Raw genomic sequence first — 57,082 nt, 5'->3', positions numbered from 1 at the left:
TCAATATCAACACCTGCGGGCGCTCCTTGTTCATCGACAAACGAGTAGGGAGGGAAGTCGCGATAAACCGCGATGGTGATCTCCCCCCTCGCCTGAATGTCGTCATAGGACAGCGCAAAGGAAGGCCCTGCCTGCAGCATCCATGCCGCTAGCAGTGTTGAGAAAAAAGCGCGCACCCGCATTTGCAATCGCATAGATGTGACGTGACCAAATAGGATCATCTTCGCCTCCTGTTAGCCGTTTTCTGGCGCCACAGATTCAAGCCAAGTACGAATGGCCCACAAGGCTTCTTGATTTAGATGCTCTGTCATTTTTGGCATGTAAACCGCCCCATTTCGCACAGCGCCGTTTTGCACGCGGTAGATATACCACTCATCCCCATCGTAATCGGGCGACAACAAACGAAGGTCTGGGGCAATACCGCCAGAGATCCCTTCAAGGCCATGACAACGTGCGCAGTTTTGGTTATAGGCCGATGCCCCGATGCGCTCGATTTCGCCGCGCACATCACCCGTTTGTTCACGATAAGGATTGGTCTCTGTCCATTCAGAGCCCAGTACGGGAATGCTGGAGGTATCAATAGATTGTGGGGTGACATCGCCATGAGCGAAAACCAGTTGTGACCCAAGAGCCGCTACGAGAGCGACGGCGGTGACTAAGCAAATATTGCGTTCAACCTTTTCCATGTTGCGCTAACTCCTCTTTCAACCAGTACGTTTTTAAAACACGCTTTATTCGGTACAGGGAGAAGTGTAGGAGCGGCAATGCATTGAGAACATGCTACAAAAGCGGGGATATTTCTCATTCTTTGGGAGGATTTTTTTAAAACAGAGACCCCTTGTTTGGAAAAAGAAGACCACACTGCTTACAGTCATAACGGAATTTGATACGGAGCGATTCAGTCAATGGATAGACATGATTCACAGGTCAGAAATCATTTTACACCGTGGTTTACATCGCTGATTGCTATGCTTTTTTCGTTTATGTCACAGGCCAGTGTTAACGTCGACATCGGTCTACTTCGACAGCCCGTAGATACGTCTACGGCAGCGCCTGTTTACCTCCGAGAGCCTGAAAACAACGGAGAAGCAGGCGCCACATTGTCGATCAGTGATGCCAATGGCACAGGCAAGTTTTTAGGTCAGAAGTACACGCTGCGCGTTGAAACCAACCCTGACAACAATCAACTCAGCACCACCGCAAACCAGTGGTATCAAAGCGGCGTGCGTTTTTTCTTAACCGATCTCGACACACCATCGTTCGTTGCCTTACGCCAAGCGCTACCGGACGACGCCGTTCTGCTGAATGTCGGCAATCAAGACGATGCGTTGCGCACGTCAACATGCCTACCCAACACCTTACATTCCGCGCTTAGCTATAGCATGCGCGCTGATGCCATCGCCCAATGGCTAAGGGTTCGTCGTCTCAATCGCGTCTTTTTAGTCACGGGAACCACGCCTGAAGATGAGGCATTTTTAGCCGCCGTCAAACACACATTGAACAAGTTCAACCACAAGGTAGTGGCAGAGAAAGTATGGAATTTTGATACCGACCTTCGCCGCACGGCATCAGCAGAATTGCCTGTGTTTACCCAAGCGAGCGATTACGACGTGGTGTGGGTTATCGATGAAAGCAATCTGTTTGGACAGCATTTGCCTTACAACACTTGGTTGCCTCGCCCTGTGGTTGGCACGCATGGTCTTCGCGCCGATGGCTGGCACTATGTGATTGAACAATGGGGCGCGGTGCAACTTCAGAACCGCTTCAGCGAACTGTTTTCCCGATCCATGAGCGCCAAAGACTACGCCGCGTGGGTGGCCATTCGCTCAATCAATGAAGCAGTGACCGTGTCCAATACGGCCGATGCCAACCTCTTGCTGCCTTTTATTCTCGGCTCCCAATTTCAGCTGGCAGCCTACAAGGGCCGTAAGCTCACGTACCGTCCGTGGAATGGGCAGCTTCGCCAAACTGTCCCACTGTTTGACGATCAAGCGCTTGTCACCTCCGCGCCATTTGACGGGTTTTTGCACCCCCGCAACGAATTAGATTCTTTGGGCGTTGATCGCGCACAAAGCCAATGCCGCTTATACCATTCCTTCGATAACGAATAAGGACGTCACGTTATGACTCTAACTCGAACCCTGCTTGCTATGACGCTTGCCGCCATGCTGGCAACGCCAGCGATAGCCAAAGAATTGGCCTATGTCGCCAATGAGAAAGACGATACCCTGAGTGTGATTGATATGGACACGATGGAGGTCATCAACACCATCTCTGTAGGCGATCGCCCGCGTGGTATTGAAGTCAGCAAAGACGGTACGCAACTGTACATTTGCGCCAGTGAATCTGACACCGTACAAGTGCTCGATCTGGCAACCAATACCTTGGTGGGTGAACTGCCGTCAGGGGAAGATCCTGAACTATTTGCCCTTCATCCGGATGGCAAACGTCTTTACATCGCCAACGAAGATGATGCCTTGATGACGGTGGTCGACATTCCAAGCGCAAGTGTGATCACACAAGTTGAAGTGGGTGTCGAACCCGAAGGGGTCGCCGTCAGTCCGGATGGTAAAATGGCCATCATTACCTCCGAAACCTCCAACATGGTGCACTGGATAGACACAGAATCTAATACCATGGTGAATAATACCTTGGTGGATGCGCGTCCTCGCTACGCAGAGTTTACACCTGATGGCAAACAGCTTTGGGTTAGCGCCGAAATTGGCGGCACGGTATCGGTCATTGATACTGACACCAAGGCCATCATCAAAAAAATCGGTTTCGCGCCAAAAGGTATCCACAAAGATAAAGTGCAACCCGTTGGGGTACGTATTACGGCAGACGGTAGCACCGCATTTGTCGCATTGGGCCCTGCAAACCATGTCGCAGTGGTCAACACGGATACATTAGAAGTGGAAGACTACCTGTTGGTCGGTCGCCGCGTTTGGCAAATGGCATTTAATGGCGCTCAAGACAAACTACTCGCCACCAATGGCGTCAGTGGTGATGTTTCCATTATCGACGTACCCAATCGTAAAGTGCTGAAAACCGTTAAAGTCGGTCGATACCCTTGGGGCGTCGCTGTCCAAGGCGCGAACTAACTGCCCATGATTGAGGTCAGCGCTCTTACTCACCACTACGGCGCGCGCCTTGCGCTTAATGATATTTCCCTGTCTCTCGGGCAGGGATTGCACATGCTGCTTGGCCCTAATGGCGCAGGAAAAAGCACCTTGTTTTCATTACTGACTCAACTGACTCCAAGTCAGCAAGGCGACATCAAATTACTCGATAAAACTCCGAGTAGAAAGACCATGGCAAAGCTGGGCGTCGTGTTCCAGCAAAGTACGTTAGACATGGACCTCACGGTGGCGCAAAACCTCAGTTATTACGGCGCGCTGCATGGTTTCAGCAAAGCACAAAGTATGAGTAAAGCTGCGCCCTTACTGGCGCACTTTTCTCTGTCAGATCGCTTACATGACAAGGTGCGCTCATTGAATGGTGGGCATCGCCGCCGAACCGAACTGGTTCGCGCTTTGATGCACTCCCCGTCAATACTGCTATTGGATGAACCCACCAGCGGGCTTGATCCCAAAGCGCGTAAATCTCTGTCTGATGCGGTGCGCGCCCTTTGTGAACAGCAGCCTCTGTGTGTGCTTTGGGCAACGCATTTAATTGAAGAAGTGGATGACGATGATGATGTACTGATTTTGCATCGCGGAAAGCTGCAGGCACACAACAAAGCCAGCACGCTGCGCACTCTGCATCAACACCCGACATTGGCAAAAGTATTTGCCGCATTAACCCGCGACAATGACAACTCGGAGATAGCCCAGTGACCTATTGGTATGCCTTTGTAGGAATATGCTATCGCGAATGGCTGCGCTTTTTTTCTCAGCGAGCACGGTTCGCAGCGAGCCTTGTCAGGCCACTTCTGTGGCTTGTTGTGTTTGCGGCTGGGTTTCGCGCAGCGCTTGGCATTGCCATCATGGAGCCCTATGCCACTTACATCAATTACGAGGAATACATTCTCCCCGGATTGTGCGCCATGATCTTGCTGTTTAATGGCATGCAAAGCTCTTTGTCGATCGTCTACGACCGTGAAATGGGCAGCATAAAAGTGCTACTTACCAGCCCGCTTCCAAGGCCATTTCTGTTACTTTCTAAACAAGTCGCCAGTGCATTAGTAAGCGTACTTCAAGTCGGCGCATTTCTTGTCATCGCAGCGTTATACGACAGGCCACTTGAGCCCATGGGGTATGTTATGGCCATTCCAGCTCTGTTTCTCACGGCCTTGATGCTCAGTGCGCTGGGGATTGTGATTGCCTCACGCATTCGCCAATTGGAGAATTTTGCTGGGGTGATGAATTTCGTCATCTTTCCAATGTTTTTCCTGTCCTCTGCACTCTATCCTCTTTGGAAAATGCAAGAAGCCAGCGTCTGGCTCTATGATCTCTGCCGCTTCAACCCTTTCACCTTTGGTGTGGAATTGATCCGATTTGCGCTATACCAACAACTCAATGTTACGGCATTACTCGTGGTGTTCGGTTGCACCTTGGTATTTGTTGCTTTAGCCGTGGCAGGCTTCCAGCCGACGCGAGATCAGGGTAAGGGAAAAAAATAGGAGATCGGAAAGAAGAAAGAAGAAAGAAGAAGAAAACGGCGCAGCTGCCAACGCCAATATCTAGTCATAAAAAAACCGCGCCGATGCGCGGTTTTCAATACTTCATTGCTCAGGGCAATTAGAAGTTCAGTTCAACGCCACCGAAGAAGCCATCGTTCATGAACTTGCCGTTGTTAGCGCCAAAGTAGTTGAAGTCGTAATCTTGAACACGGTAGCCCGCTTTAAAGTTCAGATCCGCAGCAACAAGACCTAGCGTAAACAAAACACCCGCTTCTGCGTCTACTGTGCTGGTTTCGTCGTAGCTACCAAAGCTGAAGGTACCGAACAGAGACACTGGCGTTGCAGGAATGCCTAGACGCACATCACTGTATACTGCTGGCTGCCACTCATCAAACTGATGAACACCAAAGTTACCATCAAATTTCTGCAGATTTAGACCGATATCGAAAGAGATCAGATCGTTATCCAGAATCTCGTAGTAGGCAATAAGATCGTACTGAGTGAAATCAACGTTCGGCGTGTTAGCACCTTTAGAATCAACACCGGTGTAACGGATTTTCGCGTTAGGAACCAATGGGATAAAGTGCTCAAATGCCACGTAGTAAGAGCCCTGAACACTTGTATCATCAGCACGCACGTCGTTGATTTTCGCATCTGCATACCAAGCATCAACACCCGCTTTAGCACCCAAAAGCACTGCAGCTTGTGCAGGCATTGCAAAAGTTGCGGCCACTGCCAAAGCAGCAAGAGAAAGGTTTAGTTTTTTCATTGAAAGGGCTCCGCCTAACATTTTTCGGTTTATGGTTTGCGAGCACTATAGCAAAACTGATACAAAAATTCCGCACAAACTGCCGGATTTTTATGCGGAATCATCAATATAAACCTAGACACGATCAGGAGAGCTAGCCCCCTGATCGTCGCGCACATCGTCACCTAGTAGCGACGCGCTCGTGCATTACGGCGTGAGCGTTTGTAGCAGTAATCACGGGCATTTTGTGCCGTTTTATCACGCCCTTTCAACAACCAAATCACAACTGCAATCAAGAGGATCCACGGCAGCATTTTAAACACTAGCCCAATCATACCGGCCAGCGCCATGACAACAAAACCAACAACCATCGCGGCAATCACACCGATAAAGCTGATCCCTGTCGCTAACAATGCAATGGTGAATCCCACCAGAAATAGAAACTCAATCATCAGACCCTCCTAAGGTACTCAGTGACAATTCTTATACTGAAAAGGGTATTGCACGAAGCAGGCCAACTTTTTAAATTTATATTTTTCAATAAGATAATAAAAAAGGCGTTATCCGAAACAGATAACGCCTTCGAAGAATTGGTAAATCACACCAACTAGTGCGGTATTTTTAACCACTCATCATTTCACAGGCATGATGCCGTTAAACATTCAACTCAGCAGGAATTTTCGCCAATGCCGCTTCTAGCACTTCCACGCCGGAGCCTGGCTTGTGTGCGTTTTCACTGATGTATCGACGCCATTGACGTGCTCCAGGCATGTTTTGGAACATGCCCAGCATGTGACGGCTGATATGATTTAAGTAAGAACCTTTGCTCAACTGCTCTTCAATGTATGGGAACATGGCTTTAACAGCATCGCTGCGTTTAATGATAGGCGCGTTGCTTCCAAACAGACGCTGATCCACTTCAGCCAGCATGTACGGGCTTTGATAAGCTTCACGACCTATCATCACCCCATCCATAAATTTCAGGTGTTCTTCCGCTTCGTCGAGAGATTTGATGCCACCATTAATGCCCATTGTCAGGTGCGGGAAATCTTTCTTCAGTTGGTAAACGCGTGGGTAATCCAACGGTGGAATTTCACGGTTTTCTTTCGGGCTCAAACCTGAAAGCCATGCTTTACGTGCATGGATAGTGAAGTTGTCACAGCCTGACTTTTCGTTAACAGTGCGCACGAAATTGACCAAGAACTCGTAACTGTCTTGGTCATCAATACCAATGCGGGTTTTCACCGTGACGGGAATATCCACCACTTCTTTCATTGCTGACACACATTGGGCCACCAACTCAGCTTCACCCATCAAGCAAGCACCAAAACGGCCGTTCTGTACACGATCTGACGGACAACCGACATTCAGGTTAATCTCATCATAACCGCGCTCAACCGCCAACTTGGCACAGGTCGCCAGATCCGCTGGATTTGAACCGCCCAACTGCAACGCAACAGGATGCTCTTCTTCATTGAACAACAAAAAGTCGCCTTTGCCATGAATGATCGCGCCCGTTGTCACCATCTCGGTATAGAGCAACGCATTCTTTGACAATATACGGTGGAAGTAACGGCAATGGCGATCGGTCCAATCCAGCATCGGAGCGATAGAGAAGCGGGCAGTAGGATACATAGTTAACATCTCACTAAATTTCGGCGTCTTAGCTACATATTCCACGACGGCGAAGCAATATAATTTTTAATTAGACTCGCGATGAGTTCCTCAACTGTCCCTTGGGGATATATATGGGGACACGATATGCGTTGCGAGCCTTGGGAGGCCGGATTATACATACCCCCCACAACCGCTTCAAATTTAGTCAGCGTAAATTTCCCTCTCCGTCAAAATCGTCAAAACTAGCAAGGTCGATCGCAAAATATCATGTCGCAACTAACCGTATTTTTCAAACAACACTCTACCACATCACATTTTTACCGCAGCCTTCTCACGATCTAAATAACCAAGGTCAAACAAATAAAAAGTACGAGTGGCAAAATAAATTTAGCGTCACTCGGTTCAATGCAACCCATTGAAAGGTAATAAATTCAGGATGTTTTTTATTCTTTGATATTGTTTCATGCGTTAAATCAGTCAGTTATGGAATACATTCGATGCGAGCCTGTTAACAAATCATGAGCGACTTAGACGCTTTTGAGCTGTTTTGGACCTAACAGACGATTAATCATACGGAATAAAAACAATGAATAAGAAAACACTCGCTATTGCTATCGCCACTTCTGTTTTCACCTCTCAAGCGGTTGCAATCGAGCTTTATAATGCAGACGGTTCTACATTCGCGATCGGCGGCCATGTTTCTGTCGCGCTGAGCGATTCAGAAAAAGGTGAGCTAGAAGTTATCTCTGCATCACCACGCCTGAACTTCAACGCAACGCATGACATAGGCAATGGTTTTGTTGCTGATGCAAAAGGTGAGTGGGCACTGAACTACTTAACCAACAGTGCAAATGCATTCACTACCCGTCTTGGCTACATTGGCCTGACTCATGAAGACGCAGGCCGTGTGGTTGTGGGTACCCAATGGGCACCTTACTACAACGCTGTTGCAACCACTGACAAGCCTATCGCTTTCGCTAACGATTTTACCTACAGCGACCACGCCAACCTAGGCACCGGCCGTGCTGACAAGATGGTGAGCTACACCAACACGCTGGCACTGGGTGAATCTCACGCACTGACAATGTCTGGTGGCTGGCAGGGCGCACACGACGACTATGAAGCACGTCTGCAAGCAGCGATCAGCTACAACATCTCAGCATTCGCCGTTAACTACGCCTTCACCACGGGTGATGTAGGTACTATCGTTGCTGAATCACACATCGTCAGCGCAAGCTACGGTTCATGGGGTAAAGGCCTGTATGTTTCAGGGGCTTACTCAATGGGTGAGTACATGATTCAGGAGCTAGAAGAAACCAATGCGATGGAGTTTCTGGCGGGCTACGCGCTAAGCAACGGCGTAAACCTGATCGCAAACTACGAGTCAGTGACAGACGAGAAGAAAAACAGCTCTGTTTATGAAACAGCGGCGATTCAAGCTGAGTACAAATTCACCCCAACCTTCGTTGGCTTTGGTGGTTTCCAGTTTGGCCTAGATGGCTCAGAGGAAGACAACAACCAGTGGAAACTGGGCGTTCGTTACTACCTGTAATCGAGTCACGGCTCTAAACGGGTAACCCGTTAGAAGCACAAAAATCCCTGAGTCTGACTCAGGGATTTTTTTATTCCGATTTTAGAACGGGTCATACGGGGAAGAGACGAAGAGACTTTCGTACGCCACGATTTATGAAGATCACGGTGTTCGCCTGACGACACAAGCGAGTATATGAGGCAATGGAGCTATTTGAATTTGATTCGCGATACATCAACAGCATCTTGTTTTGCTAGTTTTGCCTCGAGTTGCTTCACTTTTAACTCTAACTGCGTGGTATATGCAGCTTGTTCTCGTTCAACAAGCTTTTGAAAATGAGAACAGTCGATCTGCTCTGCTCCGCCAAATCGATACGTTAGCCTCAAACCAAATTGGGTTTCATCACCTTCATCGATATTTACAATGCTATCGCTAGCTTGAATGCCATCGTACATCCCCTGCCCCACGCCTGAGCTGAGTTCCCAAGGTTGAAAATCAGACTGCTCACAAGAGGAGTTATTTGAGGAGCGAATTTCACTAGAAGCATGTGCATTCATCGAACCCAATAGTAAAACGCTCAGTAGTAGCAATCTCATTTCGTCGCCTCAATTAAAAACAGTTCAGCTTTAGTGCAAATTCTTGAACCTAAACTTCCATGCAATGCCACGGAGCAAACTTTGAAAATCTGTGCGCCATGCCGATTTTCTAACGTCACTGGCACATCAATCGCAAGTATGTCGTCCCCATCCATTTGGAATACATCTGTTACTTGTTGATTATTAACCTCAATGTAATACCCCGTTTCATTACCAAAATGTCGAATAGTAATCGGAACAAACGCATCAGGAGTCAAATGCCAAGCATCTAAGTTATCAGCCCCACCATAGCGCACTGGCGTTTGGAAATGAGATGTTGCCGCAAGTGACATCGATGAAAATAAAGCCATAAAAAGAATTAGATACTTCATCACAAACCTCAAATAACAATATTAAAGGGCACTAAAATAATGCCCTTGGTATTGTTACAGGCAGTCAATATCCATCACTGTGGTAATACGCAGTTCGCTGTCCGCATCAAAACGGTATGACGGCATATCTACTTTCAATCTCACTTCAGTCTCTACGCTACTTGCCACCTGAAAAGACCCTTCAGGTTTCACTTCAGAAATCCCAGCCAATCCATTATCAACAGCAAATGTTGAGTAAGCTTCAACGTCTGTTTTCTCGCCATTTGCACCAAAGTTATTTGATTCGTCCCAAACACTAAAGTCACGCATCGTGATAGTCGCAAAGCCATTGTTACCGTTATTGATCACTCGAAAGGTCGCAGGCGTTTCAGCATTAACATTTGAAATTCTTTCGTCAGAAAATCGAATCGAACCTTCTAAGTCCGCATTTTCCATAACAAATCCACACGTCAATGGAATGGTTTCTGCAAATTCAAGTTGCGTTGAAGACGCTGCTAGAACATTAAAAGAAGTCGCCAATACAGAAAGTGCAATTACGGTGTGCTTCATTTTTTTCCCTTTCGCTGTTTATACATCACAATTACGTACTAGTACTAATTAGTGATAAGAATTTGTTTTTAATACCTTTGCAATAAGATGCTTCCGATGAGCACTTCGTTGCGATGGGAGGAATATAATTTATTCGTACTTGGTACGTAATAGTGCATCTAGAACTTTTTTTTCAAGGCGGTGTTCAAAGCAGAGAGAAAATGTTGATGAAGTCAGAGCTGACAAGGCTTCGATTAAGATCACTAGTTCGGGTGTTTTTTTTCATTTTTTTCATTTTTTTCATTTTTTTTCACTAATCACTCTATTTTTGTAATATTGGCAACAAAACCACCACCAATCTCGATAGCCCTCGGCAGATATAATCTACTTCCCTGAACATTACTGGTACTAAGTACGTAAAAATTGCTACTCTATCAATCTCACACACAGTCAATAAACATCATGGCTAGAATTACCGCAGAAGAAAAAGAACAGAAAAAACAAATGATGGATGAATTGATCTTCCAAATCTTTCTTGCGGAAGGTTGGGAGGCCATCACTTACGACCGTTTGGCTAAAGAACTCAACGTAAGAAAAAGCAGCATTCAATCCTACTATCCAAAAAACGTAATGTTCGCAACTGCATTACAAGGGCGCGTCTTCCCCGTCGTGATTGAAAAGCTCGACTTCAGTTCAAAAGATGGCTTCATTCAATCATGGCTGTTGGCATATCACGATGAAGAGTCGCACATATTTAAAGAAGTGGTAAAAATGCTGCTTCACAACATCATCAAAAATGGCACAAGTCCGTATTCAAGAAGCGCTATTATGAAACTGCAACACATCCTTGGAAAAAACATTGGGGAAGAGGGAGCGGATCACGCCATAAAAATGGTTTTAGGTGCGACGTTGTATAGTCAGATGTCCGTATAAACACCCAGAGCACGGCTAGCCAGACGTGCTCTGAGTATTATAAACGAACTTTCCGCCTATTCAGGACAGCCCTCCAATTTGTAGATGGCGTACCCTTTCTGGTTGAGCGCTTGATCATATTGCGGGAGATCTGCCGTGGTATGGCAAAACGCGCAATTGCCGGATTTAACATTCGCATCAGGTTCACCAATGTCCGCTAACCACGCTTTGGCATATTTCACTGCAAGCTCGTCGTCTTTTATCCGCATTAATACATTGAAGTGCAGAATCTTCCCTGAAGATGCTGCCGCGTAAGTGTCATAAACATGTATTGCCGTTATCGACTCTCCTTACCCTTTCAATATGGTATCGCATCGAAACTTTTAATCAGTGTAGGAACCCTGCTATGCTTGTCAATATAGTTTCGATAAGAAACAAGTTTAATAAGAAGTGAGCATGAACGAGATCGATCCAATCTGTGACATCCTCGAGCGCATTACGACGTTGTATCGCAATGAAGTGCGACTCGTCGGCGTTGAACATGGTTTGCACCCAGTGCATCTAGAAGTAATCTATTACCTATCTCGTTGTAATAAATACAGCGATACGCCCGCTGCCGTTACGGAGTTTTTGGGCATCACCAAAGGTACAACATCTCAATCTATTTCTCTTCTGGAGGCGAAGGGCTACCTCACCAAAGAGAAAGATCCAAACGATCGCCGCGTTTCTCATTTGGTGCTGTCTCCTCAAGGCGAATCCATCGCCAAAAAAGCCATTCCTCCCGCATCTTTAAAGCGAGGATTGGAAAAGCTAGGAAGTGGAAAAGCGCAATTAGAAGTGCAGTTAGAAACCTTATTGAGAGACATACAGCGCAGTAACCAATCGGCGAGTTTTGGCGTGTGTAAAACGTGCCAATTTCATTCACCAATGTCTGATGGACATTTTTATTGCGAACTCACCAAAGAGACCTTGATTGCAGATTACGGGACATTAATTTGCCGAGAGCATACATATATTCAAAAAAATGAGTAACTCCAGTGTTAATGCATCTAAATCTGTGCTGTCATCTAAAATGAGCAAAAACGTATAGGAAAAAGTGCAAACTTTACGTGCTAGAACGCATTTTCTCGCTTTTTGGCATATTTCTATCATCTACAATGATGAAAGATAAACCCTCATCACGGCCTTGCAGGTGCGCGTTGAGTTTGCTGTGATAGAATGAAGCCTTAAGCCTGATTTTTGAGGTCATAATGACCAATCATTCGCAACTCATTGCCCGTGCTCAGTCGTTGTGTGAACAACGTGGTGTTCGATTAACGACACAACGGGAAAGAGTGTATGAAATCATCATTCAAAGTAAACGTGCGATCAGTGCGTATGATTTATTGGATGTTTTAAGAGAAATTGAACCTCAAGCGAAACCACCCACTGTGTATCGAGCGCTCGATTTTTTGCTTTCTCAAGGCTTTGTGCACAAAGTTGAGTCAACCAATAGCTTTATTGCTTGCTGTCTGCCCGGTCATGAGCAACATTGTTCTCAACTTCTAATTTGTGATTCGTGTGGCGCAGTAGAAGAGTGTCATGCGGACTCCTTATCTAACGCCCTCCAAGAGAAGGCGAATCAGGTCGGTTTTGTCGTGAGTCATCACGTCATTGAAACACATGGAACATGCCACGCTTGCCAGTTGGCTACACATAACATGCAGTAGGACGGTGAATAAGGATTATGCGCGCTGAATTTGTAAACCCATTTTTATCTTCGTTGGTTAACGTGCTTACCACTATGGCGCAGTTAGAAATTACGCCAAAGAAGCCTCAAGTAAAAAAAACTGAAATCGCAAAAGGCGATGTGTCAGGCTTGATTGGTATGGTTGGCCCTAAAACCAAGGGCTCACTTTCTGTGACGTTCGAAGAAGAACTCGCATTAGAAATCATGAGCCGTATGCTAGGGGAGCGCCCAACCTCTATTGATGCTGACGTTACGGATATGGTTGGTGAGATCACCAATATGGTCACAGGTGGTGCGAAGCGTATTCTTGCTGAGAAGGGATTTGATTTCGAAATGGCAACACCGATTGTTGTTTCAGGCAAAGAACACACGATTACTCATAAAAGTGAAGGCCAGATTATTCTGATGCCTTTTGATTCAGAGTTTGGTCGCGCTTATATCGAAATCTGCTTCGATTGATGATGCCGTCGCCTGCTGAATAAGCGGCTTTGTTAAAAAGCGCCTATCACAGACACAAAAAACGCCGCTAAAAAAGATGCGGCGTTTTTTTGTTTCTTACTAACCCTGAGAAATTACGCGCGCCATTGTTTGAACGCGTTAATCAAACCGTTGGTTGAACTATCATGGCTTGCAACGGCTTCTTGATCTGCAAGCTCTGGCAAAATTTGGTTCGCCAGTTGCTTACCTAGCTCTACGCCCCACTGATCAAAGCTGAAGATGTTCCAAATAGCACCTTGTGCGAAAATCTTGTGCTCGTACATAGCAATCAGTGCGCCTAGCGTACGAGGAGTGATCTGCTTCACCAAGATTGAGTTGGTAGGGCGGTTGCCTTCGAACACTTTAAACGGTACAAGCTCTGCCACTTCTGCCGCTGTTTTACCTGCTGCAACGAACTCAGCTTCTACCTGATCGCGTGTTTTACCAAACGCCAACGCTTCTGTTTGTGCGAAGAAGTTCGCCATCAGTTTTGGATGGTGATCGCTCAATGGGTTGTGGCTGATTGCAGGTGCAATGAAATCACATGGAATGATTTTGGTGCCTTGGTGAATCAACTGGTAAAACGCGTGTTGACCGTTAGTCCCTGGCTCACCCCAAATGATTGGGCCAGTTTGGTAATCAACAGGCAGGCCATCACGAGCGACATACTTACCGTTTGATTCCATGTTTCCTTGCTGGAAGTACGCGGCAAAACGGTGCAGGTATTGATCGTACGGCAAAATCGCTTCTGACTCTGCACCATAGAAGTTGTTGTACCAAATGCCAATCAACGCCAATAGCACAGGCACGTTTTCAGAGAACGGAGTCTGCTGGAAGTGGTTATCCATATCGTGTGCGCCCGCTAGCAACTCGATGAAGTTGTCGTAGCCAACCGCTAAACAGATCGACAGGCCGATTGCTGACCACAGTGAGTAGCGACCGCCAACCCAATCCCAGAATTCGAACATGTTGTCAGTGTCGATACCAAATTCCGCAACAGATTTTGCGTTAGTTGACAGCGCTGCAAAGTGTTTCGCTACGTGAGCTTGGTCTTCTGCTTTTGCCAAGAACCAGTCACGCGCTGACAATGCATTGGTCATGGTCTCTTGTGTGGTGAACGTTTTAGATGCAACCAAGAATAACGTCGTTTCTGGGTTCAAATTTTTCAACGTTTCGGCGATATGCGTGCCATCAACATTAGACACAAAGTGCAGGTTCAGGCGCGTTTTGTAAGCAGCCAGTGCTTCTGACACCATGTAAGGCCCAAGGTCTGAACCGCCAATACCGATGTTCACGATGTCGGTAATTTCTTTGCCAGTGTAGCCTTTCCATTCACCGCCGATCACTCGCTCAGAGAAGGCTTTCATCTTCTCAAGCACAGCGTTCACGTGTGGCATGACATCTTCACCATCAACCATGACCGGTGTGTTGCTGCGATTGCGAAGAGCAATATGCAACACCGCGCGATCTTCTGTTTGGTTAATTTTATCACCGCCAAACATCGCACCAATCGCGGTTTTCAATTCTGTTTCTTCTGCCAGCGCGAACAATTTATCGAGTGTTTGTTCACTGAGCAGGTTTTTCGAGTAATCCAGAAGGATATCGTCACCGAAATTTACAGAGAATTTATCAAAACGGTTCGCATCTTTGGCAAACAGTTTGGTAAGGGTCAAATCCTGCGCATCTTCAAAATGGGCGGTTAGCGCTTTCCACGCTGCCGTTTGCGTCGGATTGATAGACTTCAACATAATTATTATTCCTTTGTAAACAGAGTCTGATATCGCGGGCACTACCCTCCCGCGTATTTCAGAGGCAGACCGTGAATGTCGCAAGGTCTCCAGAATCGCATCATGGTACGATGTCATTTCGCTTGATTCCAGAACAACCTGAGGCCGACATATTGTCATGTTTGTATGGCGCGAGTGTTGCGCTAGGTCAGTGATTGCATCACAGCCATAGTCGCCTCTTTTTGTTGCAGGTGACTTTAACCAATTTCTACCTCAAGAGGTGTTTTAAATGTGGGCACAGAAAACAATCAACCTTCGTGCGCGACCTCGTGGCTTTCATTTGATCACCGATGAGATTGAGCAGCAGCTCCCCATGATTAAGGACTTAAACGTGGGCCTTGTTCATGTGTTTATACAGCACACCTCTGCCAGCCTGACACTCAATGAAAATGCCGACCCTAGCGTTCGTACGGACATGGAGTCTCACTTCAACGCATTCGTGCCAGAACGGGCACCGTATTATGAACACATATATGAAGGCGATGATGATATGCCTGCGCACATCAAATCTTCTACGTTAGGTTCAAGCGTTTCTATTCCCATTACGAATGGGCGGCTCACATTGGGAACGTGGCAAGGAATTTACTTGGGTGAGCATCGCGATCACGGGGGCTCAAGGAGGGTTGTGGTGACTATTCAGGGGGAGTGATTTTCTCAGGGGAAGAAGTGAATACAAATAGCCAACGCTGTGCGTTGGCTTTTTTTTGCCTTAAAACGGCTGATTGATCATGACCCTAAACAGCCCTTCTTCGCTGCCCCATGCCATTTCTGAGCGTACAACGATGCCTTCAACCTGAAAGCGCATGGCGACACCACTGCTCCATTTCATATCACGATGAAGTTCAGCTAAATCGTATTCGTCCGCCACGCGCCCCACATCAGCAAACAGCACCCATTGCCACCATGGTACGTCATACCAATCAAATACGGGCAACTCACCAAGAGGTTGCCACTCTGGCATGATGCGATATTCAGCACTGTAGCTTAGCGCGGAGCGCCCTGCGAATCGTCCTGTTTGGAAGCTACGTAAGCGGTAAAAACCACCTAAACGAGCACCCGCAAACTCTGGCGGGCGATGATATTCACTCACGCCATCAATAGCGGTGGTTTGGTTCCAACTTGGGGTATCACTGGTATACACGTTAAACGCCACGACTTGTTGGTTCGCCATGTCTTTCCACGCCCCAAGATCCCAATACCAGCTTTGGCTGACCTCCCACTGCCACCAGCTCGCGCTATCATCCGAACCTGGATCGACCGTGATAACAACATCACTCAGACTCCCCATGGTTGGGCTACTCAAACTATTGCGATTATCCCAACGAAAACGCGTTTCAGCGCCCCAAACTTCTTCTGCACTGCCAAATTCACTCGGGGCATCAACCCCTTCACCTTTCAGTGACTGCGCGTGGTAGAACGGGCGAAACTCTATCGACGATACTCCGCTGTTCCAAGGTGCATTACCATCAACCGTTCGACGTGGTATCAAAGCCGCACGAATAGGTTGTTGCTTGCCCGCCCCCCAAGGAAGGATGTAGCGAAAGCCTATATGATGCTGCGCATCTCGGCTGTCGGCGGTTAAGCGATCGTCAAAAGAAGAAGCGTTAGAGGCTGCGTCTCCCAAAAAGTAGTCGAACTGCTTAAAGTTGCCTTCATAAAACTGCCCGCTGATTAACCAACGACTCTCTGGTGAAAGTGTGTAGTTATTGGCGGAAAAAAATCCCATCCACGAGCCTTTACTCGAACCTAACCCTGCGGCAAATAACGATGCCTGAGGCTGACCTGCATGCTTCCAAAGCCCAGCCATGCCAGCAGAAAAACCCATGGCTTCCGTTGAAAATGCAAAAGGAACCACTTCAATGTCTAACGCTTCTTCGGAAGTGTTAGAAGCCAATACGGAGGACAGTGGGCATAAGAAAGCCGCAACACAGGTTGCGGCTTTTAACGTTCGTAATATCAAGAGAACCTACAAATCATTTAGGTATAAACAATGTCGACACGTGAAGTGATATTTGTGACCAATTCATAACCAATCGTGCCAACGTGCTGGGCAATTTCTTCAACGGGTAACCCGTCTCCCCAAAGAATGACTTCATCACCCACACGATCCGTGGCGTCAGGGCCAAGATCGACGGTCAACATGTCCATAGAAACGCGACCGACCAATGGTACGCGACGACCATTCACCAACAACGGTGTGCCATCGGGCGCAACACGCGGATAACCATCACCGTAACCGATGGCGACAACGCCTAGCAGGGTGTCACGTGGTGTTACCCAGCGACTACCATACCCAATCGCATCGCCTTGCTTTGCGCGACGCACAGCAATGAGGCTGGATGTCATGGTCATGGCGGGTTGTAAGCCAAAATCAGCACCCGTTCGTTCAGACACCGGCGAGATACCATAAAGGCTGATCCCCGGACGAACATAATCAAAGTGGCTTGTCGGCCACATCAATGTACCCGACGATGCCGCCAGCGATTTAAGGCCAGGTTCTCCTGCAGTCAATGCTTTGAAGAGGTCAATCTGCTGCAAGGTGAGTGGATTTTCTGGCTCATCGGCACAGCCAAAATGGCTGATAAAATGCAGCGGTTTGGCAACGTTGGGGCAAGCTTCAAGACGCGCGATAAAATCACTGACATCATGAGGGTTAACCCCAAGGCGATGCATGCCAGTGTCTATTTTCAACCAAACAGTGACAGGGCGTTCCAGCGTTGCACGCTCAAAGGCCTGCAACTGCTCTTCACAATGCAGCACGGTTTGTAAGTTATTGGCAACCACCGCAGGCAAATCAACGGCAGAGTAGAACCCTTCTAACAACAGAATAGGTTTGACCACACCGCCCGCACGAAGCTGTAACGCTTCATCCAAACGAGCAACACCAAAGCCATCCACTTGCGAAGACAAGGCTTTAGCCACAGGCAATAACCCATGCCCATAGCCATTAGCTTTAATAGCCGCCCATGCACGGCTATTAGGGGCCATGGCACGAATCACATCAATGTTGTGGTTTAGTGCTGCTGTACGGATAAGCGCGGTTGCCGCTTTCATAACGCCTCGCGGTTACTCTTCATCAAACGCAGGACCTGCGTAGTTATCAAAACGAGAATACTGACCTTGGAAGGTCAAACGAACAGAACCGATTGGACCATTACGCTGCTTACCAAGGATGATTTCAGCAATGCCTTTCAACGGGCTTTCTGGGTTATAAACCTCATCACGATAAATGAACATGATAAGGTCCGCATCCTGCTCGATTGCCCCAGATTCACGCAAGTCGGAGTTGATAGGGCGTTTATCAGCACGCTGCTCCAACGAGCGGTTAAGCTGGGACAGGGCGACAACGGGCACATTCAATTCTTTCGCCAGCGCTTTTAACGAGCGACTGATCTCGGAGATTTCCAAAGTTCGGTTATCTTGCAAACCCGGTACACGCATCAATTGAAGGTAATCGACCATGATCATGGACAGGCCGCCATGTTCACGCGCTACACGACGAGCACGAGAACGCACGTCCGTCGGTGTTAACCCTGAACTGTCATCAATGTACATGTTCTTTTTCTGCATCAAGATCCCCATTGTAGAGGAGATCCGAGCCCAATCTTCGTCATCCAATTGTCCAGTACGGATTTTTGTCTGATCGACACGAGAGAGCGATGCCAGCATACGCATCATCAACTGTTCGGCGGGCATCTCCAGCGAGAAGATAAGAACCGGCTTGTCCTGATCCATCGCTGCGTTTTCACACAGGTTCATCGCAAAGGTTGTTTTACCCATGGATGGACGCGCCGCGACGATGATCAAATCTGAACCCTGCAAGCCTGCAGTTTTCTTGTTCAGGTCCGTAAAGCCTGTCGATACACCCGTCACACCGTCTTGCGGCGATTTGAACAACACTTCAATGCGCTCAAGGGTTTTCGACAGCACACTGTCTATGTTCTGTGGGCCTTCATTTTCTGTGGTACGCGATTCTGCAATCGCAAAGACTTTGCTCTCTGCCATGTCGAGCAAATCTTCAGACGAACGGCCTTCTGGCTCGTAACCCGCATCGGCAATTTCGTTGGCGACACTGATCAAGTTACGCACCATGGCACGCTCTCGCACAATGTCTGCATACGCGACAATATTAGCCGCACTTGGCGTATTCTTCGCAAGCTCAGCCAGGTAGGCAAATCCACCCACATCATCAAGCTGATTGTGCTTTTCGAGTTGCTCTGAAAGGGTAATGAGGTCGAGGGGCTGTCCCGCATCAAGCAGCTGCTTGGTGCTTTCAAAAATCAGTCGGTGAGGACGGCTGTAAAAGTCAACGGCAACCACCTTTTCTGCCACGCTATCCCAACGCTCGTTGTCGAGCATTAAACCGCCGATCACCGATTGCTCCGCTTCTAACGAATGCGGCGGCATCTTCAGGGCATCTACCTGACGGTCTCGGGGTTTCTTTGAGTTAAATTGCTTGCTGCGTTGCTCTGCCATATCACTTAGTACCTTGTCATTACGCAGGCCATTATATCCGAATCCCTTTCGGACGCACGACCCAGTGCGAAGACAAATTATTTTCCTGTCAATTTAACGTCTTGCTGACCAAATGAAGAAGGATTCATATAAAATGTCCTCCCAAGTATTGTTATGGTAACCCATATGGCGTCAGTGCTGTTGAAACCGTCTGTTTTTTGTTTACTTGCGCTGCCTCTTTGTGCGCTAGCTAGCGTCCCTGAACGCTGGCAATCTGAAGTAGAACTCGGTTTTCAATCTCTTTCTGGCAACTCAGATTCCATGACGCTGAATAGCCGTTTAGGTGTGAACTTCACCGACGGTCCCTATCGACATATGTCCGAAGCTAAATTTCTTTTGGTTGAAAAGGACGGGGAAGAAGACAAACACAAAAGTGAGTTTGAAAGTCAGGCCAACTATAAGTTTGACCCTAAACGCTACGTGTTGGGCAACATCAGCTTTGTGGATGATAAATACGGCCCGTATTACCAAGACCTCACCCTCGCCACCGGTTTAGGTTATCAAGCAATTTGGCAGGAAGATTTATCGCTGCTACTTGAGATTGGCCCCGGTTATCGATACCAAAGCCCCAACCTTGATGAAATCGATGATGATGACCTGATCATGCCGTATGACGTTCAAGAGTTTATTGTCAGAGCTCAGGCTGAACTCTCTTGGCAAATTAACAAAAACGCGCTGCTTGAAACGCGTGTTACTGCCATTGCAGGCCCTAGCAATTCGAGTATCGAAACTCGGGCATCCATTTCAACCAGCCTGATTAACGATTTAGCCATCAAGCTATCAACAACACAGAAATATATTGATCAGGTGCCACCTGGGCTCAAAAATCGTGATTCGATTTTTACCATCAACTTAGCGTACAAGTTTTAGATACCGAATCCGCGCTAGCTGCTCATTCACTTTTCTTCAGGCATAAAAAAACCGACCCTAAGGTCGGTTTTCTCAAAGCTTACGTGTGTCTGAATTACTCAGCTACAACGCTAACTTTAACAGTTGCGAATACTTCAGAGTGCAGTTGCAGACTGATATCGTACTCACCAACGTTACGTAGTGCACCTTCTGGCAGGCGAACTTCGCTCTTCGCTACTTTAACACCAGCTGCAGAAACTGCATCTGCGATGTCACGAGTACCGATAGAACCGAATAGTTTACCTTCGTCACCAGCTTTAGATGCGATAACAACCGCTTCTAGAGCTTCAACTTGCTCAGCACGAACACCAGCAGCAGCTAGAGTTTCAGCAACTTTTGCTTCAAGCTCAGCACGACGAGCTTCGAAGTGCTCAACGTTTGCTTTAGTTGCCATAACAGCCTTACCTTGTGGGATAAGGAAGTTACGAGCGTAGCCAGATTTAACTGCTACCTGATCACCCAGTGAACCCAGGTTACCGATTTTATCAAGCAGAATAACTTGCATTATCTAATCCTCTTAAAATTGGCAGTGCCGATTACTGATGTTTGTCAGTGTACGGCAGCAGGGCTAGGTAACGTGAACGCTTGATAGCGCGAGCCAGCTGACGCTGGTACTTAGCACGAGTACCAGTGATACGGCTAGGTACAATTTTGCCAGCTTCGGTGATGTAGTTTTTCAGAGTCGCTACGTCTTTGTAATCGATCTCTTGTACGCCTTCTGCAGTGAAACGGCAGAATTTACGACGACGGAAGAAACGTGCCATGGGCAATCTCCTGATCTAAATATCTATAATGTCATCGGCATGTAACACTAATTTACCCGCGCCATTTCGGCTGGTTTGGTAAGCGAGAAACCCGCTGACCTTAATGTTACTGCCTAAAGCTAAGTGCTGTGTTTTGTTCTGAGACCCCTGCCCGCTTATTACTACCGGTAACCGACAGTAAACTTGCCTTGGCAGTGCAGCTTCCAGTTGTTCCGAGCGATGCTCAATCACAAAGTGACAATGAGGTATACCGGCTGGACTCTGCTTTCGAATCGGGCCATTGGTGATAACACCAGACAGCGCAATTCGATTAGTCATCAATTCAAATTACTCAGCTGCTGCTTCGCCTTCAGACTGTGCAAATTCTGCACGGTCGCCGCGATCTTCACGATCTTCACGACGTGGCGCGCGCTCTTCTTTAGCCTTCATCATTACAGATGGCTCAGTGATAGCGCCTTTGGTACGCATGACCATGTTACGGATCACAGCGTCGTTGAAGCGGAACGCAGTTTCCAGCTCATCAACTACTGCTTGGTCAGCTTCAACGTTCATAAGAACGTAGTGAGCTTTGTGCAGTTTGTTGATTGGGTAAGCCAGTTGACGACGACCCCAGTCTTCTAGACGGTGGATCTGACCACCTGACTCTTTGATAGAACCAGTGTAACGCTCGATCATGCCAGCAACTTGCTCGCTTTGATCAGGGTGCACCATGAATACGATTTCGTAATGACGCATAGGTTGCTCCTTACGGATTATTCAGCTTCCGGTGTTGGCCCAGTCGTCCAAAGGAAGCAAGGAACGAAAGTAAAAGACTGGGAATTTGGAGGCAGGATAGTACAGAATTGCGCCGTTAATAGCAATAGAAAGCATTGCGCCCGACAAAATAAATTATCGGGCGCAATGATTCTTCAAAAGGTGTGTCTTTTCGTCGCGTTAGCTACGACGTTGACGCACTGCTTCAAACAAGCAAATACCGCTTGCTACAGACACGTTCAAACTCGACACACTGCCTGACATTGGGATGCTAATGAGCTCGTCACAGGTTTCTCGCGTGAGGCGGCGCATACCGTCACCTTCTGCACCCATTACGATCGCCAGAGGCCCCGTCATTTTGCTTTGATAAATGTCGTGCGTGGCTTCACCCGCCGTACCCACGAACCAGACGCCTTGTTCTTGCAATGCACGCATTGTACGCGCCAGATTCGTCACACGGACGAGTGGCACGATTTCCGCAGCGCCAACCGCCACTTTACGCACGGTCGCGCTAAGTGGCGCTGAGCGGTCCTTAGGGACAATGATCGCACATGCACCAGCCGCATCAGCATTACGTAGACACGCGCCTAAGTTGTGCGGGTCTGTAACGCCATCAAGTACCAGTAGTAATGGGTTCTCTTTGCCTTCTAGAATCGCATCAAGGTCATTTTCGTTGTACTGACGACCTTGCTTAACACGTGCAATCAATCCCTGATGCGACGCGCCATCAGCTTTATCATCTAGCGCCTTGCGTCCCATTTCCTGTGTGGTGATGCCAAGCTCAGCCAATTCCTTCAGCACGGGCAGTAAACGATCGTCTTCACGACCTTTTAGAACATAAACTTCGATGAAGCGTGCTGGGTCAGATGCCAACACGGCTTTGACGGCATGAATGCCATAAATCATTTCATTGCTCATGAGTTACTTCTTTTAATTGCCTGCTTTTTCGGGTTTGCTTCGTTGCGCCTTTTTCTTGCGCACCTTCTGAGTCTTGCTCTTTTTCTTCGCTGGCGTGCCGTCAGTCGTTTTACCTGTGGAAGGTCCCTTGTTCACGGATGAACCTTTGTTCGCAGATGAACCTTTGCGATGCGGTTTTCCTTTTCTCTTTCCTTTGCCTTCAGACGCTTTATCGTCGCCTGCAGTCTTTGGAATAGAGCCACGTTTTAGTTGCTGACGAACAGAGCCACGCTCTTTCGCTGATTCCGGGTTTTTACCCGACTCTGCGCGACCTTTCTTCGCTTTGTCTCGAGCTGTTTTGCCTTCACCGCGTGGTTTACGCGTCACGCCATCCAGTCCAAAATCGATCATCCTTTCATCAAGGTTGACGGATAGTACTTTGACCGTGACCTGATCGCCAAGTCGGAATATACGACCAGAGCTTTCACCCACCAGCTTTTGGCTCACCATGTCGTAGTTGTAGTAATCGTTATCTAGGTTTGAAATATGAACCAAACCATCAATATGTATGTCGTTCAAACGGACAAAGAAACCAAAACCAGTGACGTTTGCAATGGTGCCTTCCATCACGTCGCCAACATGGTCTTGCATGTATTCACACTTCAACCAATCGGACACATCACGGGTAGCATCATCAGCACGGCGCTCTGTCATTGAGCACTGCTCGCCCATGTTGTCCATTTCATCAACTGAGTAATGATAACCGCCAGTTGATGTCCCGCGATCGGTATTGTTGCCTTCTTGCTTGGCAATAAGGTACTTAATAGCACGGTGAAGCAATAGATCTGGGTAACGACGGATCGGCGAGGTAAAGTGCGCATACTGCTTAAGCGCCAAACCAAAGTGCCCTGCGTTATCCGCTTGATAAACCGCCTGCTTCATGGAGCGCAGCAGCATGGTTTGGATCAGTTCTTTATCTGGACGGCTGCTGATCAAATGCGCCAATCTTGCGTAATCCGTCGGTGATGGCTCGAGCCCCCCTTCCAACGACAAGCCCATTTCGCTCAGGAAATCTTTAAAGCCCGTCAGACGCTCTTCGCCTGGCGCTTCGTGTACTCGATACAATGCCGGTTCTTTGTGCTTCTCAACAAAACGCGCTGACGCGATGTTTGCCAAAATCATACATTCTTCGATGATCTTGTGTGCATCATTACGCTCTACTGGCACAATGCGTTCAATCTTGCGCATTGCGTTGAAAATGAATTTAGTTTCAATCGTTTCAAATTCAATCGCACCACGCTGTTCACGTGCGCCTTTCAGCACTTTGAACATGTTGTTCAGTTCTTCTAGGTGCGGTACCAAAGGCGCGTAGCGATCGCGTAACTCTTCATCACCGTCCAGCATCTGCGCCACTTTGGTGTACGTCAAACGAGCATGCGAGTTCATCACTGCTTCATAGTGCTTGTAGCCCGAAAGCTTACCGGTTTCTGAGATGGTCATTTCACAAACCATACACAGACGATCAACCTGTGGGTTTAGTGAACATAGGCCATTCGACAACACTTCTGGCAGCATCGGGATAACTTGAGATGGGAAGTACACCGAGTTACCGCGCTTGATAGCCTCTTTATCAAGGGCAGAGTTGGTGCGAACGTATGCGCTCACATCAGCAATCGCAACCCAAAGGCGCCATCCACCCGATTTTTTCTTCTCACAATAAACGGCGTCATCGAAATCTCGAGCATCTTCACCATCAATCGTGACAAGCGGCAGTTCACGCAAATCCACACGGCCTTTTTTGGCCTCTTCCGGTACTACTTCGGTGAAATCTTTAACTTGTTTTTCTACGTCTTTAGGCCATTCATTTGGAATGTCGTGCGTACGCAGAGCAATCTCGATTTCCATGCCCGGTGCCATATTTTCACCAAGCACTTCGACAATGCGACCCATGGCATTGTGTTGACGCGTTGCACGCTGGAATATATCCACCACCACAACATTGCCCATGCGAGCGCCTTTGCGATCTTCTTTAGGGATAATGATGTCTTGGCTTAGACGAGAGTCATCAGGCACCACGTACGCATTGCCATCTTCCAAGAAGAAGCGACCTACGATTTGCCCTTTACGCTCTTCAAGTACGCGCACAACACGTGCTTCTTTGCGCCCACGTTTATCTGTGCCCGCAGGTTGAGCAAGAATGAAATCGCCATGCATCACGCTTTTCATTTGATGATGCGGCAATAGCCAATCTTCTCGGTTGCCTTTGCCTTCAGGGCGTAAGAAACCAAAACCATCACGGTGACCGATAACGGTCCCTTTAACCAAATCAAGTCGTTCTGGCAGTGCGTAGCACTGACGGCGGGTGAAGATTAGCTGACCATCACGCTCCATCGCTCGCAGGCGACGGCGCAAGCCTTCGTACTCTTCATCGCTACCAAGGCCGAGTACTTCAAAGAGTTGATCTCGGCTAACAGGTGTAGTGAAACCTTTAATCACTTCAAGCAGGTGTTCGCGGCTTGGTACTGGGTTATCATATTTTTGTGCTTCACGACCCAAATGCGGATCGTTGCTGTGTAGATTTTTGTCCTGAGACATATAGGATTCCCGTTAGCGACACTTGTCTTCAAGTATATCGCTTTAAATAAAAGAAAATGGGTAGCCCGGCAGGATTGCCAGAAAAAACTGACAGATCGTCTCAAATACTGTTTTTATGCCGGACGAACTGGGATAAGGAGGCTGTGGAGGTCGTTGTTTCCTGACACCATGTCATGAAGTGTGTGTTTGTCCATTTCCGCAAGAAACGCTTCCAACGCGTCTGCAATGGCACTTTTTAGGCGACAGGCAGGGGTTATGTGGCATGCATCGCCACCACAGTTAACGATGCTCAGCGGTTCTAACGCTCTGATCACATCGCCAATGACTATTGATGTCGCTGGCCTACCTAATCGGATCCCACCGTTTTTTCCTCGTACGGCTTCCACATAGCCAACCTGACTCATACGGTGGATAATTTTCACCATATGATGACGGGACACCCCATACTTCTCAGTAACGACGGTAATGCTGGTCAACTCTTCAGGAGGCAGCATAGCCAGATACATAAGCGCCCTTAGGCCATAATCTGTAAAACTGGTTAATTGCACGTTTTCAAATCTCCTCGCTCGCATTGTACATCGAACTGATCTAAAAGGCGCGTATGCGAGCAGTTTCTTTTCTCGCCACTTTTCAGCCGCGACTCCCATTCAAAGCACGTCACACTTTTTTGTTGATCTAAACATTCATTTCAGATACAACTTATAGCATGCATTTCAAATGACCCTTTAAAATAATAAACAAGGACATCCCATGCTCAGTCCAAAAACCATCGAGATCGTAAAATCAACTGCCCCTTTGCTTGCTGAAACCGGCCCTAAACTCACTGCTCATTTTTATGATCGCATGTTTAGCCACCATCCTGAACTCAAAAACATTTTCAATATGAGCAATCAATTTACTGGTGCGCAACGTGAAGCGCTTTTCAACGCAGTTCATGGCTACGCCGCCAATATTGATAACTTGCCAGCCTTGTTGCCAGTGATTGAGAAAATTGCTCAAAAGCACGTGAGTTTTAATGTTACCCCAGAGATGTACGCTATCGTGGGTGAAAACCTATTAGCAACCATTGATGAGCTATTCTCACCCGGTCAGGAAGTTCTTGATGCTTGGGCTGAAGCTTATGGCGTGCTGGCCAATGTCTTTGTAACGCGTGAAGAAGAAATTTACCAAAGCAAAGAAGCCACTGAAGGCGGTTGGCGTGGAACACGTGAATTTACCGTATTAGCAAAAACCAAAGAGAGCGAAGTGATCACTAGCTTTATTTTTTCACCCGTTGATGGCAAACCTGTCACAAACTACAAACCGGGACAATACATTGGTATCTATCTCAATCCAGAGCAATTCGAGCACCAAGAAATCCGCCAATACAGTTTATCGAGCGCACCTAAAACCAACACCTACCGCATTTCAGTCAAACGAGATCCTCAAGGGGTTGTGTCGAATTATTTACACGACCATTTGAATGTCGGTGATACGGTAAAGCTCGCCCCACCGAGTGGCGACTTCTTCCTTGAAGCAAGCAAGGATACACCCGTCGCCCTCATCTCTGGTGGCGTAGGCTTAACGCCAATGCTTTCCATGCTTGAAACCCTAACGGCCAATCATGATGCAGATATTCATTGGCTTCACGCAACAGAAAATAGCCAACACCATGCGTTTGGTGAGCATATCAATCATCTAATACAACGCAATCCACGAGCGAAACGTAATGTCTGGTATCGCGAACCATTAGTGACTGACAATCTTGCGGAGGATTATGACCACGCAGGGTTGATAGATCTCGGCCTTGTTGATGGGTTAACGGACAATGAACAACGTCACTACTACCTCTGTGGCCCAATCGGTTTCATGCAATCCGCAGCCAAGCAATTAATGACGGCAGGCGTCACCACCGATCGTATTTTCTATGAGTGCTTTGGCCCGCATAAAGTGATTCAGTAATGACTGTCAGTGGTTAACAGCCTTTCTGTTGCGAGTACTAAAAGAAAGCCCCGCGCAATGCAGGGCTTTCATCAATTTGGGAGAAGATAATTTTCACATCATGCCTTACCAATACGTATCTCGTCGCTTGGCACGAGCAATGACGTTACGTGGCATTTTGTCTTCTAGAGCCTGACGTAGCATCGCGACTTTTCTATGCGTTGATTTATCGGCGGTGATGGTGTGATACAGCCAACGGTAGGCATCTTCATAGTCTAGAGGGCTGCCATAATCTGCTACCAGCAATTCAGCAAGCTGGAGCCTCGCCCGCATGTTTCCCAGTGAGGCTGCCTCGCGAAGGTAAGGTATCGCACGCTCTCTATCCTGCTGCACTAATGTGCCCAATGAGTAGTAACGCCCTAATTGTTCCAACGCTGCAGGCAGACCCTGCTGCGCCGCTAGCTGCATGTAGAACACGCCTTGCTCGACATCTCTGTCAACACAGACGCCCCACGCAAGCATATCGCCATAAAGGAATTGGTAGGAGGGCAACTCAACACGAATAGCGCGGGCTTCAATATCTTGTAAAAGCTGACACTCATCAGCTTTTACTTTCTTTAAGTGACTGTTGGTTTCAAACAGGCGGATCAACTGCGCTTCTTCATATACAGGCAGTGCTGGCCCAAGTTCTGCTTTTGCCGCTGAGCTTGCCAACATGATAGATATAAATAAGGTTCGCAGTTTCATGCATTCCCACTTAAACGGTGTGATTTGGTTAAGAAACGGTATCTCTTGCCTAACTTATATCGGCAAGCTCTTTCCTAACTTTACTCTTTTTCCGGCGAAAGTTTTCCGATGCCTAGTCTTCCTAGTATAGGGGGATTTGAACAAAAAAAAACCAGCCACATGGGCTGGTTTTTTTCAATATCGAAGCGATTAAGACGCGAAAGGTTGAACCTTAATGATGGTCTCGTTACGGTCAGGGCCAGTTGAAATAATATCAATTGGCACGCCGGTTAGCTCTTCGATACGTGCGATGTAATCAAGCGCTGCTTGTGGCAGTTCTTCAATCGTTTTCGCACCGAAAGTTTTTTCACTCCAACCCGGAACGGTTTCGTAAATAGGAGTAATGTTTTCGTACTCGTCAGCAGCCATTGGCGACACAGTCAAAATGGTGCCGTCTGCTTTCTGGTAACCAGTACAGATTTTGATTTCTTCCAAGCCGTCCATCACGTCCATCTTGGTCAAGCAGAAGCCTGAGATAGAGTTGATTTGAACTGCACGGCGCATAGCCACTGCGTCAAACCAGCCAGTACGACGAAGACGACCAGTCGTTGCACCAAACTCGTGACCAACTGTACCCAAGTGCTTACCGATTGGATCTTGTTTTTCTAGGCCATCATAAAGCTCAGTTGGGAAAGGACCTGAACCAACACGGGTGCAGTATGCTTTCGCGATACCTAGGATGTAACCTAGGTGACGTGGACCAAAACCAGAACCTGCAGCAACACCACCAGCGGTAGTGTTAGAAGACGTTACGTACGGGTAGGTACCGTGGTCGATGTCCAGAAGAGTGCCTTGTGCGCCTTCAAACATGATCTTGTCGCCACGCTTACGTGCATCGTCAAGCTCTTGAGTTACGTCGATAACCATGCCAGTTAGTACGTCAGCTTGCTCAAGGATCTTAGCAAGCGTGTCTTCGTAGCTAACAGGCTCTGCTTTGTAGAAGTGCTCCAACTGGAAGTTGTGGTATGCCATCACTTCTTTAAGCTTCTCAGCAAACGCTTCTTTATCGAAAAGGTCACCAACGCGTAGACCACGACGAGCAACTTTATCTTCGTAAGCAGGACCAATACCACGACCAGTAGTACCGATTGCTTTCTTACCACGAGCTGCTTCACGCGCTACGTCGAGAGCGATGTGGTACGGAAGAATTAGCGGACAAGCTTCTGACAGGAACAGACGTTCACGAACTGGGATACCGCGCTCTTCGAGGCCGCCCATTTCTTTCATCAGTGCGTCAGGAGACAGAACAACACCGTTACCGATGATGCACTTAACGTTGTTACGAAGAATGCCAGAAGGAATCAAATGCAGAACGGTTTTTTCACCGTCGATAACGAGAGTGTGACCCGCATTGTGACCGCCTTGGTAGCGAACCACGTAATTTGCGTCTTCAGTTAAAAGATCGACGATCTTACCCTTACCTTCGTCACCCCATTGAGTGCCGAGAACGACTACGTTATTACTCATCTTTTCCAGTCAGTTGCTGATTAAAACGGGATTCTAGCACCTTCATTTAAACGTTGCAGTCATTTTTTAACCGTCGTCCCGAACATGTTAATCAGGCTGTCACAGTTTTTTGCTGTGTTCATTTACTTAGACGGCCACATCATATATGCGATGACAATTCCAGCTACCACTAAGCATCCACCAATACGACGCAGCGTCGCATCCGGTAATTGACTCATTTCATTGACCATATTTCGCCACTTCTTGGGAACGATCATCGGGCCGAAACCTTCAACAATCAGCACCAAACCGATAGCCAGTAGCAATTCTTTTCCCACAAGACACCTCTGCGATCAGGAAAAAAAAAGACAAGGCACGATGCCTTGTCTTTTCATTTTTACGATTTACGCCACATTAATTCAGATTAACGTTTGGCTCTTTCATGTACTGGAAGAACTCGCTGCTCGGGTCAACCACAAGGATGTCTCCCTTGTTGCTAAAGCTCTTCTCATAGGCTTGCAAAGAACGTAAGAAGTTATAGAACTCAGGCTCTTTATTGAACGTGCCTGCATAAATGTTCGCCACTTCTGCGTCTGCTTCACCACGTGTTACACGGGCCGTTTTTTCTGCTTCAGCAAGAATGGTCGCCACTTCAAGTTCAGATTGAGCACGGATAACTTCCGCTTTCTCACGACCTTGAGAACGGTGACGACGAGCTACGGTTTCACGCTCTGCACGCATACGCGCGTAGATTGATTCACTGATCTTGTCTGGCAGGTTGATTTTCTTGATACGAAGGTCAATGACTTCAATGCCGATATCGTTAGCACTGGCTTGAACTTCGTCCAGAACGTCTGCCATCACTTGCTCGCGCTTCTCAGAGACAATCTCTTTAATGGTCTTAGAACCGATTTCTGCGCGAAGGCCATCAGACACTTTACGTTGCAATAGCGCTTCTGCAGTCAAACGATTACCACCACCTGTAGACAGGTAGTACTGACCGAAATCTTGAATACGCCACTTAACGTAAGAGTCGATGATCACGTCTTTTTTCTCAGACGTTACAAAGCGATCAGACTGGTCGTCCATAGTTTGAATACGCGCATCCAAGATCTGTACACGGTCAAAAAACGGAACTTTGAACTGCAGACCTGGCGGGTAAATTTTCGCCTGATCATCATCAGCTTTCAAAATTCGACCAAAACGCAGCACAATGCCTCGTTCGCCTTCATCAACCACAAACACTGACATCAAGCCGCCAACGAGCGAAGCAATAATCAGAGGGATTAACAATTTACGCATAATTAGTATCTCCCCTGACGCGTTGTCGATTGACGAGAGTTTTGAGTCGCTGGCGCCGTCGTACCAGAGGTTTCCAATTCAATACCATAATCCATCGCGTTGTTATCAGAAACAGCACCCGATGACTTAGATTGATTCATCAGCTTATCAAGAGGTAAGTACAACAAGTTGCCACCGCCTGCTTGTGAATCGATCAGTACCTTACTGGTGTTACCATAGACTTGTTCCATGGTTTCCAGATAGAGGCGATTACGCGTCACTTCAGGTGCAGCCTGATATTCAGGAAGCAGCTTTTCAAACTGCGCCACGTCACCTTCAGCTTCATTGACGGTTTTCTCACGATAACCCAACGCTTCTTTCTTCAGACGCTCAGCACGACCGGTTGCCTTTGGCAAAATGTCATTACTGTAAGCTTCTGCTTCTTTGATGTAGCGTTCTTCATCTTCTCGCGCTTTGATTGCATCATCGAATGCATCCTGAACTTGTTCCGGTGCTCGCGCACCTTGTAAGTTCACATCAACAACCAAGATACCCATGTCGTAGCGATCGATAATACGGTTAATTTCCGTCTGAGTTTTCGTACGAATTTCTTGACGACCCGTGGTCAGAATGTCATCCATCACCGCATCACCGATAACTGCACGCAGTGCAGAATCTGTTGCTTGGCGTAGGCTGTCATCAGCATTGGTCACTGCGTATAGATATTTCTCTGGATCAGCAACACGATACTGAACATCCATATCTACGCTCACCACGTTTTCGTCTTTGGTCAGCATTTCGCCTGAACTACGCAAAGAGCGAATCGCTTGAACATTGACGGTAGTAACGTCATCAATGAAATTTGGTTTCCAGTTCAAACCGGGTTGCACAATGCGGTCGTATTCACCGAAACGCAAAACAACACCACGCTCGGCTTCACCAATAGTGTAAAAACCTGTCGCGCCCCAAATAACCACACCCACAACGGCGATGACGCCCAAACCAGCAGCACTGCTGCCAAAAGATGGTCCTTTGCCTTTACCGCCACCCAACAAACCATTCAGTTTGCGGCTTAGTTTACCGAAGACCTCATCAAGGTCCGGCGGTCCTTGGTCACGACCTCCGCGATTACCCCACGGATCTTTGTCCTGACCGCCATTATTTCCTGGCTCATTCCACGCCATTAGAGCACTCCATCAATATGATATGACGATAGTTTTTATACTGTAACAATCAGTCAATGACGATAAAATCGTCTAACTCATTGCCTTCCCGTTTTCTTAACCTTAGCCAATCGGCTTGAGGTAAGCGCACATCAATCAGTAAATGTCCGTCTTGATCGTATTCTTCATGCAAAATACAACGCAAGCGACAGAATTTACTGTGCATTCTGCCAATCGCCGCAGGTGGAATACGTAAGCGATAGCTTACCATAGTCCCCGACAGCCTTTCGGTCAGCGCCTCAAAAAGAAGATCTATACCCCGATCTGCAAGAGCGGATACCCAAACAACACGTGGGATACCGTCTTCATCACGCTCGATACGCGGCAATGCGTCTTCCATGTTGTCGATTTTGTTCATCACCAACAAGGTAGGCACTTCATTCGCATCGATCTCTTCCAGTACTTCATTGACAGCATCAATGTTCTCCCGGAAGCGCTCATCACTCGCATCAATGACGTGAAGCAACAACGTCGCTTCTTGCGTCTCTTTCAACGTTGCTTTAAAAGCCGCAACTAGATCATGGGGGAGGTGACGAATAAACCCAACCGTATCGGCCAAAATAACGTCACCAACATCATCAACCTCAATCTTCCGCAATGTTGGATCGAGCGTGGCAAACAGCTGATCGGCTGCATACACACCCGCTTCCGTGATGCGGTTAAACAATGTCGATTTACCCGCATTGGTATACCCCACTAGCGATACCGTTGGCACTTCCGCACGATTTCTCGCACGTCGACCCTGTTCTCGCTGCTTGGCCACCTTCTCAAGTCTACGCAAAATAGCTTTGACACGATCACGTAGCAAACGACGGTCAGTCTCTAACTGACTTTCACCTGGCCCACGCAAACCAATACCGCCTTTTTGGCGCTCTAGGTGCGTCCAGCCGCGAATGAGTCGAGTTGACAGGTGACGAAGCTGCGCAAGTTCTACTTGCAGCTTACCTTCGTGGGTACGAGCACGTTGTGCAAAGATATCGAGAATGAGGCCAGTGCGATCAAGCACACGACATTGGATTAATCGCTCGAGGTTTCGTTCCTGCGCAGGTGATAATGCATGGTTGAATATCACGATTTCCGCACCGGTCATCCGGACTGCATCTGCGATTTCGAGGGCTTTGCCTTCACCAACGAAGTATTTGGAATGCGGGGATTGACGGCTGCCAGTAATTGTCTGCAACCGCGTCACCCCCGCTGACGATACCAGCAATTCGAGTTCGCTGAGATCTTCCCATTCACCTTGTTGAGTAAAGTTGATATGAACTAAAACAGCCTGTTCACCGGCTTCATAACGGTCAAACAAGCGATCAACTCCTTACCAAAGGATTGTTACTCCTCAGTCTTATCTTGCTGACGCTCGCCTGCTGGGCGGTCAGTAGGATTATTATGATGATGATTCACTGGGCGAGCAGGGACCACGGTAGAAATCGCATGCTTGTACACCATTTGGTTGACGGTATTTTTCAGCAGGATCACGAACTGGTCAAAAGATTCAATCTGGCCCTGAAGTTTGATGCCGTTGACCAAGTAAATGGAAACCGGTACTCGTTCACGACGCAGTGCATTGAGAAATGGGTCTTGTAAAGATTGCCCCTTAGCCATTTTTAATTTTCCTTATTGGTTTGTAGTTGTATTAGCAACAAAAAGATCAACAACGCCGCTGACAACAATCCCAGTATACCCTGCTCAATCTGTGATCAGGTTAAACACTTTGTGACTGTTTGTAACGATAACGGCACGTCGTCGCTATCAAGCCATGTCAAATTATCCCAGCTACGAAGCCAGGTGATTTGACGCTTGGCTAACTGACGGGTGGCACACACACCGCGATAAACTGCATCATCAATAGAGCAGCTACCCGCCAAATAATCCCACATCTGTCGATACCCTACGCATCTGATCGACGGTAGATCTGGATTCAGATCACCACGCTCATACAACGCACGAACCTCCTCTTCGAAGCCCGCTTCCATCATCATTTGGAAACGTAACTCGATTCGGCGATGCAGGTCTCCCCTTTCCTTAGGGGCTATAGCAAACTGGTGAACCTCATATGGCAATGGTTCACCTTTGGTTTCGGTCAACTCAGTGAGAGTTTTACCCGAAATACGAAAAACTTCCAGCGCTCTCGACAATCGCTGAGGATCATTCGGATGAATCCTCGCTCCTGCGACAGGATCTATACGGCACAGCTCATCATGTAGCGACTGCCAACCTCGTGTTTGCGCTTCCTGCTCAATAGTAGCTCGGATCAATTGATCCGCAGGGGGCAAAGGTGACAAACCTTCCAATAATGCTTTGAAGTAGAGCATCGTACCACCAACTAAAAGCGGAATTCTCCCTTTTGCGACAATATCCGCCATTTCCTTCAGAGCATCTTCACGAAAATCTGCAGCTGAGTAAGCTTCTGATGGATCGCGAATATCAATCAATCGGTGTGGTGCTAGCGCGAGTTCTTGTCCATCCGGCTTTGCCGTACCAATATTCATATCGCGGTAAATGAGAGCGCTATCGACACTAATAATGTCGACGGGGAATTGTTGCCTCAGCGCAATCGCTAGCGCTGTTTTGCCCGATGCAGTCGGACCCATTAAAAAGATTGCCTTGGGCAAAGCGTTAGTCATGTTTGAATGCTTCTATTGCCGCTGCCACGTCAACCGGACGTAACAACGTTGAAAAATACCCTGCTAGCTTATCCTGCCAACAGTGTTCTAAGTCAGTGATCAGTGTAATCGCTTGTGACAACCCATAGGCGTCTGTTTTTTGCGTCGCTTGCGTTGCTAACCAATCGGCAAGTTGCCCCACAGAAATCGGGGCTTGATCCTCTTTATTTGCTAGAACAGCCAAAAGTGCAGGAACGAAGTGCTGTAAGTTGTGCTTACGCAACGCCTGACAGACAGCCATGACCATGACTTGCGTGGCCGATTTTTTACGTATCACGATACCAAACTGTTGGAGCAAATCATCATACTGTGCCAACAATGCAATTTCTTCGGCTGATGCCGGTAATGCCTGCGGGATCAGCAACGGCTGGGCTTTCAACCCTTCAGAAGATGCTGCTCTCATCTGACCTAACACCGCTAAATAAGCCGCTGTATCCAAATCTAATAATGCAAACCCGTCAAAGCGTTGCAGTAGCAAATACTTCGATGAAACCACAGCCAATGCCTTGCCGAGCCCTTTGTCGACATGTCCCACGGAAATAGGCGTTGCCGTGTTCGATGTGGTCGTCACCGGTGTCGTTGAAAAAGCTTTCGGGGCTTCCGCCACGGTATTAGCGGGCACAACGGGCGTTGTCATCAGTTCTTTATATACCCGCTGCTCGCGTTGAGATGGAGGTGTCTCACCAAAGGAGGCTGTACTAGCACCACGCGAAGAGGCACGCCCTGTTGATTCATAGTTTGATGAATATTGCTCGCGACTTTTACCTGCCGTTTCAGGTTGTGGTCGCCATGCTGTCGCTGAAGACTCTGAGTAGTCTGAGGCAGCTGAATGCGCACTAGGCGATCTCGACGATGCATGCCCGCGAGGCTCAACCGTTGATGCTCCAAAATGCGATGCACTTGAGTTATCAGCGATGCTTGGAGAAGATGCCACGTCAGCTTGATCTGGCGTCGCGTCATGTTCACTTGCGAATGTGGACGCAGATACCATCTCTGGTGCTTGCTCTGCAGCTACCTGCATCAGCGCATCAGCGACGGCTTGGTAGATGAAGTCATGGACTAATCGTGCTTGGTGAAAACGCACTTCATGTTTAGCAGGGTGCACGTTGACGTCGACTTGATGCGGGTCAATGTCGATATAGAGCACATAGGCTGCAAACTGATCAGGACGCAGCGATGCTTCGTAGCCTTGTCGAATCGCATGATTGATGAGCTTGTCCTTCATCATGCGTTGATTCACAAAACAATGCTGAATATCATTTTGAGCGCGCGCACCTTCAGGGGTGCAAATCCACCCACGTAACGTTAAGCCTTGATGCTCAAGACTTACCTCTACGGCAGTCTTCACAAACGCGCTGCCACATACCGCAGCAAGGCGACGTTCACGCTGACTGTCATTGTCTGCAGCTCGATATTGGCGAACCACAGTGCCGTTATGTCTCAGCGTGATCGCCACATCAAAACGACTCAACGCAATGCGTTTAAGCAACTCATCAATATGACCAAATTCGGTTTTATCGGTGCGAAGAAATTTACGGCGAGCTGGCGTGTTGAAAAACAGGTCAACGACCTCAACCGTGGAGCCAACCGGATGCGCGGCAGGTTTTAGCTGAACCGCCATATCTCGCCCTTCAGCATAAGCTGACCACGCCTCCGTTTGCGCTTGTGTGCGAGATGTCAGCGTCAAGCGAGACACCGAGCTAATACTGGCCAGCGCCTCTCCACGAAAACCAAGGCTGATAATGGCTTCAAGATCGTCTAGACAGGTGATTTTTGACGTTGCATGGCGACTAAGCGCTAACTCTAGCTCGTCCTTGTTGATACCCGAGCCGTTGTCACGGATACGGATGAGCTTGCTACCACCTTTCTCGATATCCACATCAATACGGGTAGCGCCTGCATCAATACTATTTTCAACAAGCTCTTTCACCACAGAAGCAGGCCGCTCAACAACTTCGCCCGCTGCAATCTGGTTAGCCAGACGAGCAGGTAATATCTGAATTGCCATGATTAGCTCCCGGGAATAATCAAGGTTTGGCCAACCGCCAGCTGATCAGAACGTAACTTGTTGGCATTGCGAATACTGTCTATCGACACACCGTAGTTACTGGCGATTTTACCCAGATACTCTCCGCGCTTCACTTTGTGCTGTTTTTTCTTTGGCTTAATACCAACAATTTTCAACTTTTGACCAATCGCCAATTCATCAGATCGCAGCTTATTGGCACTGCGAATGCTGGCAATGGTAACGCCGTATTCTGTGGCAATTTTACCCAAAAACTCCCCACGTCCCACGGTATGAACTTTGGTTATCGTTCTCGATGTTGTCTGCGTCACCGCTTTAGCACTTGATGTTGTATTGGAGGTTTTTGATGACAAGGCCGTCACGTTCACATCAGGCACAGTCAATACCTGACCAATGCGTAATGACGTTGATTTAAGCCCGTTCGCTGCTTTAATCGCTGACACAGAACTGCCGTATTTCTTCGCAATAACCGACAATGATTGACCCGTTGTAACTTTGTGCTTAATGCCATTTTTACGCGCAGCTATCAAAGTGCCATCAGGAGGAAAGTCCTCAAAATATGTCAGTACCCCTTTGAATACAGCATTGGCAATTTTTTGCTGATGGCTGGAGCTAAGTAGCAACTTTTCTTCTTTAGGGTTAGTAATGAAACCTGCTTCCACCAGCAACGAAGGGATATCTGGCGATTTTAGTACCGCAAGGCTCGCATGCTCTGGGCTAGATTTATGCAGTTTCGTGACTTTACCCATTTCTTTTAGTATTCGGGTCGCAACGTCAAAGCCTTCTTTTTGCGAATTACTAAATTGCAGATCCAAAACCGCACGGCTGAGGTATTCATCTTCGTTGTCATCTAACAGTGCTCCCCCACCAAGCAAGTTCGATTGCTCTTCGTGTTTTTCGATCCAACGACCGATTTCACTGTTGGCGCGGCGACGAGACAACACCCATACAGACGCGCCGTTTGGCTGAGGTTTATGAAAACCATCAGCATGGATAGACACCAATAGGTGTGCACCATGCTTACGAGCAATCTCGGAGCGCTTATTCAAATCAACAAAGTAATCACCATTTCGAGTGAGCACTGCTTTAAGCCCAGGCGTCGCATTTATCTTTTTGGCCACGCGACGAGCGATAGAAAGGGTGACGTGCTTTTCATATTTACGTCTAGGCCCAATCGCGCCGGGGTCGTTACCGCCGTGGCCAGGGTCTAACGCAATAATAATGTCGTCGGTGCCAAACGGCAGTGCCGCTTGTGCTTCTGTCGGCTGAGGTTTTTTCACGACAGGCTTAACAGCAACTGCTTTTGCGCTGTGTGGCAAATCGATAACAAGACGGTGCCCATATTCACCACCAGGAGCGAGGGCAAAAATACGCGGAAGGCTTTTATTTTTCAGCTCAAACACAAGCCGATAATCCCCTTTTTTGGCGGGATTACTTTTGCGTATCTTGGTGAGGATTTTGCTGTCTTTGACCTCTTTGGGGAGTTTCATGCCCAAAGAAGTATCTTTAAGATCGACCACAAGGCGATTAGGCTTGGTGAGTGTGAAAAACGTGTAGGAAGGCTCACTCGCCATATCCATCACCACGCGAGTTTCATCAGGTGCTGGCCAAATACGCACATTTTCAAGTGAATTTGCCCACGCTGAGGTCATGATCCCCAACCATACGATGATCCCTACTAACACACCCCGCCAACGCATAACTCTATTTCCACTCCAAACTATCAATCAGGGTTTCGCCGACCGCAGTATTTGCTATAACCTGCACCGTACGTTGTTCACCGTTATATTTCAGTGTGATATCGAGATCAGGTTCTGGCAACATGCCTTCACCTTTTTCCGGCCATTCAACCAAACAAAGTGCGTCAGGTGTGAAGTAATCACGGATCCCCATGAATTCGAGCTCTTCGGGATCAGCCAAACGGTAAAGATCGAAGTGGTAAACCTGCCAAGAGGCGAGTTGGTATGGCTCAACCAATGTATAGGTTGGACTTTTCACATTGCCGTTATGACCAAGAGATTGAATAAAACCACGAGAAAACGTGGTTTTACCTGCTCCTAAATCCCCATGCAGGTAGATGGTGGTTTGTTGTGAACACGCTGCTGCGAGTGCCGCACCCAACGCCACTGTGGCTTGCTCATCAGCAAGTTCAGTATTAAAAGTTATTGTCATGTTTCTCACTGCTTTGTTGTTTGACGGTCATTCGCCGTCAAATCTGCATTTATTCTATGTTGTTTCCAAGCAAAGGTAGCAAGTCACTGGCTAACAGCCCTCGCTCCCCATGCTGCGCAGCAATATCTGCAGCGTAACTGTGCAAGAGCGTGCCAAACCTTGCCGCCTCTTTAACCGATTGAGTTTGCGCTAAACAAGACGCTATCACGCCAGTTAACACATCCCCCATGCCTCCCGATGCCATGCCAGGGTTACCAGCATGAATCACCGAACAATACGTACCATCATAAACGATTGTGCCTGCACCTTTAAGCACCACCACACCGCCGTAACGATTATGTATTTCTTTGACGGCAGAAAACCGATCCCGTTCAATTTCTTCTACTGTGAGATCTAATAATCTTGCCGCCTCTCCCGGATGAGGCGTGAGCACCCAATGATCATAATTATGTGGGAAATGCGACAGCAGGCTTAATGCGTCTGCATCCACCACCACCGGCAACTGACTTGCCAATGCGGCCTCAAATAAAGCACGCGCCCATACTGATTGACCTAACCCAGGTCCCAGCGCAAGAACATCCGCCCAATGTATCACTGATGAAAGCGCTTGAGCGCCATCTTCTTTTTGCCATTGGCGGATCATCAACTCAGGTTGGCGGGCTAAAATGGCATTGATATGCGTCTTATCAGTTAAAAGTGCCACTAACCCCGCGCCAGTTCGCAGTGCCGCTTGACCGCATAAGATGATCGCTCCACCCATGCCTTGCTGGCCGCCAATACAAAGTAAACGCCCGCATTGTCCTTTATGCGCACTACGTCGGCGAACAGGCTGAAAATCCTTTAAGAGATTGACACCTAGCAGTGTAACTGAAGTAGGGATATGCGCTTCAAACGCCTCATGAATGCCAAGACCATCAAAAACGATGTACCCACAATGATCGGCAGCTTTCCCCGTGAACAACCCCTGCTTCAATGCCACAAAGCTGATGGTGCAGTCCGCATTGATAGCATCACCAAAAACAGAGCCCGTGTCCGCGTGCAGTCCACTAGGAATATCAATAGCCAATACAGGCGAACCGGACGCATTTATCACTTTTATCGCATTACGGTAATGACCCTCCACGGCTCGCGATAGCCCTGTTCCAAACAGCGCATCGACGATCAGATCAAACGGCTCTGATGGCAGATCAGCAGACAATATAACGCCGCTTTGTGCCAAGAATGCTTGTTTCGCGGTTCGCGCTTCTCCCGTTAATGTCTCAGGATCACTCGCAGACCACAGCACAACTTGTAGCCCCGCCTCTATTGCCAAGCGACCAACAACATAACCATCGCCACCATTGTTGCCGCTGCCACATGTGATCAGGATCTTTTTCGCTTCAGGCCAACGCTGTCGAAGCAAACAAAACGCCGCTAAGCCTGCTCGCTCCATAAGATCGTACATTTCCACACCAAGATCCGATGCGATCTTACGCTCTCCGCGCTTAACCTGATCCGATCGGTAAAGGGATTGTGGTAAACTCGCCGCCATCTTCAGTCATCCATCCTGATCTTTATGCCTAACTCTCGATCTTCATCATCGATTAATTTTGACCTGCTTGCTGAAAATATCAGGCAATGGGGTCGCGAACTAGGTTTTCAGCATATCGGTATCACTGATATCGATCTCCGTCAGCATGAAGAGCAACTTCAGCGATGGTTAGATGCGGGTTACCACGGTGAGATGGACTGGATGGCACGCCACGGCATGATGCGGGCGCGTCCACAAGAGTTGGTTGAAGGCACTATCCGCGTGATCAGTGCGCGTATGGATTACTTGCCCCCCAATGCAGGATTCGCCAAAACACTGGACGACCCATCCCTCGCTTACATCAGTCGCTACGCTCTCGGTCGTGATTATCATAAGCTGATCAGAAATCGACTCAAGAAGTTGGGCGATCGCATATCGCAAGAAGTCGGTGAGTTTGGCTATAGACCTTTTGTTGACTCCGCACCTGTACTTGAAAGGCCATTGGCTGAAAAAGCGGGGCTAGGTTGGACAGGAAAACACTCTTTATTGCTCAGCCAAGAAGCAGGGTCGTGGTTTTTCCTCGGAGAGCTACTCATTGATCTGCCACTACCCGTTGACGAGCCTGTAGAGAATCAGTGCGGCAAATGCGTAGCCTGTATCACGTCATGCCCTACCGACGCGATTGTTGGAGACACAGTCGTTGATGCACGCCGTTGTATTTCCTATCTCACTATCGAGCTCGATGGCCCCATCCCAGAAGAGTTTCGCCGCCCTATGGGTAACCGTATTTACGGCTGTGATGACTGCCAATTGGTCTGCCCATACAACCGCGAAGCAGAAGTTACACAAGAAACCGACTTTCATGGACGTTCAAGTTTGGTTCAGCAATCATTGAAGACGTTATTCAGTTGGGATGAATCAACATTTTTGAAAGAAACGGAAGGTTCAGCGATTCGCCGTATAGGCCACGAGAAATGGCGTAGAAACCTGTCTGTAGCGATGGGGAACGCACCATATGACCCAGAGATCGTTGCGCTTTTGCAGGCAGCCAAAAATTTCTCTGCTATGCTTGATGAGCACCTAAATTGGGCAATCACTCAACAGATTGAACGCAGGAAAGAAGGCGAGGTTAACGTACTACCCGCTTCCACAAAACGGTTAGTCAGAATTGTTCAGAAAGGCTTATCCAGAGATGCATAAATAGTGCAAATCTTAATAGATGTCCTCTTCATCAGCGAAGAAAGATGCAGAAATAAGACATAGGTTCACTTCTGCTGCGTAATGTGGAAAACATTTTCAGTACGCTATAAAACAGTGCATATCGACAAAGTTAAACACACTCTGTGAATAATTCCCGTGTCACATCACGCTAGGTGACAATATTGGGGATAAGCTTTTGAAAACAGCGTACACCAACAATAAAAACTCTTTATAAACATGAAGTTAAAAAAGAGAACACACACAACCCTCAGTTATCCACCGATCACCTAACGAACAGTAAATTCTGAGAAAGGTCACACCTTCATTTATTCATCAACGGCTTTACCCACAACTTGGCTGCTGTGGATAACTCTGTGAGAAACATTGAAATATGACCAGTATGCATCAGTGGCATACGAGATTTACAAAGCATTCAGATTTTATGGGCTAGACCTTGCCCTGAGATAATGCTTCACAGCATTAAAGACAACGATTCGCGGTACCCTACAGATAACTGGTACGTGTTATGCGAAGTGTTGGTGCTTGCAGATGATTAACTGCAAGAAATTTGGAGCGACACACGAGGTTCGAACTCGTGACCTCAACCTTGGCAAGGTTGCGCTCTACCAACTGAGCTAGTGTCGCATTAAAGAGCGTCCGAATGATTTCGGCAATTTCTGAAGCGAATGACAAGGTAACTTGCGTTTCGCACTTTCGACGAATCGAAAGAGTTTGAAGCAACACACGAGGTTCCCGATCTTCAAGGATTAGGTGTGACCTAAACCTTGGTAAGGTTGCACTCTGCTCGCTGAGCTAGTGTCGCATCATAGTGCCGATTTACACCGGGCTTATTTTTCACTCTTGACGAATCAAAAGTGCTTTCTCTTTTTGAAAGAGTTTGGAGCGACACACGAGGTTCGAACTCGTGACCTCAACCTTGGCAAGGTTGCGCTCTACCAGCTGAGCTAGTGTCGCATCACAGTGCCGATTTGCATCGGGCTTTTCTTTCACTTTCAACGAATCAAAAGTGAATTCTCTTTTTGAAAGAAATTGGAGCGACACACGAGGTTCGAACTCGTGACCTCAACCTTGGCAAGGTTGCGCTCTACCAGCTGAGCTAGTGTCGCAAAGATCTTTCATGATCATCAAGTGATCTTTATTTCTAATGACCCGCAAACTTTGCATGATCTGCTATCGACAAATCGATAACATCCTGTTCCACAAGAGAAGTGGAGCGACACACGAGGTTCGAACTCGTGACCTCAACCTTGGCAAGGTTGCGCTCTACCAGCTGAGCTAGTGTCGCTTAATCAAAGACAATTGTCTCTGTCAGGGCTGCGAATTATACGAAGAAAAATCAGGGATGCAAGCCTCTAAACTCATAAATTTTGAAATTTCTTCGTATCGCTTATTTTGGCATCAGATCGTAAAGATCTTACTTCTGTAGTAGCGCAGTTCTTCAATTGACTCTCGGATGTCATCCATTGCCAAATGAGTCCCTTGCTTTTGGAAGCCAGTCAGAAGATCTGGCTGCCAGCGTCTGACCAACTCTTTGATGGTACTGACGTCGACGGTGCGGTAATGAAAGAAGCGTTCTAGTTCAGGCATATGCTGATAAAGGAATCGACGATCTTGCCCTACGCTATTGCCACAGATCGGAGAAACACCTGCAGGCACCCAATCTTTAAGAAACGCGATCGTTTCTTTGATAGCTTGCTCTTCATTCACTGTGCTCGCTTTCACACGATCCACCAGCCCACTGCGAGTGTGTGTGTTCGTGCACCACTCATCCATTATTGCCAATTCATCGTCAGATTGATTAATGGCTATGACTGGGCCTTCGGCTAAAACATTAAGTTCAGCATCTGTAACAACGGTAGCGATCTCAATGACTTTGTGGACCTGTGGATCAAGTCCTGTCATCTCAAGATCAATCCAGATTAAATTCTTATCGCTGAAAGACATCCAAATTGCCTATTTTACAAATAAACCATGTATCATACTTAGCCTGACTTGAAAGCCAACTAAACTAGCGACATTCTCGTGGCAAAAAAGAAAAATCTCACAAAAGGCCAATTGCGCCGAGTACGGACAAACCAAAATAAACGAATTGATCGTCAGCAAAAGGATGTCCAGTGGGATGAATCCTTACTGGAATCAGCCCGTGAAGGGGTCGTGATCACTCGTTTTGGACAACACGCAGATATTGAAGATCTTCAAACCGGTGCTGTTCAACGATGTAACCTTCGCCGCTCAATCGAAAGCTTGGTGACTGGGGATACTGTCGTCTGGCGTCCTGGCGTTAAAACATTGCAAGGCATTGCTGGCGTTGTGGAAGCTGTCCACGAACGTCACTCAGTGCTTACTCGCCCAGATTACTATGACGGTGTAAAACCAGTCGCAGCCAACATTGATCAAGTTGTGATCGTTTCTGCAATTCTACCCGAACTGTCTACCGACATTATAGACCGTTACTTGATTGCTACCGAACAGGTTGATTTCAAGCCTCTAATCGTGATCAACAAAATAGACTTGCTTGATGAAAACGGTCTCGACATCGTAAAGAACATGCTCGCGATTTATCATCAAATCGGTTACGACGTCATGATGGTTAGCCAGAAAACAGGTGAAGGTATGGCTGCGTTAAAAGCAAAGCTTGCTGACGTAACCAGTATTTTTGTCGGCCAATCGGGAGTCGGTAAATCCAGCTTGGTGAATGTTCTGCTTCCAGAAGTGAATGCCGAGACGTGCGAAGTATCTGAAAACTCAGGACTGGGTCAGCACACTACCACCACTGCTCGCCTTTATCACTTCCCCGATGGAGGCGATCTTATTGATAGTCCAGGGGTACGTGAGTTCGGACTTTGGCACTTGGAGCCAGAGCAAGTCACACTAGGTTTCAAAGAGTTTCGTGATTACATTGGCGGCTGTAAATTCCGCGATTGCAAACACAAAGACGACCCAGGTTGCTTGATCCGAGATGCAGTTGAAGGTGGTAAGATCAGTACCGAGCGCTTTAATAGCTACCACAAGATCATCGATAGCATGTCTGAAATGAAGGCAAATCGACAGTTTTCACGCAACAAAGAAAACTGATCGTCCGTCGATTTTCCCCCTCCATCTGGTTAGCGGCCTGTTAATTTTGTAAACTAGGCCGCTTTTTACATTTCGGCCTTTGGGATTTCTCTAAGCCATTCGACGAGTTAGGAATAACAACTGTGTCTAACGATTTGAAAATTGGTCTGCAGTACTGCATGCCAAAACATCTACTAACCCGCCTTGTAGGTAAACTTGCTGCTGCTAAAGCCGGCTTTTTGACGACCGCTGTGATCAAATGGTTCGTACGTCAGTACAAGGTGGAAATGGGTGAAGCTAAAAATCCAGATCCAGCAAGCTACCCAACGTTCAACGATTTCTTTGTTCGTGAATTGAAGGACGGTGCTCGTCCAATCAATGATGAAGCAAGCGTCATTAGCCACCCCGCTGATGCTTGTGTCAGTCAAGCCGGTCCTATCGAGCAAGGCCGACTGATCCAAGCCAAAGGTCACACCTTTGATGCGTGCGAATTACTCGGTGGTGACGCAACATTGGCTGAAGAATTTGCTGACGGTGATTTTGCGACCTTATATCTGTCGCCGCGTGACTATCACCGTGTTCATATGCCATGCGATGGCACGCTTCGCCAAATGATCTATGTACCGGGTGACCTGTTTTCGGTTAACCCACTCACTGCTGAAAATGTGCCAAACCTATTTGCACGCAATGAGCGTGTAGTGTGTATTTTTGACACCGCATTTGGCCCACTTGCACAAGTGCTTGTCGGTGCAACTATTGTAGGTAGCATCGAAACCACGTGGGCAGGCACCATCACGCCACCTACTGGTCAAAGCATTCGTCGTTGGGATTACCCTGCCGAAGGCGATCAGTCAGTCACCATTCAGAAAGGCTCAGAAATGGGTCGCTTCAAATTGGGATCGACCGTAATCAACCTATTCCCGAAAGGGGCGATTACCTTTGACGAGAGCATTGTCGCTGGCAAAGCAACCCGCATGGGAGAAAGCTACGCTCATCAAAAAGTCGCGATACACAATCAAGAACAGAGCGAAATAGAAACCGTTTAACGGCAAAATTACGATCTGCGACGAAAAGGGCATTATTGCCCTTTTTTTGTGCTCAAACTTTATCAGAGCACAGAGTATTTTCTTTTCTCCCCCGTATGCTGTTGAAAGTAAAATGGCATCCAACTCAATGAATTAAAACATGAATATGATGCCATCACTTCATTCAAAGAGGATGGGATCAGCCTTATGTCAACACTCTCTCGTGCGGTAATACTTAAATTTGTCATTGCCTTTGGCATCCCGCTCGGCATTTTACTCATGCCTACCGATTGGATCCCTCTCGACAATTTAACGATCATCCAGCATCGTTTGCTCGCTATCTTCCTACTCGCGGCATTACTTTGGGTACTCGAACCCGTCCCCGTTTTCGCCACATCAATTCTCATCATCGCACTCGAACTGATCATGATTTCCGATAAGGGACTCAATATGTTCCGAGACACAACGTCTGATCATGAATTAGGCGATCTCATCGCGTACACCGATATTTTCAGCGCCTTCTCATCGCCGATCATTATCCTTTTCATGGGCGGCTTTTCCCTTGCGATTGCGGCGTCAAAATACGATTTAGACAACAACCTCGCTCGCGTACTTCTCAAACCTTTCGGCAATAAACCACGCTTTATCATGCTTGGTCTTATGATGATCACCGCGGTGTTTTCGATGTTTATGTCTAACACTGCCACCACTGTGATGATGCTCGCGCTACTGGCTCCGATTGTTGCTTCCGTCCCTAAAGGAGACACGGGGATCAAAGCGCTGGTCCTCTGCATTCCTATCGCTGCCAACACTGGCGGTATTGCGACACCAATCGGAACGCCGCCCAACGCAATTGCTTTGCAATATCTCACTGGGGAAAATGCCATTAGCTTTTTAGATTGGATGGCAATGGGCTTGCCCTTTGTGGTGGTGCAACTGGCATTCGCATGGTGGTTACTGCAAGCACTCTACCCCGCCAGTCAAAGTGAAATGAGGCTTAAGCTAAACGGGAGATTCCAAAAAAGCTGGCGCGCTTATACGGTTTACACGACCTTCGCCGTCACGATACTGCTTTGGATGACTACCAGCCTTCATGGCATGAACACATATGTCGTGTCGATTGTTCCTCTGGCCATCTTCACCCTCACTGGCATTATGGGCAAAGAAGAATTGAAGCTCATCAATTGGGATGTGTTGTGGCTTGTCGCCGGTGGTATCGCCATCGGCTTAGCGCTTGATAAAACGGGGTTGGCCTCTGCACTTGCACACGCCGTTGATTACGATACCTTGTCCCCTGTAGCGGTCGTACTTACGCTATCCCTCATTTGCTGGTTGATGGCAAACTTCATGTCGAATACCGCCACAGCGAACCTTCTTATGCCGATTGCGGCTGCTGTAGCAACGTCCATGCAAAGCCTATCCGCCATAGGGGGAATTCAAGGACTATTGGTTGTGGTCGCATTTTCTGCTTCACTTGGCATGATACTACCTGTGTCGACGCCCCCTAACAGCTTGGCATATTCGACGGGGTTAATTGAAAGCAAAGACATGGCCAAAGTCGGCCTTATTTTGGGTATCACTGGCTTAATCATGGTGTATGGTGCCATGTTTATTATCACCTAGCGCCTTTTCTTACTTAGCACTTTCGAACTTCTGGTCGGAAAGGCCGCCGAGCCTTTCCCCAAGTCCCAAGTCCATATACACTCTCGCTCCTTTTCAAATTTAACAACGCGAACTTTGGCTCGCATCTTATGAGGACGCTCTCTTGGGATATGAATGGCTAGCGCTTGCCGCCGCCTTTCTTTGGGGTATTTCCAGCCTAATATCGGTGACGCCCGCTCGCCACTTAGGCAGTTTTGCCTATAGCCGTTGGCGTATGGCCTGTGTGTCAATCATGCTGTCACTCTTAGCGCTATTTACCGGAGGATGGGCAACCATCACGTCGGACATTTGGTGGCCCATGGCGGTGTCTGGCCTGATTGGTATATTTATTGGTGATACCGCTCTGTTTGGCTGCATGAATCGAATCGGTCCGCGACGCTCAGGCCTTTTGTATTCCTGCCACGCAGGCTTTTCTGCTCTGCTAGGTATCTGGCTATTTGGTGAAACTCTACAAGGCATTCGACTTGTCGGCGCTATCTTGGTGTTTTCCGGCGTCATGATTGCCGTCTTTTTCCGCCAAAGCGGAAATGCCCACCAATGGGAGGAAACGAAAGGTAGCTTGGGCGTCGCCATCGCCCTTGGTTTAACAGCGGCGCTTTGTCAGTCGTTAGGTGGCGTGATTGCTAAACCCGTCCTGACGGGTAACGTTGATCCCATCGCTGCATCAGCCATTCGTATGATTGCGGCATTTACCGCACACGGCATACTCGTTCTGTTGCAAGTGCGTGTTGCACAACCAGTGAATCCAATTAATTGGCGTATTTTCGGTATGGTGGTGGTCAACGGCTTCCTTGCTATGGCCGTCGGCATGACGCTGATTATGTACGCGTTGAAGTGGGGCGAAGTGGGTATGGTGGCACTGCTGTCATCAACCACACCTGTCATGGTCCTGCCACTCATTTGGCTGTTCACCAAAGTGCGTCCATCACCGAGTGCGTGGATTGGCGCCGCGCTTGCGGTAACAGGAGCAGGGCTCATTGTTTCAAGCTAGGGCTGTTCAGCCGCCTTCAACGCTCGAACATAAAAACGCCGCATTCATTGCGGCGTTTTCAGTTAAGCGCGTCCAACAGGGAAAGCGATAACGTCATCGATGTGTGATTTACCTAGCGCCAACATGATCAAACGATCAATCCCCAAGGCAACGCCTGCACAATCAGGCAAACCATGTCGGATTGCTTCAATCAAGTGGTCGTCGATAGGCTGCGCCTTCAGTCCCATGCTTTCGCGCTTTCGGTTGTCTTCTTCAAAACGAGCAAGCTGCTCATCAGCATTGTCCAGCTCATAGAAACCGTTGGCGAGTTCAATGCCTTTGAAGTAAACCTCAAAACGCGCAGCAACGCGTTTATCATCACTACATACTTTCGCAAGTGCGGCCTGTGATGCAGGAAAGTTATACACAAAAGCAGGTACTGTTTGCCCAATATCAGGCTCGACACCCACGCTAAACAGCAATTGCAGCAAGGTATCACGGTCTTCTTCAGGCTCAGCGATATCTGACAGCCCCAGCGTTCTTGCTGCCAATTTTAGCTGCGCCATTGTGCCCTCGAGTGGACAGACTCCAAGCACAGAGATGAACGCATCTTGATAGGTCATACGCTCAGCTTGACCTACGCGCATCACAAGTTGCAGCAGCATATCCATCTCATCCATGAGTGCGTGATGGTCAAATCCCGGGCGATACCACTCCAACATAGTAAATTCAGGGTTGTGGTGACGACCCGCCTCTTCGTTACGAAAGGCTTTATTGATTTGATAGATGGCACCACTGCCAGCAGCCAACAACCGTTTCATGTGAAACTCAGGGCTCGTCATCAAATAAAGCGGTATACCTTTCGCATAACCAGGGCCGACAAAATCGGTTCGGAAAGTATGTAAATGAATATCTGTGACCGTCGCTTGACTCATTGCGGGTGTGTCTACTTCCATGACGTCGCGCTCTGCAAAAAACTGACGGATATTACGCATCAAGGTTGCGCGTGCTTTTAATGTCTCGATATCAGACGTAGGACGCCACTGCGGAGTCATATTGAATCATTCTCTTTCATTGGGATTGGCCACATTGTATCTCTTGCTGCCTTCTTATAGAAAGCCCTCTACCATCAAGTCGAATTTATGTTTTCGAGTGCTTGAACAAGTCAAAGATATTAGCGCCATCAAACTGAAAGCCGCTGTTTATTCGCCTCAAGCATGCATCAAATAAAAACCTTTAAAAATAAAGAGTTAAATCACCCAAGTGCAATGCACTTTTTACGTGTCAGAAACATACGAAATGGCTAGGTAACCCGCCATTAACATGTGTATTTTCTTTCACTGACGACCCAGATCACACTTCTGTGGCTTAACGCCCAAGAAAGCCGAAAAGTCGGAACAAATACCCTTTCAGGTCAAATAGTGATGAGGCCAAGTTCCCTAAGATGGGGATAGCTTTTGAGTTCGATGCACAGATTGCATCTCTTATTTTTTAACAATCCTCCGGAGGATAGCTGTGAAAACAATTACCACAGATATCGCTGTTATTGGCGCTGGCGGCGCTGGCCTTCGTGCCGCTATTGCTGCAGCTGAAGCAAACCCAGAACTAGAAATCTCTCTGATTTCTAAGGTATACCCGATGCGCTCCCACACGGTGGCCGCTGAGGGTGGTTCTGCCGCCGTCATCAAGGATGAGGATAGCCTCGATAACCACTTCAACGATACCGTTGGCGGTGGTGATTGGCTTTGTGAACAGGATGTTGTGGAATATTTCGTTGAGAATGCAACTCGCGAAATGATCCAATTGGAACAATGGGGTTGCCCATGGAGCCGCAAAGAAAACGGTGACGTAAACGTTCGTCGTTTCGGTGGCATGAAAGTTGAGCGCACGTGGTTCGCGGCTGATAAAACTGGCTTCCACATGCTGCACACGCTTTTCCAAACGTCTATCAAGTACAAGCAAATTAAACGTCTTGACGAGTACTTCGTGGTGGACTTACTCGTTGTAGACGGTGAAGCACAAGGCCTGATCGCCATTCATATGTCTGAGGGCGAGTTGGTCTGCATTAAGGCAAAATCCGTCATTCTAGCAACAGGAGGCGCAGGCCGCGTTTATAACTGCAACACCAACGGTGGTATCGTAACAGGCGACGGCATGGCAATGGCCTATCGCCATGGTGCTGCACTGCGTGATATGGAGTTTGTTCAATATCACCCAACGGGCCTGCCAGGCACCGGCATTCTGATGACGGAAGGTTGTCGTGGTGAAGGCGGTATTATTGTCAACAAAAACGGTTACCGTTACCTTCAAGATTACGGCATGGGCCCAGAAACACCGATTGGTCAGCCAAAGAACAAATACATGGAACTCGGCCCACGCGATAAAGTCTCGCAAGCATTCTGGCACGAGCAGCAAAAGGGCAACACAATCAAACACGCACTGGGCGATGTGGTGTTGCTAGATCTTCGCCACCTAGGTGAAGAATACCTTAACGAACGTCTGCCATTTATCTGTGAATTGGCAAAAGCGTATGTCAACGTTGACCCAGCCAAAGAGCCAATCCCTATTCGCCCTACTGCGCACTACACCATGGGTGGTATCGAGACGAACGGCAAGAACGAAACCACGATCAAAGGTTTGTTCGCTGTAGGTGAGTGTTCATCTGTAGGCCTTCACGGTGCTAACCGTCTGGGTTCTAACTCGCTGGCTGAGTTGGTGGTATTTGGTCGCGTTGCAGGTGAAGGTGCTGTTGAGCGTGCGGCTGAATTCACTGGCTGGAATGACGAAGAGATTACCCGTCAAATCGCAGCGGTTGAAGCGCGTATCGATGCACTCTTGAATCAAGAAGGCGATGAGAATTGGGCCGAAATCCGTACTGAAATGGGGCACACCATGGAAGCGGGCTGCGGTATCTACCGTCGCGAAGATCTCATGCAACAAACCATCGACAAGCTCACTGAGCTTAAAGAGCGTTACAAGCACATTAGTATTCAAGACAAAGGCAAAGTGTTTAACACTGATCTGTTGTATGCCATTGAAGTGGGCTACGGCCTTGAAGTGGCAGAGGCCATGGCACACTCTGCAATCATGCGCCGCGAGTCTCGTGGTGCGCACCAGCGTCTTGACGAGGGTTGCACAGAACGCGATGACGCGAACTTCCTGAAACACTCTCTGGCTTTCTATAACCCAGATGCAGCGCCAACCATTACATATGGTGACGTGAAAATCACGAAATCTCAGCCGAAAGCACGCCTATATGGTGCTGCTGCGGAAGAAGCTGAAGCTGCGGCTAAGAAGGCTGAAAAACAACAGAAGGAGCAGGCATAATGTCAGACAATCGCATTCAAAAAGTCAGCATTCTTCGCTATGACCCGTCGAAAGATGATGAGCCTCGCCTGCAAACCTTTAACGTGCCATTCGACGACACCATGTCGGTATTGGATGCATTAGGTTACATCAAAGACCATCTCGACAAGCACCTCGCGTATCGCTGGTCTTGCCGAATGGCAATCTGCGGCTCTTGCGGCATCATGGTGAACAACGTACCAAAGCTTGCATGTAAAGCTTTCCTACGCGATTACCCTGATGGCGTGACTATCGAACCGCTCGCTAACTTCCCAATTGAAAAAGATTTGATTGTCGACATGACGCCATTTATTGAGCGTCTTGAAGCGATCAAACCTTACATCATTGGCAACGACCGCACGCCTGAAGATGGTGCAAATAACCAAACGCCAGAGCAAATGGCTCGCTACAAGCAGTTCGCTGGCTGTATTAACTGCGGCCTTTGTTACGCTGCCTGCCCTCAATTTGGTCTAAACCCTGAATTCATCGGCCCTGCAGCGCTAACGTTGGCTCACCGCTACAACCTTGATAGCCGTGACAACGGTGCGCAAGAGCGTATGGCCCTGATCAATGGTGAAAACGGCGCGTGGGGTTGCACCTTCGTCGGCTATTGCTCTGAGGTTTGCCCGAAAAGCGTTGATCCAGCAGCAGCCGTTAACCAAGGCAAAATCGTATCGTCTCAGGACTTTGTCATTGCGATGCTCAAACCTGATGGTTCACCAAAGAAAGTGGAGGCTTAAGGATGTCTAACCGTAAACCTTACGTTCGTGAAATGAAGCGTACATGGTGGAAGGATCACCCTTTCTACCGCATGTATATGCTGCGTGAAGCAACGGTATTACCACTGATTTTCTTTACCTTGTTCCTAACATTTGGCCTAGGTAGCTTGGTGATTGGCGAAAGTGCTTGGCAGAACTGGCTAAGCTTCATGGCAAATCCTGTCGTTATCGCGATCAACATCGTGGCACTGATCGGAAGCTTGTTCCATGCGCAGACGTTTTTCAGCATGATGCCACAGGTGATGCCAATTCGTATCGGTGGCAAAAAGTTGGATAAGAAGATCATAGTGCTGGCTCAATGGGCAGCCGTTGCAGTGATCTCTGCCGTTGTTCTGTTTGTGGTTTAACACCATACAAGTGAGGAGATAAAGCGTGGTCGATTTGAATCCAAAACGTTCTGACGAACCAGTATGGTGGGGACTATTTGGCGCAGGCGGTTCTTGGTTTGCAATGATTACCCCTGTAACCATTTTGGTTCTTGGGATCATGGCACCAATGGGCATTCTAGACGCAGAAGCCCTGAGCTATGAGCGTGTAACTGGTTTTGTCACCAGCTTCATTGGCGCATTGTTTGTTATAGGTACTTTGTCTTTGCCTATGTGGCATGCGATGCACCGCTTGCACCATGGCATGCACGATCTGAAGTTCCATACAGGAACTGCTGGAAAAGTGGCGTGCTATGCCGCTGCATTCTTGGTAACTGCACTGTCTGTGATTTTCATCTTTATGATTTAATCTCACAGGCACGAAAAAGGGAGCTTTCGCTCCCTTTTTTATTCCTACTGTCTGTGCACCATTATTTCTTTGGCATCTGGTGCAACGCTTCCATTTTTTCCATCATCCCCAATGCCCTTAGACCGGCAATCACATCAAGGTTAGAGGTCATCTTTCCGCTGTTACCACGCCAAAGTAATGCTTTGGTTCTTCAATCTTGTGGTCTTTCAAATTGTCGTACAATGCAGTCGAGTTATCGCGATGCAATTCCACCAAATAGACGTCACAATTAGAACCGTACGCGTCATAGGTCGCTTTAGGCACCTCCGATTCTGCTTCACCTTTTGCTAGGATAGCCATGGTTTCAAACTCGCCAGCTTTGGCACTCGCCTGTTGAATCGCAAACAGGGAAATAACTCACGAAATTACAGACACAAAAAAGGCCGCCTAAGCGACCTTTTTACTGCAAAGCAGATGACCCGTGATTACTTGACGCGGCTCACGTATTCGCCAGAGCGTGTATCCACTTTAATCACTTCACCGATTTGAATGAACAAAGGCACACGAACAACAGCGCCCGTGATCAATGTCGCTGGCTTGCCGCCAGTACCAGCGGTATCACCCTTCAGACCAGGATCTGTTTCAGTCACTTCAAGCTCAACAAAGTTTGGCGGAGTAACAGCAATTGGGTTACCGTTCCAAAGTGTCAATGTGCAACGGTCATTCTCTTTCAACCATTTGATGTTATCACTGACTGCTTTTTCATCAGCAGCGATTTGCTCGAAAGATTCTGCGTTCATAAAATGCCAGAACTCACCGTCTGTGTAGAGGTAGTCTAGTTCATGATCCATTACGTCAGCAGCTTCCACTGAGTCGCCTGACTTGAATGTCTTCTCCAGCACTTTGCCAGAAAGCAGCTTGCGGATTTTTACGCGGTTGAACGCTTGGCCTTTACCAGGCTTAACGAATTCGTTTTCGATAATGACACAAGGTTCATTATCAAGCATAATTTTCATTCCACCGCGGAATTCATTGGTGCTAAAAGACGCCATGTCTATCCTCTTAACATCTTCGAAGTTGTCATAAATGCCGGACATAATAACCCGAAACGCATCGCCTGTTGAGAAAAAGTGGCTCAAAGAGATCGCAAATGCTGTCTCAGATCCTCAAATTCTTCTGCAACAGCTCGAGATCGAGCCTACACCATGGATGACCGGCTTCTCTGCACGCACCTTGTTCTCACAACGTGTGCCACAAAGTTTCATCGATAGAATGGAGAAAGGTAACCCGAATGACCCGCTTTTGCGTCAAGTATTGCCTGTTATCGAAGAGTTTGAGGAAGCGATAGGCTTCACCATAGACCCACTAGACGAACAAGATAATGATGTTCCCGGACTCCTTCATAAGTACAAAAATCGTGTGCTTATGATTGTAAAAGGCGGCTGTGCGATCAATTGTCGATACTGCTTCCGTCGACATTTCCCTTATCAAGACAACAAAGGCGGCAAAGAAACCTGGCGCAAAACGATCGCTTACTTGCAAGATCACCCGGAAGTCGATGAAGTTATTCTGTCTGGTGGGGATCCACTAATGGCGAAAGACCATGAACTGCAATGGCTAATTGAAGCGATAGAATCCGTGCCTCACATCAAGCGCCTTCGTATTCACTCGAGACTGCCTGTCGTGATTCCATCAAGGGTGACATTAGCACTTACTCACATGCTTCAATCATCAAGGCTTGGAGTGGTATTGGTCACCCACATCAACCATGCCAATGAGATTGATGATGAGTTACGTGCGTCAATGGCGAAACTCAAAATAGCCGGAGTCACCCTTTTAAACCAAAGTGTGCTGCTGCGTGGCGTGAATGATTCTGTCGAAGCGCTGAAAAACCTGAGCAATAGTTTGTTTGATGCAGGTATCTTACCGTACTACCTGCATGTTCTGGACAAAGTGAAAGGAGCAGCGCATTTCTTAGTCGCTGATGAAGAAGCGAAAATGCTGATGTCTGGGCTTATCAAAGAAGTTTCCGGCTACTTGGTTCCACGCCTAACACGTGAAATCGGCGGTCGTGATAGTAAGACACCTCTCGACCTTCATCTCGAATAAAAAAAAGTAACCTAAAAAACTGCTTGATAAGCAGTCAGTTGCAAGTAATGATGAAAAGTCCCTCTTGTATTACCTCGGAGTGACTATGCCTGTAACTGTTCGTCCTGTAGAGCCTCGCGATATTCCAGCAATCCAACAACTCTATGCCTGCCCAAAAGCACAAGCTGGTTCGCTACAAATGCCATTACCTTCGCTTGCGATGTGGGAAAAACGACTCAGTAACCTACCGGATAACGTCTACAGCCTGATCGCGGAAGAAGAAGATAAGATAGTAGGTCAGTTGGGATTTGAAGCCAACCGTCGCGCACGCAGACGTCATGTGGGTGAATTCGGCATGGCTGTGCATGATGACCACACCGGAAAAGGCGTTGCCAGTAAGTTGCTTAGTGCCATGATAGATTTGGCCGACAATTGGTTGAACCTACGTCGAATCGAATTAACCGTTTATAGCGACAATGAGGCCGCTATTGCCTTGTATAAGAAATTTGGATTCCAGCAGGAAGGCAAAGCCGTGGATTACGCTTTTCGAAATGGGGAATACGTCGATGCACTTTACATGGCGCGTTCGAACACGCCCGAAAGTTGATCAACGGCTCCTAACTATCAGCGTGAAAACGAGTTTTTCGCGCTCTTCCTCCCGAATTTACCGTTGAGTTTATCAAACAACAACTAAGCTACTTTCTTATCCATATGGATATAGTCCACTTCAATAGATTTCGGAGATGAATAATATTCTTTGAAAGACTCACTTCAATATCTAAGCCTAAAAAGAGCCAGTTATACGAATATTATTTGGGTTAGTCTGTCTGTTCCAATTGATGCAAATCAACAAGCACACCTAGCTCCAAGAGATCGACTTCACCTCGTTCTTCAATCCATACTTTGATTGACTCCCTGTCCTGCGCTGTCGCGGAGCCATATCGAAGCGCTGAACCCACAACAAGCTCAATATCTTTCATACCACCGCCAGCAACAAGTAGATGACGAGATTCTGCAAAATCAGCCAAGGATTCAATAAAAGTATCCAGTTCTTCGTCGTTTTCGGTATTCAGCTTCAGACTGATCACAAAGCCAAACACCGCAAACTCATCTAGGTACAGCTTCTTTCTCAATCGTTTAGAACGTTGTGATGGCATGGATATATTCCTGTCAGCTAACAAGTGCTGACAGTGTAGAAGTTAGTCTTGGGCTTGTCGGTATCAAAGGTTAAAAAACGGGAGGAAAATACTTTGTAATCGCGAAAGCAGCAATGTCTGTTTTGGCGCTGGATGTAGGCAAATTTCTCGATGCGTAAGCGAACTATTAGCACCAGCTTCTAAAAAGCCTAATTACTCCTTCGCAAAGTCCTCATAGGCCTCCACCTGAAGTTAACCGACATGGTGGATGTACATTATTGGTATATTTTTGCTAAACGCAAAAAAGCCCTGACCGTAAGGTCAGGGCTTTTCTAACTGTTTGCCTTCATCTTTTCTTAAAAAGACGAAAACGAATTTGAAGCCTGGCGATGTCCTACTCTCACATGGGGAGACCCCACACTACCATCGGCGCTGTTACGTTTCACTACTGAGTTCGGCATGGAGTCAGGTGGGTCCATAACGCTGTGGTCGCCAAGCAAATTTGGTGGTTTTATCCCGCTGGCTATACTGTCCGCTTGCTGCGTTTGTTTGCTTTCTCGCTCAGTCATGTACTTCATACACTTCTTCACTCGACTCACAAACCGCCTTGCTATCGAACACTATCCCTGCGCTATCATGGCGCTAGCTGGATAAATCCTAAATCTTGAAAGCTAACGTCGTTCTTCACACATTCAATGTTCTACTTTGAGT

The 57,082-nt window shown here is 47.7% G+C and carries 60 protein-coding genes, 4 tRNA genes and 1 rRNA gene (1 of these 65 cut by a window edge); 23 read left to right on the top strand and 42 right to left on the bottom strand.

The annotated features are described in order from the left end of the window. Together L4D06_RS12350 and pedF are read right to left on the bottom strand one after the other, a co-directional pair. Positions 1-140, bottom strand: partial view of a substrate-binding periplasmic protein gene (locus tag L4D06_RS12350; RefSeq protein ID WP_429739764.1) — the 5' end (the start) only. 901 nt of this gene lie to the left of the window's left edge; only the first 140 of its 1,041 coding nucleotides appear in the window; it begins with the start codon at positions 138-140; its stop codon lies beyond the left edge, outside the window. Between the two features lie 93 nt (positions 141-233). Continuing rightward, positions 234-686, bottom strand: a complete 453-nt coding sequence (gene pedF / locus L4D06_RS12345; protein ID WP_274164666.1) for a cytochrome c-550 PedF — start codon at positions 684-686, stop codon at positions 234-236. 282 nt (positions 687-968) lie between these two features. Between pedF and L4D06_RS12340 the strand changes: the two genes are divergently transcribed. From L4D06_RS12340 to L4D06_RS12325, 4 genes are read left to right on the top strand one after another with little or no spacing between them, the layout of a single operon-like run. Next, positions 969-2,111 carry an ABC transporter substrate-binding protein gene (locus L4D06_RS12340; RefSeq protein WP_429739762.1) on the top strand — a complete coding sequence of 381 codons (1,143 nt, stop codon included), beginning with the start codon at positions 969-971 and terminating at the stop codon, positions 2,109-2,111. A 12-nt stretch (positions 2,112-2,123) separates the two neighbouring features. Continuing rightward, positions 2,124-3,101 (top strand): PQQ-dependent catabolism-associated beta-propeller protein, encoded by a 978-nt coding sequence (locus L4D06_RS12335; RefSeq protein ID WP_274164664.1) that lies wholly within the window; start codon positions 2,124-2,126, stop codon positions 3,099-3,101. 6 nt (positions 3,102-3,107) lie between these two features. Next, complete coding sequence (locus L4D06_RS12330; protein ID WP_429739676.1) at positions 3,108-3,836, top strand: ATP-binding cassette domain-containing protein; 729 nt, start codon at positions 3,108-3,110, stop codon at positions 3,834-3,836. After that, positions 3,833-4,621, top strand: a complete 789-nt coding sequence (locus tag L4D06_RS12325; protein ID WP_274164662.1) for an ABC transporter permease — start codon at positions 3,833-3,835, stop codon at positions 4,619-4,621. The genes L4D06_RS12330 and L4D06_RS12325 overlap by 4 nt, the downstream gene beginning before the upstream one ends. A 118-nt stretch (positions 4,622-4,739) precedes the next feature. On the opposite strand, the gene L4D06_RS12320 is transcribed toward L4D06_RS12325, so the two are convergent. From L4D06_RS12320 to dusA, 3 genes are all read right to left on the bottom strand, one after another. Next, positions 4,740-5,390, bottom strand: a complete 651-nt coding sequence (locus L4D06_RS12320) for a TIGR04219 family outer membrane beta-barrel protein (RefSeq protein WP_274164661.1) — start codon at positions 5,388-5,390, stop codon at positions 4,740-4,742. A gap of 164 nt (positions 5,391-5,554) precedes the next feature. Then, positions 5,555-5,821, bottom strand: coding sequence for an envelope stress response protein PspG (gene pspG, locus L4D06_RS12315; protein ID WP_035024868.1), 267 nt, complete (start codon positions 5,819-5,821; stop codon positions 5,555-5,557). A gap of 202 nt (positions 5,822-6,023) precedes the next feature. Beyond that, positions 6,024-7,004, bottom strand: a complete 981-nt coding sequence (gene dusA / locus L4D06_RS12310; protein ID WP_429739673.1) for a tRNA dihydrouridine(20/20a) synthase DusA — start codon at positions 7,002-7,004, stop codon at positions 6,024-6,026. A 568-nt stretch (positions 7,005-7,572) separates the two neighbouring features. On the opposite strand from dusA, the gene L4D06_RS12305 reads away from it, so the two are divergent. Next, the gene (locus L4D06_RS12305; RefSeq protein WP_429739671.1) at positions 7,573-8,538 is read left to right on the top strand and encodes a porin; all 966 of its coding nucleotides are present in this window, start codon (positions 7,573-7,575) and stop codon (positions 8,536-8,538) included. Positions 8,539-8,726: 188 nt separating this feature from the next. Here L4D06_RS12305 and L4D06_RS12300 read toward each other — a convergent pair whose 3' ends face one another. The 3 genes from L4D06_RS12300 to L4D06_RS12290 are packed head-to-tail and all read right to left on the bottom strand — an operon-like array spanning position 8,727 to position 10,033. Next, entirely contained in the window at positions 8,727-9,113 is a 387-nt protein-coding gene (locus tag L4D06_RS12300) for a hypothetical protein (RefSeq protein WP_274166654.1), read from the bottom strand. After that, positions 9,110-9,484 carry a hypothetical protein gene (locus L4D06_RS12295; RefSeq protein WP_274166653.1) on the bottom strand — a complete coding sequence of 125 codons (375 nt, stop codon included), beginning with the start codon at positions 9,482-9,484 and terminating at the stop codon, positions 9,110-9,112. Before L4D06_RS12295 ends, L4D06_RS12300 begins: the two co-directional genes overlap by 4 nt. Before the next feature lie 54 nt (positions 9,485-9,538). Further along, on the bottom strand, positions 9,539-10,033 hold the full coding sequence (locus L4D06_RS12290) for a hypothetical protein (RefSeq protein WP_274166652.1): 495 nt from the start codon (positions 10,031-10,033) through the stop codon (positions 9,539-9,541). A gap of 483 nt (positions 10,034-10,516) precedes the next feature. Between L4D06_RS12290 and L4D06_RS12285 the strand changes: the two genes are divergently transcribed. Next, positions 10,517-10,945, top strand: coding sequence for a TetR/AcrR family transcriptional regulator (locus L4D06_RS12285; protein ID WP_429739669.1), 429 nt, complete (start codon positions 10,517-10,519; stop codon positions 10,943-10,945). A 56-nt stretch (positions 10,946-11,001) separates the two neighbouring features. Here L4D06_RS12285 and L4D06_RS12280 read toward each other — a convergent pair whose 3' ends face one another. After that, a complete protein-coding gene (locus L4D06_RS12280) occupies positions 11,002-11,256 on the bottom strand; it encodes a DUF2024 family protein (RefSeq protein WP_429739761.1) in 255 nt (84 codons plus the stop codon). A gap of 124 nt (positions 11,257-11,380) precedes the next feature. On the opposite strand from L4D06_RS12280, the gene L4D06_RS12275 reads away from it, so the two are divergent. From L4D06_RS12275 to L4D06_RS12265, 3 genes are all read left to right on the top strand, one after another. Beyond that, positions 11,381-11,956: a MarR family winged helix-turn-helix transcriptional regulator gene (locus L4D06_RS12275; protein WP_429739667.1), complete on the top strand. Its 576-nt coding sequence runs from the start codon at positions 11,381-11,383 to the stop codon at positions 11,954-11,956. A 218-nt stretch (positions 11,957-12,174) separates the two neighbouring features. Then, positions 12,175-12,633 carry a zinc uptake transcriptional repressor Zur gene (zur, locus tag L4D06_RS12270; protein WP_429739665.1) on the top strand — a complete coding sequence of 153 codons (459 nt, stop codon included), beginning with the start codon at positions 12,175-12,177 and terminating at the stop codon, positions 12,631-12,633. A 17-nt stretch (positions 12,634-12,650) separates the two neighbouring features. Continuing rightward, positions 12,651-13,112 (top strand): chemotaxis protein CheX, encoded by a 462-nt coding sequence (locus tag L4D06_RS12265; protein WP_274166646.1) that lies wholly within the window; start codon positions 12,651-12,653, stop codon positions 13,110-13,112. A 113-nt stretch (positions 13,113-13,225) separates the two neighbouring features. Here the strand turns inward: L4D06_RS12265 and pgi are convergent, their stop codons facing one another. After that, the gene (gene pgi, locus L4D06_RS12260) at positions 13,226-14,878 is read right to left on the bottom strand and encodes a glucose-6-phosphate isomerase (RefSeq protein WP_429739663.1); all 1,653 of its coding nucleotides are present in this window, start codon (positions 14,876-14,878) and stop codon (positions 13,226-13,228) included. Positions 14,879-15,146: 268 nt separating this feature from the next. On the opposite strand from pgi, the gene L4D06_RS12255 reads away from it, so the two are divergent. After that, positions 15,147-15,566, top strand: coding sequence for a secondary thiamine-phosphate synthase enzyme YjbQ (locus L4D06_RS12255; RefSeq protein WP_429739662.1), 420 nt, complete (start codon positions 15,147-15,149; stop codon positions 15,564-15,566). A 60-nt stretch (positions 15,567-15,626) separates the two neighbouring features. Here L4D06_RS12255 and L4D06_RS12250 read toward each other — a convergent pair whose 3' ends face one another. Genes L4D06_RS12250 through L4D06_RS12240 form a run of 3 tightly spaced genes read right to left on the bottom strand, consistent with a single transcriptional unit; the run spans position 15,627 to position 19,393 of the window. Continuing rightward, positions 15,627-16,877: a BamA/TamA family outer membrane protein gene (locus L4D06_RS12250; protein WP_429739660.1), complete on the bottom strand. Its 1,251-nt coding sequence runs from the start codon at positions 16,875-16,877 to the stop codon at positions 15,627-15,629. Positions 16,878-16,894: 17 nt separating this feature from the next. Beyond that, positions 16,895-17,971, bottom strand: coding sequence for an alanine racemase (alr, locus tag L4D06_RS12245; protein ID WP_429739658.1), 1,077 nt, complete (start codon positions 17,969-17,971; stop codon positions 16,895-16,897). 12 nt (positions 17,972-17,983) lie between these two features. Further along, positions 17,984-19,393 carry a replicative DNA helicase gene (locus L4D06_RS12240; protein ID WP_274166642.1) on the bottom strand — a complete coding sequence of 470 codons (1,410 nt, stop codon included), beginning with the start codon at positions 19,391-19,393 and terminating at the stop codon, positions 17,984-17,986. Between the two features lie 165 nt (positions 19,394-19,558). Between L4D06_RS12240 and L4D06_RS12235 the strand changes: the two genes are divergently transcribed. Next, positions 19,559-20,302, top strand: a complete 744-nt coding sequence (locus L4D06_RS12235) for a DUF481 domain-containing protein (protein WP_274166641.1) — start codon at positions 19,559-19,561, stop codon at positions 20,300-20,302. Positions 20,303-20,396: 94 nt separating this feature from the next. On the opposite strand, the gene rplI is transcribed toward L4D06_RS12235, so the two are convergent. The 7 genes from rplI to nsrR all read right to left on the bottom strand — a co-directional run bounded on the left by rplI (position 20,397) and on the right by nsrR (position 25,898). Further along, the gene (rplI, locus tag L4D06_RS12230) at positions 20,397-20,846 is read right to left on the bottom strand and encodes a 50S ribosomal protein L9 (RefSeq protein ID WP_274166640.1); all 450 of its coding nucleotides are present in this window, start codon (positions 20,844-20,846) and stop codon (positions 20,397-20,399) included. Between the two features lie 31 nt (positions 20,847-20,877). After that, positions 20,878-21,105, bottom strand: a complete 228-nt coding sequence (gene rpsR, locus L4D06_RS12225) for a 30S ribosomal protein S18 (RefSeq protein WP_002539422.1) — start codon at positions 21,103-21,105, stop codon at positions 20,878-20,880. Between the two features lie 15 nt (positions 21,106-21,120). Then, the gene (gene priB / locus L4D06_RS12220) at positions 21,121-21,423 is read right to left on the bottom strand and encodes a primosomal replication protein N (protein WP_429739653.1); all 303 of its coding nucleotides are present in this window, start codon (positions 21,421-21,423) and stop codon (positions 21,121-21,123) included. 9 nt (positions 21,424-21,432) lie between these two features. Further along, a complete protein-coding gene (rpsF, locus tag L4D06_RS12215; RefSeq protein WP_028023445.1) occupies positions 21,433-21,840 on the bottom strand; it encodes a 30S ribosomal protein S6 in 408 nt (135 codons plus the stop codon). 198 nt (positions 21,841-22,038) lie between these two features. Further along, positions 22,039-22,776 (bottom strand): 23S rRNA (guanosine(2251)-2'-O)-methyltransferase RlmB, encoded by a 738-nt coding sequence (rlmB, locus tag L4D06_RS12210; protein WP_028023443.1) that lies wholly within the window; start codon positions 22,774-22,776, stop codon positions 22,039-22,041. A gap of 12 nt (positions 22,777-22,788) precedes the next feature. Continuing rightward, positions 22,789-25,350, bottom strand: a complete 2,562-nt coding sequence (gene rnr, locus L4D06_RS12205; RefSeq protein WP_429739650.1) for a ribonuclease R — start codon at positions 25,348-25,350, stop codon at positions 22,789-22,791. Positions 25,351-25,463: 113 nt separating this feature from the next. Beyond that, positions 25,464-25,898 (bottom strand): nitric oxide-sensing transcriptional repressor NsrR, encoded by a 435-nt coding sequence (gene nsrR / locus L4D06_RS12200; protein ID WP_274166637.1) that lies wholly within the window; start codon positions 25,896-25,898, stop codon positions 25,464-25,466. A gap of 202 nt (positions 25,899-26,100) precedes the next feature. On the opposite strand from nsrR, the gene hmpA reads away from it, so the two are divergent. Continuing rightward, positions 26,101-27,291, top strand: a complete 1,191-nt coding sequence (hmpA, locus tag L4D06_RS12195; protein ID WP_429739648.1) for an NO-inducible flavohemoprotein — start codon at positions 26,101-26,103, stop codon at positions 27,289-27,291. 105 nt (positions 27,292-27,396) lie between these two features. On the opposite strand, the gene motX is transcribed toward hmpA, so the two are convergent. From motX to L4D06_RS12135, 12 genes are all read right to left on the bottom strand, one after another. Next, positions 27,397-28,017, bottom strand: coding sequence for a flagellar protein MotX (gene motX / locus L4D06_RS12190; RefSeq protein WP_274166633.1), 621 nt, complete (start codon positions 28,015-28,017; stop codon positions 27,397-27,399). A 189-nt stretch (positions 28,018-28,206) separates the two neighbouring features. Further along, complete coding sequence (locus L4D06_RS12185; protein WP_274166632.1) at positions 28,207-29,523, bottom strand: adenylosuccinate synthase; 1,317 nt, start codon at positions 29,521-29,523, stop codon at positions 28,207-28,209. A gap of 122 nt (positions 29,524-29,645) precedes the next feature. Beyond that, positions 29,646-29,840, bottom strand: a complete 195-nt coding sequence (locus tag L4D06_RS12180) for a DUF2065 domain-containing protein (protein ID WP_274166631.1) — start codon at positions 29,838-29,840, stop codon at positions 29,646-29,648. Positions 29,841-29,916: 76 nt separating this feature from the next. Further along, positions 29,917-30,804: a protease modulator HflC gene (hflC, locus tag L4D06_RS12175; RefSeq protein WP_017008742.1), complete on the bottom strand. Its 888-nt coding sequence runs from the start codon at positions 30,802-30,804 to the stop codon at positions 29,917-29,919. Between the two features lie 2 nt (positions 30,805-30,806). Next, complete coding sequence (gene hflK / locus L4D06_RS12170; protein WP_274166630.1) at positions 30,807-31,967, bottom strand: FtsH protease activity modulator HflK; 1,161 nt, start codon at positions 31,965-31,967, stop codon at positions 30,807-30,809. Positions 31,968-32,016: 49 nt separating this feature from the next. Next, positions 32,017-33,309 (bottom strand): ribosome rescue GTPase HflX, encoded by a 1,293-nt coding sequence (hflX, locus tag L4D06_RS12165; RefSeq protein WP_429739644.1) that lies wholly within the window; start codon positions 33,307-33,309, stop codon positions 32,017-32,019. A gap of 26 nt (positions 33,310-33,335) precedes the next feature. Further along, positions 33,336-33,608 (bottom strand): RNA chaperone Hfq, encoded by a 273-nt coding sequence (gene hfq, locus L4D06_RS12160; protein WP_016959113.1) that lies wholly within the window; start codon positions 33,606-33,608, stop codon positions 33,336-33,338. A 95-nt stretch (positions 33,609-33,703) separates the two neighbouring features. After that, entirely contained in the window at positions 33,704-34,630 is a 927-nt protein-coding gene (miaA, locus tag L4D06_RS12155; RefSeq protein ID WP_274166628.1) for a tRNA (adenosine(37)-N6)-dimethylallyltransferase MiaA, read from the bottom strand. Then, complete coding sequence (gene mutL / locus L4D06_RS12150) at positions 34,623-36,677, bottom strand: DNA mismatch repair endonuclease MutL (RefSeq protein WP_429739641.1); 2,055 nt, start codon at positions 36,675-36,677, stop codon at positions 34,623-34,625. The genes miaA and mutL overlap by 8 nt, the downstream gene beginning before the upstream one ends. Positions 36,678-36,679: 2 nt before the next feature. Then, entirely contained in the window at positions 36,680-38,395 is a 1,716-nt protein-coding gene (locus L4D06_RS12145; protein ID WP_274166626.1) for an N-acetylmuramoyl-L-alanine amidase, read from the bottom strand. A gap of 4 nt (positions 38,396-38,399) precedes the next feature. Continuing rightward, a complete protein-coding gene (gene tsaE / locus L4D06_RS12140; protein ID WP_429739639.1) occupies positions 38,400-38,867 on the bottom strand; it encodes a tRNA (adenosine(37)-N6)-threonylcarbamoyltransferase complex ATPase subunit type 1 TsaE in 468 nt (155 codons plus the stop codon). A 49-nt stretch (positions 38,868-38,916) separates the two neighbouring features. Beyond that, positions 38,917-40,398, bottom strand: a complete 1,482-nt coding sequence (locus tag L4D06_RS12135; RefSeq protein ID WP_429739637.1) for an NAD(P)H-hydrate dehydratase — start codon at positions 40,396-40,398, stop codon at positions 38,917-38,919. 24 nt (positions 40,399-40,422) lie between these two features. Between L4D06_RS12135 and queG the strand changes: the two genes are divergently transcribed. After that, positions 40,423-41,577 (top strand): tRNA epoxyqueuosine(34) reductase QueG, encoded by a 1,155-nt coding sequence (gene queG / locus L4D06_RS12130; protein ID WP_420791248.1) that lies wholly within the window; start codon positions 40,423-40,425, stop codon positions 41,575-41,577. A 569-nt stretch (positions 41,578-42,146) separates the two neighbouring features. On the opposite strand, the gene L4D06_RS12125 is transcribed toward queG, so the two are convergent. From L4D06_RS12125 to orn, 5 genes are all read right to left on the bottom strand, one after another. Further along, positions 42,147-42,222: transfer RNA gene (locus L4D06_RS12125), tRNA-Gly, on the bottom strand. Between the two features lie 254 nt (positions 42,223-42,476). Continuing rightward, a tRNA-Gly gene (locus L4D06_RS12120) sits at positions 42,477-42,552 on the bottom strand. Between the two features lie 76 nt (positions 42,553-42,628). Beyond that, positions 42,629-42,704, bottom strand: a tRNA-Gly gene (locus L4D06_RS12115). Positions 42,705-42,807: 103 nt separating this feature from the next. Next, a tRNA-Gly gene (locus L4D06_RS12110) sits at positions 42,808-42,883 on the bottom strand. Positions 42,884-42,996: 113 nt separating this feature from the next. Then, positions 42,997-43,542, bottom strand: coding sequence for an oligoribonuclease (orn, locus tag L4D06_RS12105; protein WP_429739635.1), 546 nt, complete (start codon positions 43,540-43,542; stop codon positions 42,997-42,999). Positions 43,543-43,620: 78 nt separating this feature from the next. Here orn and rsgA point away from each other — a divergent pair, with 78 nt between their 5' ends. The 4 genes from rsgA to L4D06_RS12085 all read left to right on the top strand — a co-directional run bounded on the left by rsgA (position 43,621) and on the right by L4D06_RS12085 (position 48,330). Beyond that, on the top strand, positions 43,621-44,673 hold the full coding sequence (gene rsgA, locus L4D06_RS12100; protein ID WP_274166622.1) for a small ribosomal subunit biogenesis GTPase RsgA: 1,053 nt from the start codon (positions 43,621-43,623) through the stop codon (positions 44,671-44,673). A gap of 122 nt (positions 44,674-44,795) precedes the next feature. Next, positions 44,796-45,698, top strand: a complete 903-nt coding sequence (gene asd, locus L4D06_RS12095; RefSeq protein WP_429739633.1) for an archaetidylserine decarboxylase — start codon at positions 44,796-44,798, stop codon at positions 45,696-45,698. Positions 45,699-45,884: 186 nt separating this feature from the next. Continuing rightward, positions 45,885-47,300, top strand: a complete 1,416-nt coding sequence (locus L4D06_RS12090) for an SLC13 family permease (protein ID WP_429739631.1) — start codon at positions 45,885-45,887, stop codon at positions 47,298-47,300. Positions 47,301-47,442: 142 nt separating this feature from the next. Further along, positions 47,443-48,330 (top strand): DMT family transporter, encoded by an 888-nt coding sequence (locus L4D06_RS12085; protein ID WP_429739629.1) that lies wholly within the window; start codon positions 47,443-47,445, stop codon positions 48,328-48,330. A gap of 62 nt (positions 48,331-48,392) precedes the next feature. Here L4D06_RS12085 and epmA read toward each other — a convergent pair whose 3' ends face one another. After that, positions 48,393-49,364: an elongation factor P--(R)-beta-lysine ligase gene (epmA, locus tag L4D06_RS12080; protein ID WP_429739627.1), complete on the bottom strand. Its 972-nt coding sequence runs from the start codon at positions 49,362-49,364 to the stop codon at positions 48,393-48,395. 460 nt (positions 49,365-49,824) lie between these two features. Between epmA and frdA the strand changes: the two genes are divergently transcribed. The 4 genes from frdA to frdD are packed head-to-tail and all read left to right on the top strand — an operon-like array spanning position 49,825 to position 53,168. After that, entirely contained in the window at positions 49,825-51,636 is a 1,812-nt protein-coding gene (gene frdA / locus L4D06_RS12075; RefSeq protein WP_429739625.1) for a fumarate reductase (quinol) flavoprotein subunit, read from the top strand. Further along, complete coding sequence (locus L4D06_RS12070; protein WP_429739623.1) at positions 51,636-52,394, top strand: succinate dehydrogenase/fumarate reductase iron-sulfur subunit; 759 nt, start codon at positions 51,636-51,638, stop codon at positions 52,392-52,394. Before frdA ends, L4D06_RS12070 begins: the two co-directional genes overlap by 1 nt. A 2-nt stretch (positions 52,395-52,396) precedes the next feature. Continuing rightward, complete coding sequence (gene frdC / locus L4D06_RS12065) at positions 52,397-52,780, top strand: fumarate reductase subunit FrdC (RefSeq protein ID WP_274166615.1); 384 nt, start codon at positions 52,397-52,399, stop codon at positions 52,778-52,780. A gap of 25 nt (positions 52,781-52,805) precedes the next feature. Next, on the top strand, positions 52,806-53,168 hold the full coding sequence (frdD, locus tag L4D06_RS12060) for a fumarate reductase subunit FrdD (protein ID WP_429739621.1): 363 nt from the start codon (positions 52,806-52,808) through the stop codon (positions 53,166-53,168). Positions 53,169-53,315: 147 nt separating this feature from the next. On the opposite strand, the gene L4D06_RS12055 is transcribed toward frdD, so the two are convergent. Beyond that, complete coding sequence (locus L4D06_RS12055; protein ID WP_274166613.1) at positions 53,316-53,507, bottom strand: hypothetical protein; 192 nt, start codon at positions 53,505-53,507, stop codon at positions 53,316-53,318. Between the two features lie 125 nt (positions 53,508-53,632). Continuing rightward, the gene (efp, locus tag L4D06_RS12050; RefSeq protein ID WP_028023417.1) at positions 53,633-54,199 is read right to left on the bottom strand and encodes an elongation factor P; all 567 of its coding nucleotides are present in this window, start codon (positions 54,197-54,199) and stop codon (positions 53,633-53,635) included. A 34-nt stretch (positions 54,200-54,233) separates the two neighbouring features. On the opposite strand from efp, the gene epmB reads away from it, so the two are divergent. Together epmB and L4D06_RS12040 are read left to right on the top strand one after the other, a co-directional pair. Further along, entirely contained in the window at positions 54,234-55,256 is a 1,023-nt protein-coding gene (epmB, locus tag L4D06_RS12045; protein ID WP_429739618.1) for an EF-P beta-lysylation protein EpmB, read from the top strand. Between the two features lie 85 nt (positions 55,257-55,341). Next, on the top strand, positions 55,342-55,842 hold the full coding sequence (locus L4D06_RS12040) for a GNAT family N-acetyltransferase (RefSeq protein WP_429739616.1): 501 nt from the start codon (positions 55,342-55,344) through the stop codon (positions 55,840-55,842). Positions 55,843-56,053: 211 nt separating this feature from the next. Here L4D06_RS12040 and L4D06_RS12035 read toward each other — a convergent pair whose 3' ends face one another. Both L4D06_RS12035 and rrf read right to left on the bottom strand, forming a co-directional pair. Next, positions 56,054-56,392 (bottom strand): 50S ribosome-binding protein YggL, encoded by a 339-nt coding sequence (locus tag L4D06_RS12035; protein ID WP_274166610.1) that lies wholly within the window; start codon positions 56,390-56,392, stop codon positions 56,054-56,056. A gap of 360 nt (positions 56,393-56,752) precedes the next feature. Then, positions 56,753-56,868: ribosomal RNA gene (gene rrf / locus L4D06_RS12030) — 5S ribosomal RNA — on the bottom strand. Positions 56,869-57,082 lie beyond the last annotated feature (214 nt).

Origin of the sequence: Enterovibrio makurazakiensis, from assembly GCF_050336585.1 — a bacterium.
GTDB lineage: Bacteria > Pseudomonadota > Gammaproteobacteria > Enterobacterales > Vibrionaceae > Enterovibrio > Enterovibrio gelatinilyticus.
The sequence above is the reverse complement of the archived record's forward strand: the minus strand, read 5'-3'. Positions and strand labels throughout refer to the sequence as shown.

Coding starts and splice junctions, on each gene's coding strand:
- rpsR (WP_002539422.1), bottom strand. CDS start 21,105: ATGGCACGTTTCTTCCGTCGTCGTAAATTCTGCCGTTTCACTGCAGAA.
- pspG (WP_035024868.1), bottom strand. CDS start 5,821: ATGATTGAGTTTCTATTTCTGGTGGGATTCACCATTGCATTGTTAGCG.
- rplI (WP_274166640.1), bottom strand. CDS start 20,846: ATGCAAGTTATTCTGCTTGATAAAATCGGTAACCTGGGTTCACTGGGT.
- L4D06_RS12135 (WP_429739637.1), bottom strand. CDS start 40,398: ATGGCGGCGAGTTTACCACAATCCCTTTACCGATCGGATCAGGTTAAG.
- L4D06_RS12255 (WP_429739662.1), top strand. CDS start 15,147: ATGTGGGCACAGAAAACAATCAACCTTCGTGCGCGACCTCGTGGCTTT.
- efp (WP_028023417.1), bottom strand. CDS start 54,199: ATGGCGTCTTTTAGCACCAATGAATTCCGCGGTGGAATGAAAATTATG.
- epmA (WP_429739627.1), bottom strand. CDS start 49,364: ATGACTCCGCAGTGGCGTCCTACGTCTGATATCGAGACATTAAAAGCA.
- priB (WP_429739653.1), bottom strand. CDS start 21,423: ATGACTAATCGAATTGCGCTGTCTGGTGTTATCACCAATGGCCCGATT.
- miaA (WP_274166628.1), bottom strand. CDS start 34,630: ATGACTAACGCTTTGCCCAAGGCAATCTTTTTAATGGGTCCGACTGCA.
- L4D06_RS12240 (WP_274166642.1), bottom strand. CDS start 19,393: ATGGCAGAGCAACGCAGCAAGCAATTTAACTCAAAGAAACCCCGAGAC.
- hfq (WP_016959113.1), bottom strand. CDS start 33,608: ATGGCTAAGGGGCAATCTTTACAAGACCCATTTCTCAATGCACTGCGT.
- alr (WP_429739658.1), bottom strand. CDS start 17,971: ATGAAAGCGGCAACCGCGCTTATCCGTACAGCAGCACTAAACCACAAC.
- L4D06_RS12275 (WP_429739667.1), top strand. CDS start 11,381: ATGAACGAGATCGATCCAATCTGTGACATCCTCGAGCGCATTACGACG.
- L4D06_RS12295 (WP_274166653.1), bottom strand. CDS start 9,484: ATGAAGTATCTAATTCTTTTTATGGCTTTATTTTCATCGATGTCACTT.
- tsaE (WP_429739639.1), bottom strand. CDS start 38,867: ATGACAATAACTTTTAATACTGAACTTGCTGATGAGCAAGCCACAGTG.
- L4D06_RS12265 (WP_274166646.1), top strand. CDS start 12,651: ATGCGCGCTGAATTTGTAAACCCATTTTTATCTTCGTTGGTTAACGTG.
- zur (WP_429739665.1), top strand. CDS start 12,175: ATGACCAATCATTCGCAACTCATTGCCCGTGCTCAGTCGTTGTGTGAA.
- L4D06_RS12285 (WP_429739669.1), top strand. CDS start 10,517: ATGATGGATGAATTGATCTTCCAAATCTTTCTTGCGGAAGGTTGGGAG.
- L4D06_RS12035 (WP_274166610.1), bottom strand. CDS start 56,392: ATGCCATCACAACGTTCTAAACGATTGAGAAAGAAGCTGTACCTAGAT.
- hflK (WP_274166630.1), bottom strand. CDS start 31,967: ATGGCGTGGAATGAGCCAGGAAATAATGGCGGTCAGGACAAAGATCCG.
- mutL (WP_429739641.1), bottom strand. CDS start 36,677: ATGGCAATTCAGATATTACCTGCTCGTCTGGCTAACCAGATTGCAGCG.
- orn (WP_429739635.1), bottom strand. CDS start 43,542: ATGTCTTTCAGCGATAAGAATTTAATCTGGATTGATCTTGAGATGACA.
- pedF (WP_274164666.1), bottom strand. CDS start 686: ATGGAAAAGGTTGAACGCAATATTTGCTTAGTCACCGCCGTCGCTCTC.
- L4D06_RS12305 (WP_429739671.1), top strand. CDS start 7,573: ATGAATAAGAAAACACTCGCTATTGCTATCGCCACTTCTGTTTTCACC.
- hflC (WP_017008742.1), bottom strand. CDS start 30,804: ATGCGTAAATTGTTAATCCCTCTGATTATTGCTTCGCTCGTTGGCGGC.
- queG (WP_420791248.1), top strand. CDS start 40,423: ATGCCTAACTCTCGATCTTCATCATCGATTAATTTTGACCTGCTTGCT.
- L4D06_RS12290 (WP_274166652.1), bottom strand. CDS start 10,033: ATGAAGCACACCGTAATTGCACTTTCTGTATTGGCGACTTCTTTTAAT.
- L4D06_RS12070 (WP_429739623.1), top strand. CDS start 51,636: ATGTCAGACAATCGCATTCAAAAAGTCAGCATTCTTCGCTATGACCCG.
- L4D06_RS12300 (WP_274166654.1), bottom strand. CDS start 9,113: ATGAGATTGCTACTACTGAGCGTTTTACTATTGGGTTCGATGAATGCA.
- L4D06_RS12330 (WP_429739676.1), top strand. CDS start 3,108: ATGATTGAGGTCAGCGCTCTTACTCACCACTACGGCGCGCGCCTTGCG.
- frdC (WP_274166615.1), top strand. CDS start 52,397: ATGTCTAACCGTAAACCTTACGTTCGTGAAATGAAGCGTACATGGTGG.
- L4D06_RS12320 (WP_274164661.1), bottom strand. CDS start 5,390: ATGAAAAAACTAAACCTTTCTCTTGCTGCTTTGGCAGTGGCCGCAACT.
- L4D06_RS12090 (WP_429739631.1), top strand. CDS start 45,885: ATGTCAACACTCTCTCGTGCGGTAATACTTAAATTTGTCATTGCCTTT.
- L4D06_RS12335 (WP_274164664.1), top strand. CDS start 2,124: ATGACTCTAACTCGAACCCTGCTTGCTATGACGCTTGCCGCCATGCTG.
- rpsF (WP_028023445.1), bottom strand. CDS start 21,840: ATGCGTCATTACGAAATCGTATTCATGGTGCACCCTGATCAAAGCGAG.
- rnr (WP_429739650.1), bottom strand. CDS start 25,350: ATGTCTCAGGACAAAAATCTACACAGCAACGATCCGCATTTGGGTCGT.
- rlmB (WP_028023443.1), bottom strand. CDS start 22,776: ATGAGCAATGAAATGATTTATGGCATTCATGCCGTCAAAGCCGTGTTG.
- dusA (WP_429739673.1), bottom strand. CDS start 7,004: ATGTATCCTACTGCCCGCTTCTCTATCGCTCCGATGCTGGATTGGACC.
- L4D06_RS12055 (WP_274166613.1), bottom strand. CDS start 53,507: ATGGCTATCCTAGCAAAAGGTGAAGCAGAATCGGAGGTGCCTAAAGCG.
- epmB (WP_429739618.1), top strand. CDS start 54,234: ATGCCGGACATAATAACCCGAAACGCATCGCCTGTTGAGAAAAAGTGG.
- L4D06_RS12145 (WP_274166626.1), bottom strand. CDS start 38,395: ATGCGTTGGCGGGGTGTGTTAGTAGGGATCATCGTATGGTTGGGGATC.
- L4D06_RS12235 (WP_274166641.1), top strand. CDS start 19,559: ATGGCGTCAGTGCTGTTGAAACCGTCTGTTTTTTGTTTACTTGCGCTG.
- L4D06_RS12040 (WP_429739616.1), top strand. CDS start 55,342: ATGCCTGTAACTGTTCGTCCTGTAGAGCCTCGCGATATTCCAGCAATC.
- motX (WP_274166633.1), bottom strand. CDS start 28,017: ATGAAACTGCGAACCTTATTTATATCTATCATGTTGGCAAGCTCAGCG.
- L4D06_RS12185 (WP_274166632.1), bottom strand. CDS start 29,523: ATGAGTAATAACGTAGTCGTTCTCGGCACTCAATGGGGTGACGAAGGT.
- hmpA (WP_429739648.1), top strand. CDS start 26,101: ATGCTCAGTCCAAAAACCATCGAGATCGTAAAATCAACTGCCCCTTTG.
- pgi (WP_429739663.1), bottom strand. CDS start 14,878: ATGTTGAAGTCTATCAATCCGACGCAAACGGCAGCGTGGAAAGCGCTA.
- L4D06_RS12340 (WP_429739762.1), top strand. CDS start 969: ATGCTTTTTTCGTTTATGTCACAGGCCAGTGTTAACGTCGACATCGGT.